Here is a 55,811-nt window from a genome sequence, read left to right as displayed (position 1 = left end):
CCGGGGCGGCGTCGGGCTGGTCGGCGAGGGCGGCCCACATGGTCGGGGGGCCCGAGACGAGGGTGGCCTGGTGGCGGGCGATGGCCTCGAGAGCCGAGGACGGGTCGAAGCGCTCGATGAGCAGCACGCACCCGCCCACGTCCAGGGCGCCGCCGAGCACCACGTTCAGCCCGAAGATGTGGAACAGGGGGATGACCCCGAAGCTGACGTCGCCCGCCTCCTGCGCGCGGCCCGGGCTGGACTGCACCTGCTCGAGGTTGGAGAGCAGGTTGCCGTGGGTGAGCATGGCCGCCTTCGGTGACCCTGCGGTGCCGCTGGTGAACATGAGCACGGCGAGATCGTCCGCTTCGCGTTCGACGATCGGGGCGGGGTCGGCGGCGAGGAGCTGGTCGAACGTGACCGACTCGCCCACGCCGGCGCCCGAGGGGCCCACGACGTACTCGAGGGCCGGGGTGGTCGAGCGGTCGACCGAGGCGAAGGCGTTGCGACCGGCCGGGCCCACGACGATGGCGCGGGCGCCGATGGCGGCCAGCTCGCGCTCGATCTCCCGATGCGGACTGAGAGGATTGAGGGGCACGGCCACGAGACCGGCGCCGAGGGTGGCCAGGTACGACACCACGAAGTACCAGTTGTTGGCGCACAGCAGCGCCACCCGGTCGCCCGGCTCGAGGCCCAGGCCGACGAGGCCACCACGGAAGCTGGCGACCTGCTCGCGCAGCTCGCCGTAGGTGGTCTTCTCGCCCCGGCTGATGAGGGCGACGGCGTCGGCGGGGTGCGGCTCGATGAGGCTCGCCAGGTTCACACCCTCAGTCCACCAGATTCCGCTGCCGATAGCACTTCCATGGCGATGGGGATGGCGATCGAGACCCATGAGCTCACGCGCGCGTTCCCCAGCGGCAAGGCGGTCGACCGCCTCACCTTCGACGTGCGCCCCGGCGAGGTGCTCGCCCTGCTCGGCCCGAACGGCGCCGGCAAGACCACCACCATCCGCATGCTCAACGGCGTGTTGCAGCCCGATGGCGGGACCGCTCGGGTGCTCGGCATCGACCCCGCGGCCGACGGTGACGCCGTGCGGCGGCGCACGGGCGTGCTCACCGAGAACGCCGGCCTGGACGAACGCCTGACCGCCCGGGAGAACCTGGCCTTCGCGGCACGCATCCGGGGCCTGCCCACCGCGGCCGCCGCCGAGCGGGCCGGCCTCCTGCTCGAGCGCTTCGGGATGAGCGACGAGGCCGACCGCTACATCGCCGGCTTCTCGACCGGCCAGCGCAAGCGGGTCGCCCTCGCCCGGGCCCTGCTCCACGATCCCGAGGTGCTCTTCCTCGACGAGCCCACCTCGGGCCTCGACCCGGCGGCCACCCGCGACGTCGTCGCCCACATCGGCTCGCTCGCCACCGAGCACGGCCGCACCGTCATCCTCTGCACCCACTTCCTCGGCGAGGCCGGAAAGCTGGCCGACCGCATGGCGGTGCTGCACCACGGCCGCCTCGAGGCCTTCGGGGCTCCGGAGGCCATCGCCGCCGACCTGTGGAGCGGGCTCTACGCCGACCTCGACCTCGGCGGGCCGGCCGGTGCCGAAGCCCTGACCCGCATCGAGCGGGTCGACGGCGTCCACGAGGTGACGACCGCCGACATCGGGGCCTCACTGCTGGTGCGCGACCGCGAGGTGCTCCCCGAGGTGGTGGCCGCCCTCGTCCACGCCGGCGTCCGGGTCTACGGGTCCACCCCCCGGCCGCCCACCCTCGAAGACGTCTACTTCGAGCTCGAGGCCCGGCGCGAGGCCGGCGAGGCCCTCCCAGGGGTGGCCGCATGACCATCGCGACGCCAGACGCGCCGGCCTCCTCGGCGAGCGCCCTGCCCGCCCCGGCGCCCGCGCTGGTGGCCGAGCGCCCCCCGGGTGACCGCCGGGCCCGCTTCGACGCCATGCGCGCCGTCGTGGCCAAGGACCTCACCGCGGTGAAGCGCTCGAAGGCCGTCGTCCTGCCGATGCTGTTCGTCCCCGTGCTGCTGCTGATCGTGCTGCCGCTGATCATCGGCCTGATCGCCTCGAACTCCCAGGCCGTCGAGGTGAACGACTTCCTCACCCGCCTGCCCGCCGGCGTGGCCGACCCCATCACCTCCCTCCCTCGCGAGGAGCAGATGGTGGTGCTGGTGAACGGCTACCTGCTGGCGCCGCTGTTCCTCATCGTCCCGCTGATGATCTCCGCCGTCCTCGCCGCCGACGCCTTCGCCGGTGAGAAGGAGCGCAAGACCCTCGAGTCGCTGCTGCACCTGCCGCTGCGCGACAACGACCTGTTCCTGGCCAAGCTGGCCAGCGCCTTCATCCCCGCGCTGGCGGTGTCGTGGATCGGGTTCCTCTGCTTCGCCACCGTGGCCAACACGGTGGCGTGGCCGGTGATGCACCGCCTGTTCCTGCCCACGCAGCTCTGGATGGTGATGATCCTCTGGGTGGCGCCGGCGGTGGCCGCCCTCGGCCTCGGCGTGATGGTGCGGGTGTCCGCCCGGGCGCGCACCGCGCAGGAGGCCAACCAGCTCGGCGGCGCGGTGATCCTGCCCCTCATCTTCCTGGCCATGGGCCAGGCCACCGGGCTGCTGCTCGTCGACCTGGCCGTCGCCCTCGGCATCGGCGCCGTGCTCTGGCTCCTGGCCATCTGGCTCATCGCGCGGGGCGCCCGGAAGTTCACCCGCGACGCCCTCGCCGCCAAGGTCTGACCGCGCCGCCGTAGGGTGCCGCTGTGGTGCACTTTCGGGTCGTCACCGAGGTCGCAGCCGATCCGCAGCGGTGCTTCGACGTCTCACGCGACATCGATGTGCACGTCGACTCGATGGGATCGTCCGGAGAGCAAGCCGTCGCCGGAGTCCGTCACGGCCTGATCGACCTCGATGAAGAGGTCACCTTCGAGGCGCGCCACCTCGGGCTCCGATGGCGCATGACCTCGCGGATCACCGAGTTCGATCGCCCCCATCAGTTCGTCGATGAGATGCAGAAGGGTCCCTTCGGATCGTGGCGCCATGAGCACCGCTACGAAGCGACCGCCCGCGGCACCCGCATGATCGATGAGGTCAGCTATCGGTCTCCCGCCGGGATCGTCGGCCGGGCGGTCGACCGGCTGTTCCTACGCCGATACATGATCCGTTTGATCACCGAGCGCGCTGAACACCTCCGCACGGTCGCCGAAGGCTGAGAGCGCCGGGTCGCCTCAGATGTCGTTCCAGTGGCGGGCGTCGGCGTAGCGGGCGAGGTGGGCGGGGTTGGTGGTGGCGATGACGACGTCGTCGCCGAGGTGCCGGGCCTGGGCGGCGAGGATCACGTCGCCGTCGAGGGCGTGGTCGTGAGCGGTCGGCCGGCCCGCGTTGCGAGCGTCGGCCCAGAGTCGCGCGGCGACGCGCAGCTGCGCCGTGGTCAGCGGCTCGTACCGCAAGTCGCTCGCGAGCTCGTCGAGGCGACGACGTGATCGATCGAGCCCTGCTCGCACCAGCTCCCGACGGACCTCGTAATCGGCGATCTCAGGGACCACGAGGTCATCGCCCCGCTCCTCGACCGAGGTCGCCCACGCGAGCACCTCCTCGTTGATCCGGCCCCCGCGAGCGTTGCACAGCAGACCGAGCGGCCCAGAGTCCAGGACGACCAGCACTCAGAACGGCCGACCTTCGGCGCGCCGGGTGGCCGCCAAGGCCTCCATGAGGATCGCCGACGACTCACGCTGCTCCTCCGGGTCGCCCATGTTCGCCACCCGCTCGAGAGCGGCGAGGGCTCGGGACCGCGAGCGCTGGGACCAGGCCTCGGGCGTCTGCGGTTGGTACCGCTCGGCCCGGGAGAACCGCTGCGCTCGCACGGAGCCCTTGCGGCCGGTGGTCGCAAACCCCAGCGACTCCATCTTGAGGCGCACCGCCACCCCCACGGCTTGACGGAACCGCTGGCCGTGGGGCCCGTCAAAGACGACGGCGATCACCGGATCGGCCTCGATGGGCACCACTGCACCCTGGAGCGCCGGGAGGTCGAGGCGGGTCGCGCTGGTCATGTCGTGGACGACCTGATGGTCGTTGAGGATCGCAAACACGCGATCGATGGCGTCAGCGTCCCGATCGACCACGTCGCGGTACTTGGCCGCGTGGGGGTCGGCGAGGAAGGTCTCCACGGTGATCGTGCGCGGGTTCGGCCGCACGGCGGTGTCCATGACCGCCCAAACTAGACCATCAGATCCTGCGGGTCTACACCCTTCGGCGGGCTGATGTCAGCGGGCGAGGAAGAAGAGCTGGAGCGTCGTGGCGCCCAGGATCAGCAGCAGGAGCAGGCCGATCACGATGGTGGTGCCCTTCCTCATCGGGGAGCGCCTTTCATCCGGGTAGCGGGGTCGGTGAGCGTCACCGGCGTGGTCACGCCGGCGCTCGGGGTGGGGTCGTCGCCCTCGAGGGCTTCGATGCTCAGCTCGTCGCCCTCGGCCAGGCCCAGGGTGGCGGCGGCGGAGTGGCCGTTGACGGCGATCGCGAGCAGGCCGTAGGAGTCGACCAGCAGGCCGACGTCGCCCGGGCCGAGCTCGGCGTAGGTGGTGCCGAGACGGGCGGAGCGGGTGGTGTCGCCGTAGCGCAGGCGCACGCGGTCGCCGAAGGCGGCGAGCTCGTCGGGGTCGACGTTCAGCTGTGCGTTGCCGAAGCGGTCCACCCACAGCACCTGGGCCATGACCACGCCGTCCTCCTCCCGGCTGAGGGGCAGGACGCCGGGCTGGAGCAGGCCGGGCTCGATGCGCTCGCCGAGCTCGGCGAGGTCGACGCCCTGGCACAGCTGGGCGGCCACGGGGGCGAAGATGTCGCGGCCGGCGAACGTGGCGCCCGCTGCGGGCAGGTGGAAGTCGGTGTTGGTGAGCTCGACGGCCCGGGTGGCGCCGCCGACCATGGCCACCGCCGGCGCCAGCAGCCCGTTGTCGGGGCCGACCAGCACGGACATGCCGTCGCCCACCTCGACCGCCACGCAGCGGCGGTCGCCGCCCACGCCGGGGTCGACCACGGCGAGCACGACGCCCGGGCACAGGTACTGGGCGCTGCGGGCCAGGAGGAGGCCGGCGGCCCGCACGTCGTGGGGGGCGATGTCGTGGGTGAGGTCGACCACCGCCGCCTCGGGCGTGATCGAGCGGATCACCGAGTGGACGACGCCCACGAACTCGTCGGCGTGCCCGTAGTCGGACAGGAAGGTGATGGTGTCGTAGCGCAGCGGCATCGCGGCCCCGACGGTACGGGGCGCGCCCCGCTCCCGGCTACCCCGCGCCGTCCGCGGCGAGCGCCTCCAGCCACCCCACCGCCTCAGCTGGCGCCGGCAGGGCCGTGCACTCGTCGCGCAACCGCTCGGCCGCGGCGCGGCCGGCCGGGTCGTCCAGCGTCTGCGAGACCGCGGCACCGATCTCGGCCGGCGTCGCCGTCACGGCGTCGAGCACGCACCCCACGCCCAGCGCCTCGACCCGGGCGGCATTCGACGGTTGGTCGGCGCCCAGTGGCAGCGCCACCACCGGGACGCCGTGGGCCAGCGCCCCGATGACGCCGCCCGATCCGCCGTGGGTGACGGCCACCGTGGCATGGGGCAGGACGGCCCACTGCGGCACGTAGCGCTCGATCCGCACGTTGGCGGGTTGCGGGCCGAGCTCGGCGGGGTCGAGCTCGCGACCGACGGTGACGAGGAGATCGACCGGCAGGTCCCGCACACCGGCCACGACCCGGGCGTAGAGGTCGCCCGCCTCCTGGTTGAACGCCGTCCCCAGGCTGGCGTAGACGAGCGGCCGCCCGGACGCCGGCGGTGCCCACCCGGCCGAGCCCCGCGCGGGCTCGGGGTCGGCGGGGCGAACGTGGCGGGCGCTCGGCGGCAAGGGGACCGAGGGGTCGCGGAACGAGGGCGGCGCCGGCACGAGCACGAGGTGCCGGTCGAGCATCCTCAGGTCAGGGTCCGCCGGGAGGCCCTGCCTCGCCCGCAGCGCCGCCAGCGCCTCGGCCAGCAGCGGGCGGCGCACGAAGGTGCCCGCCGGCATCGAGACCGTCGAGGCGTGCGGGACCCCGGCGCGCTCCGCCGCCACCATGGCGCCGAAGTCGACCTCGTCGCAGAGCACGACGTCGGGCACCCAGCGCCGAAGCAGGGCATCGAGGGCGGCGGCTCGGTCCCGAGCCACGGACCCGGCGAAGCCCTCGACCAGCACCCGGTCCTCGGCCGCCGGGTCGATGGGTCGCAGCGGGCGGCGCACGGGAGCGGGGTCCAGGGCCGGGTCACCGGTGGCGATCGCCGCGAAGCCCGCCGCCTCGACGGTCCCCACCAACGAGGGTCGGGGCGCGACGGCGACGTCGTGGCCGGCTGCGGCGACAGCGCGCGCCATCGGCAGCATCGGGGCCAGGTGGCCGTAGCCGCCGGCGAAGGTGACGAGGAGGCGCATGCGGGTGGGCGCCGCCTCAGAGGACCAGCGGGCCGTCAGCCCGCTTCGGTGTAGCGGGCGGCGATGAAGTCGTCGATGTCGCTCTCTTTGATCCGGTAGGACTTGCCCACCCGGATCGCGGCGAGGTCCCCGGCCTTGATCAGCCGGTAGACGGTCATCGTCGAGACTCTCATGAGGGACGCCACCTCGGCCACGGTGAGCAGCCGCGGGAGCGCGTTTGGCTGTGCCAAGGGTTGCACCCCTTCTCCGCTTGCCCGGCACGCTAGCGGAGCGTTGCTGATGGGGAAAGTGGGGCTGGTGTGGCTCTTCGGTGACGCTCGGCGCGGCGCGGTGCTCAGGCCCGGCCGAGCTCGCGGGAGCGCTCGGTGGCGGCCACCACCGCGTCGACGACCGCGCGCCGCACCTCGTTGGCGTCGAGCACGGCCAGGCCCGCGGCGGTGGTGCCGTTGGGCGAGGTCACGGCGATGCGCAGCGCCTCCGCGCTCTGGTCGGTCTCGGCCAGCAGGCGGGCGGCCCCGAGGAGGGTCTGGTTGACCAGCGCCTCGGTCACGTCGGCGGGGAGCCCGACGGTCGCCCCCGCCTCCATCAGCGCCTCGGCCACGAGGAACACGTAGGCGGGGCCCGAGCCGGACAGGCCCGTCACCGCGTCGAGCTGCTCCTCCGGGACCCGCACGGCGATGCCGACCGACGAGAGGACGGCGTCGGCCCAGTCGAGGTCGGCCTCGGTGGCCGACGTCCCGCCCGCGATGGCGGCGGCGCCGGCGCCCACCGTGGCGGGGGTGTTGGGCATGGCCCGCACCACGGCCGTGCCCGGCGGCAGGGCGCCCTCGAGCGTGGCGATCGTGACGCCGGCGGCGATGGACAGCACCCGGGCCGGGGCGTGGGCGTGCAGCTCGGCGCAGGCGGCCACGACGTCCTGGGGCTTGACCGCGAGGACCACCCCCTCGGCGGCGACGGCGGCGTCGACCACCACCAGGCCCGGGAGTCGGGCCGCGAGCTCGTCCCGGCGCTCGGGCAGGCGCTCGACGACGGCGAGCTCGTCGGCGGCCGCCCAACCGGCGTCGACCAGCCCCGCCACGAGGGCCTCGCCCATCTTCCCGCCCCCGACCACCAGCAGCTTCGCCGTCATGGGCGGCGACGTTACCCCTCGCCAGCGGGCGTCCCCTGGAGCGCAGGGCGCACCGACGTGTCGGCCCGCAGCTGCGCCACCAGCGTCGCGGCGGCGAGGGCGCCGCCGACCACGAAGACCGCACCGGGCAGCAGGGTGCTGAGGGCGGCGCCCGCGGCGAGGGGGCCGGCCACCTGCCCGGCGCGCGCCGCGCCCACCCAGACCGCCACGACCGCACCACGGCTGGCGGCGGGCGCCGAGCCGGCCACGAAGTCCTGGTAAGTGGGGATGGAGAGGCCTTCCCCGAGGCCGTAGAACAGCCCGCCGATGAGCACGACGATCAGGCTGGGGGCGAAGCCGATGGTCACGAAGGCCACGGTGAAGCACACCGAGCCGAACAGCACCAGCGCCCGCCCGCCGTACCCCGCCCTCAGGCGCCCCACGACAAGGGCGGCGGCCGTGGAGCTGAGGGCCGGCGCCGCGAGCACCAGGCCGCGGGCGCCGGCGGAGAGGCCGAAGCGGTCCTCGAGGAGGACGGGCAGCACGGTGAGGTACAGCCCGAAGATCAAGAAGAACACGCCGAAGGCGGCGAGCGTGGCCCGGGCCAGCAGGGGCTGGCGCAGCACCCGGCCGGCGTCGCGGAGCTGGCTGGCCACCGCCGGCTGGGGGTGCAGCTCGATGTCGGGCAACATCCGCCAGATGAGGGCGGCGGTGACGAGGGCCAGCGGATAGGGGGCGAACGACCAGCGCCAGCTCCCCAGCTCGGTGAGCAGGCCGCCGACGGCGGGGAAGATGGCCAGCGAGATGGTGAGGGTGGCGGCGTTGCGGCCGACGAGCTTCGCCCGCTCGGTGCCCGTCCAGTGATCGCCGATGATCACGACCGCGAGGTTGATGAGCCCGGCGCCACCCGCTCCCTGGATGAGGCGAAGGAGCAACAGCAGGGCGAACGACGGGGCGAGCGCCGCCAGGCCGCCACCCACCCCGAACACGACCAGACAGGGCACGAGCACCCGACGGCGGCCGAAGCGGTCGGCCAGCACCCCGATCAGGGGGGCCACGACGATCCCGGGCAGCGCACCGGAGGCCACCAGGAGCCCGGCGCGGCTGGACGGCTGGTCGAAGGCGTCGAGGATGTCCGGGATGGCGGGCCCGATGAGGGTGTTGTTGAGGATCCCGGTGACCGTCACCGAGTAGATGAGCAGCAGCGGCGGCGGCCCCGGCCGGACGTGGCCCCGAGCCCCCGGGGCCCGCAGCGCCGTCACCCGCACTTCCCCGATCCGAGCGTGCTGGCCCGGGCCCCGGGAGCGCTCCGGACCGTAGAGCGTTCGAGGTTGAAATGCAATGAAAAGTAAGGAAACGACGCTCCGGCCCTCACGGAGCGAACCGACTGGCGAAGCCGATGCGCAGCGCAGGGCGGAAGAACTGCTCGACGTAGACGTACATCGAGCCGAGGATGCGGTCGAGCTCGTCGTGGTCGATCGCCGCGTTGGGGAGCTGGCCCACCAGGAACACGGCGTCCTCCGCGCCGATGGCGAACGCGGCACCGTAGAGCTTCAGGTTGCGTCGCAGCAGGTGCTCGTAGAAGGCCTCGTGGTTCTCCTCGGGCGCCGGCATGACGTAGGTCTCGTAGTGCAGCGTCCGCTGGCCGAGGGTGAACCAGATGGTGGTGGTGGACTTCTCCTCGCCGTCGAGGCGTACGTACCAACGCCGCTCGCCGGGCTCGCCGTGGTCCACCGCGGCGACGGTGGGGTTCTCCTCGAGCTGGACGGCGAGCCACCCGTCGATCAGGGCGGTGAGGCGGTCGAGCTCCTCGGGGGACGATGGCTGCTCGGACACCGCGACCTCAGGCGCACTGCACGAGCGACCGGGCCTTGAGGTCGTTGTGCAAACGACGCAGGCGCCCCGCGGTGGTGGACCACGTGTACCCGGCGGCCCGCTGCGCCGCGGCGGCTGACAGCTCGGCGTGGAGCGTCGGTGAGTCCAGCAGTTCTTCGGTGTAGTGGGCGAACACGGCCGGGTCGCGGCCGTCGACGAGGAAGCCGGTGCCGCCGTGGGCGACGATGGTGCGCAGGCCGCCCACCGCCGCCGCCACCACGGGTGTGCCGCACGCCGCCGCCTCGAGGGCCACGAGGCCGAACGACTCCGAGCGGCTGGGCACCAGGCAGACGTCCGCGGCGCGGTAGTAGGTCGAGAGCAGGTGGTGCGGCTGGGGTGGGGTCCAGTGGATGCGGTCGGCCACGCCGAGATCAGCGGCCAGCTTCTGCACCCGCTCGACCTCGAGATGGCCCTCGGCGCCGCTGGCGCCGCCGACCACCACCAGCACGGCATCGGGATGGGCCAGCGCGGCGAGGGTGCGTACCGCCACGTCGACCCCCTTGAGGGGCTGGATGCGACCCACGAACAACAGGACGGGCTCATCGCCGAGGCCGAGGGCGGCGCGCGCCCCCCGCTGATCGCCCGGCGAGAAGAAGGCGTGGTCGACCCCGGGCGGGACGATCTCGATGCGGCTGGGGTCGGCGCCGTAGAGCTGGGTGAGCTGGGAGGCCTCGGCCGTGCAGGAGGCGAGGATGGCGTCCGAGCAGCCGATGACCTCGGTCTCGGCCTGGATGCGCCGGTCGGGCTCGGGGTCGCCCGTCTCGGCCTTCACCCGGGCGAGGGTGTGGAAGGTGGACACCAGGGGCAGGTCGAGGGCGTGCTTGATGCGGTGCCCGGCCACGCCCGACAGCCAGTAGTTGGCGTGGAGGGTGCCGATCTCACCGGCCGCGGCGACGTGCTCGGCCACACGGTCGGCGAACTCGTCGACCACGCCGGGCAGCTCCTCTTTCGACAGGCCCACCGGCCCCGCGGGGACGTGCACCACCCGGAACCCGGGCTCGACGTCGACCACGTCGGGCAGGTCGTCGCTCCAACGGCGGACGTACACGTTGCAGGCCACCCCGGCCTGGGCCAGCGACCCCACCAGCTCGCGCACGTAGACGTTCATGCCACCGCTGTCACCGGACCCCGGCTGGGCCAGCGGGGACGTGTGCAGGGAGAGGACCGCTACGTTGGCCACGGAAGCCCCAACACCACAGGCATCGCTGGGATTCCTGCCTCGCTCTCAGGCTTCGAGCTCGGGCGGGCCCGTCTTCTGGCGGAACGACTCGTAGATGTGCACGAGCGTCTTCTTCTGGTCCTCGGTGATGTAGGGATCACGGCGGATCTCGGCCACGAGGTCGGGGTCGCCGTCGGGCTCGTCGAGGATGCCGGCCCGGATGTAGAGCTCCTCGGAGGAGATCTCGAGGGCCCGGGCGATCTGGCGCAGGATGTCGGCCGAGGGCTTGCGCATGCCCCGCTCGATCTGGCTCAGGTAGGGGTTGGACACCCCCGCCATCTCGGAGAGCTTGCGGAGGGAGAGCTGGCCGACCTTGCGCTGCTCACGGATGAACTCCCCCAGGTCGCGCCAACGCTCCTCCAGATCGTTGCGCATGGAAGAAAAGTGTACGCGACAGTCGCGAGCATCCCCCAAACGATGGCAAGCACCAGTGGCGGCGGGAGGCCGGTCAGCTCAGCAGTGAGTCGACCGTGGCCTCACCGTCGCGGTAGCGGCGCTTGATCTCGTCCTGGAGGGTGTCGATGCGCCCGTGGAGCTCGTGGCGCCGGCCCGACACCTCGGCCTCGTAGGCGCCGAGGCGCTCGGCCAGGGTGTCGAGCGCCGCGTCGTCGAGGGTGGGGAGGTCGGCCAGGTCGGCCCCCGCCACGATGGCGTCGAGGGAGGCTTCGAGCTCGGCCGGCACCACCGCGGGATCGAGGTCCTGCGGGGGGCGGCCGAGGCCGGGCCCACGGGTGTGCTCGGAGAGGATCTCCGGTAGCTGCCCGATGAGGGCCGACAGGTCGCCGGCCTCACCTCCGTCGCGGCGACGGGTGCGCTCGTGGTTGACGATGTCGAGGTGGCCCTGGGCGAGGCGGCGCAGGTACGACACGCCGTTCTCCACCCGTTGGGCCTGGTCGCGCATCGAGCGCACCTCGTCCAGGTCCTTGTCCCCCAGGTCGGCCACGTAGCCCGGGTCGAGGACCTCCGCGAGGGTGGTCATGAGCCGATGACGATCTCCCACCCGCCGAGGAACAGCAGGCCCCAGACCACGAACCCGGCGATGATCGTGTTGCGGTGCTTGTCGAACACGTTCTTGTTGAAGCCGTTGTCGAGGCCGCCGAGCAGGCCGAGGGCGCTCAGCTCGATGAAGCCGACGATGAGGATGAAGATCCCCCAGGCGCCGAACAGCACGCCGCCGTTGGGGTCGGCGTAGGCGTTGGAGAAGTGGCTCGTGAAGAGCATGAAGAACAGCATCGGGATGGAGAACAGGGCGTTGGCGCGAGAGGCCCGGGCGGCGCGCTTGGCCGCGTTGGGCTGCTCGGGGTCGCCCTGGCCGCCGGCGAGCTTGTCGCGCTCGGAGGCGATGACCACCTTCTGGTTGCGCCAGATGATGCCCCACACGTTGAGGAACATGATGGTGCCGAGGATGGCGCCCCAGGCGATCGAGGTGCCCTGCGGGGCGGCGAAGTAGTCGGCGAAGTTGGGGCCGAGGTTCTTCTGGATGCCCAGGATGATGATGCCGGTCGCGAAGGTGAGGGCGGCGGCCCAGCGGAACCACCACAGGGCCCGCCACGTGAGCTTGTCGAAGGCCTCGCCGCGGGCGGCAGGGCTGAGCTCGGCGTAGGCCGGCACCTGGACGAAGTTGAAGAAGTAGAGCAGGCCGATCCAGGTGATTCCGCCCAGCACGTGGAACCACCGGAAGAGCACCTCGAAGCCCGTGTAGACGTCGCCGAACGACTTGATGATGACCATCTGCGTGTTGCCTCCCAGATCCCCTCGGATGTGGGCGAGACCTTATCGCCCGCGCGAGGTCAGGTACTGCTGGAGGCCGAAGGCCCAGACGGGACCGAGCAGGAGCAGCGAGTCGAGGCGGCGCAGGGCGGGGGCGCGGGCGTCGGCGCGGGGCAGGATGGCCGACCCCATGAGCTGTCCGAGGGGGCACAGCGCCGCCGCCACCGCACCGAACAGGACGATCTCGTAGCCCTGGAACGGGGCGAGGTGCACCACGGCCATGGCGAAGGTGAACACGGCGATCCCGGCGATGCCGGCGAGGGGGCCCTCGAGGTGGTTGCTCGACCCCGAGCCGATGAGGAAGTCACCCATCTCGTACACGCACACCAACACGATGAGGGCCACGAAGCCGCCGAGGTCGATGCGATAGGTGAGGGCCGGTGAGGCCGCGGCGACACCCAGGAAGAGGCCGCACTGGAGGGTGATGCCGACCGAGCCCAGGTAGTTGCGACGGGTGCCCTCGGTGGAGAACCCGGCCAGGAGCGCCAGGGGGATGGCTCCGAGGGCCACCAGGCCCACCGGCGCGAACCCGAAGGCCGAGGCGACGCCCATGCCGCCGGCGATGGCGCCGGCGGTGTACTCCTCGGCGTTGGCGCCCCACGTCTTCCAGGCCCGGACCGCCTGCCAGGCCCCCAGCGCCGCGACCGCCCCGTAGAGGGCGGCGAGGCCGGTCTCCTGGCCCAGGGTGGCCAGGCCGATGAGGATGGCCCAACCGATGCCGAGGCGGACCTTCGGGCCGTTGATGTCGTAGGTGATGAGAAAGCGGGTGGGCGGACGCGATCGCATCTTGTTGATGCGGCGCTGCTTGCGGGTGGGCTTCTTCACCTTGCCCGACTTCGTGACGCGGGTGCCGGGCGGCGCGCCCGGCGGCGGCGCCGGGCGGGCCGCCTTGCCCGACCGGGTGCCCTTGGTGGGCGCGGTGCCCCTGGTCGACCCGGAGGCCTTCGTCGCCTTGGTGGCCTGCGTCGCCTTCGTCGGGGACGCGGCCTTGGCGGCCTTGGTCGGCTCGGCCATCACGCCCCGCCGCTGACGGGAGGCAGCACAGCCACCTCGTCGGAGGGGCCGACCGCCTCGGCGCCCACCACGGGCTCGCCGTTCAGCCACACGCGGCTGTCGGCGAGCACGGCGGTGAAGCGGTCGCCGTAGCGGGCCCGGGCCTCGGCCAGCACGTCGTCCACGGTGGCGCCGGGGACGTCGTCGCGACCGGTGCCCGCGGCCTCACGGGCGGCGGCGAAGAGGCGGAGCACGGCCACGCGTTCTACCGCACCCGGCGCAGCGTCGGACAATCCATGCCGGGACGATCGTACGTGCTGGCGACCGATACCTTCGGTTCCATGCTGCGATTGCTCCTCGTCCGCCACGGCCAGTCGGAGTGGAACGCCGACGGCCGCTGGCAGGGGCAGGCCGACCCGCCCCTGTCGGACCTGGGTCGCCTCCAGGCGCGGGCGGCGGGCGCCTCGATCGGTGCGGTCGACGCCGTCGTGGCCTCGCCCCTCGAGCGCGCCTTCCTCACCGCCAGCGCCATCAGCGAATCCGTCGGCGTGGGCCCCGTGCTCGTCGACGCCGATCTCATGGAGCGCCACGCGGGCGACTGGCAGGGCCTCACCCGCACCCAGATCGAGGAGCAGTACCCGGGCTACCTCGACGACACCGGCGACGACCGGCGGCGGCCGCCCGGCTGGGAGCACGACGACGTGCTGCTCGAGCGCGTGCTCCGGGCCATCGACCGGATCGCCACCGACCTGGCCGGCGCCGACGACGTGGTGGCGGTCACCCACGGCGGGGTCATCTACGCGGTCGAGCGCCACCTCGGGGCCGACTTCCAGCGCATCCCCAACCTCGGGGCGCGCTGGGTCGCCATCGGCGAAGACGGCCGCCTCACCCTCGGCGAGCGCCTGCTGCTGATCGACCCCGACGAGGTGCTGGTGACCAACCCCGGCCAGATCTAGACGTACGGCGGCGGCGCCCCGTCGTCGGGGTCCTCGAGGTCGGCGGCGTCGGCCACATCCTTGGCCACGTCGGCCACATCGGCGCTGGTCGCTTCCTCGGCGTCGGCGTCGGCGGGCTCCTCGGGCTCGACCGGCGACGCCGCCTCGAACCGGGGGGCCGTGCCGGGGAGCGTGGTGGCGAGGGGGTGGTTCGCGCAGCGGCGAGCGACCGGGTCGGCCTCGAGCACGTCGTCGGCGAGGTCGGCGGTGCACACCTCGCACGTGCCGTACGTGCCGTCGTCGAGCCGGCGCAGGGCCGAGTCGACCCCGTCGAGGTCGGCTGCCATGGCGTCGAGGTCGACGTCGAGCGCGACGCTGTCGACGATGGCCTGGGCGGCCAGTACGACACCGGCCTCTTGGTCATGCGTCGGCTCGTCCACGCCGTCAGACTAGGGGCCATGACCGACGCCCTCGCCCATCCGGACCGCCGCGCCGAGTGGGACGCCCTCCGGGACGCCCACCTCCGCGCCCGGGACGTCCGCCCGCCCAGCACGGCTCGCGGGGTGCACCACGTGGCCCTGCTCTGCGCCGACGTGGAGCGCACCATCGACTTCTACCAGGGCCTCCTCGAGTTCCCCCTGACCGACCTGTTCCAGAACCGGGACTACAAGGGCAGCACCCACTTCTTCTTCGACATCGGCAACGGGAACACCGTCGCCTTCTTCGACTTCCCCGGCCTCGACCTCGGCCCCTACGCCGAGGTCCTCGGCGGCCTGCACCACCTGGCCATCTCGGTCGAGCCCGCCAACTGGGACCGCCTGAAGGCCAAGCTCGACGACGCCGGTGTCCCGTACCAGCACATCAGCGGCACGAGCATCTACTTCAACGATCCCGACGGCACCCGCCTCGAGCTCATCAGCGACCCCCTCGGCCACATGTACGGCGCCGACGTCCTGTAACCGGCCCCGCTCCGCACCTGCTTGAATCTCGCGCCATGCGAGCTGCTGTGCTGGAGACGCCGAACGAACCGCTGGTGATCGCGGAGGTGGACGTCGAGGACCCCCGCCCCGGCGAGGTCGCCGTGCGGGTGCACGCCTGCGGCGTGTGCCACTCGGACCTGAGCGCCGTGAACGGCACCTTCCCGATGCCGCTGCCCGTCGTGTTGGGCCACGAGGCCGCCGGCGTGGTCGAGGCTGTCGGCCCCGGCGTGACCCGCCTGGCCGTCGGCGACCACGTGGTGCTCACGCCGTCGCCGTCCTGCGGGCACTGCTACTGGTGCGTCCGGGGCGAGCACGCCATCTGCGCCGACCTGATCGGTCTGTTCACCGCCACGTTCCCCGACGGCTCGACGCGACTGTCCCGGGGCGACGAGACCGTCTACCGGGGCCTCAACGTGGGCGCGTTCGCCGAGGTCGTCATCACCCAGGAGGCGGGGGCCATCAAGATCGACCGGGAGATCCCGCTCGACATCGCCTGCGTGGTGGGCTGCGCCGTGCAGACCGGCGTCGGCGCGGTGCTCAACACCGCCCAGGTGGAGGAGGGCGCCACCGTCCTCGTGATGGGCCTCGGCGGCGTGGGACTGTCCGTGGTACAGGGTGCCCGCCTGGCGGCCGCCGCCCGGGTGATCGCCGTCGACCCGCTGGCCGAGCGCCGGGACACCGCGCTGCGCCTCGGGGCGACCGACGTGCTCGACCCGACCGAGAGCGACGTGGTGGCGGCCGCGCTCGACCTGACCGGGGTGGGCGTCGACTACGCGTTCGAGGCGGCCGGGAAGGGCGCCCTCGCCGCGGCGTGCGTGAACGCCACCCGGTCCGGCGGCACGACCGTCCTCGTGGGCGCTCCGGGCCTCGACGAGAACCTCGAGCTGGGGCCGGCGGTCATCTTCGGCTCGTCCGAGAAGAAGCTGCTCGGCTGCATCCTCGGCAGCTCGCACGCCCCGCGCGACCTGCCCCGCTACCTCGACCTCTGGCGAGCGGGCCGCCTGGACCTCGAGGCGCTGATCACCGGGACGCGACCGCTCGACGAGATCAACGAGGCCTTCGCCGACCTCACCGCCGGCGCCGGCGTGCGCACCGTCCTCACGATGTAGCGGCGGGCTTCCCCCGGTCCCTCACCGGGGTGAGCCCGGCGTGCCGTCGAGGCCGAGCAGCGCCGGCAGGTCGACCATGTCGTCGAACACGATCCTGCCCGGCCCCGCCAACCACTCGGCGGGGGTGAGGCCGCCGGCGTACCCGAACGCCGCCATGTCCGCCGCCCGCGCCGCCTCGACGCCGTAGCGGCTGTCCTCCACCACCGCGCACCGACCGGGATCGTGACCCATGGCCGAGGCGGCGTGCAGGAAGAGGTCCGGGGCGGGCTTGCCGTTGGCCACCTCGGTGGCGCTGAAGATGCGCCCGGCGAAGCGGTCGTGCAGGCCCGTCAGCCCCAAGGTGACGGCCATCTTGTCGTGGGTGCCGCTCGACGCCACGCACGTGGCCACCCCGGCGGCGTCGAGCTGGTCGAGCGCGGCGGCCACGCCGTCCACCGAGGTGAGCTCGGCGTGGAAGGCCTCGTGCAGGTGGGATCGGTAGCGCTCGTCCCACTCGGGCACGGGACGGCCGAGCGCGGCCTCGATCTCGGCCTTCATGTGGGCGTCCGATCGCCCGACGAAGCGCTCGAGCACGTCGTCCTCGCTCACGGGCCAACCGAGCTCGGTGATGAGACGGGCCTCGACCCGCACGCTGAGGCGCTCGCTGTCGACCAGCACCCCGTCGCAGTCGAAGATGACCAGGTCGGGCGGCACCCGGGCGACCATACCGCTGGGTGCGACACCGTTGTCGCTGTCCCACTGCCGACACGAGGGGTACCGTCGCGCCATGCGACGCACCTCCCGTGGTTCGGTCACCTGGCGCCTCCTGGCCCTCGCCCTGGCCGCCGCGCTGGCGCTCGGCGCGTGCGGCGGCGACGACGACGGTGGCGACGACGACGCCACCACCACGACCACTGAGGCCGGCGACGCCTCGACCACCACCACCGGCGGCGGGGGTGGCGGCTCGACCACCACCGCTGCTGCCGGCGACGCGACCACCGCCACCACGGCGGGCGCCTCTTCCGAGGGCGACGCGGCGCTGGACGACCTCGCCGCCCAACTCGGCGACGCCGACCTCGGGTGCGACACCGTCTCGGGCCAGCGGGACGCCGACGGCGCGCAGGGCGCCGCACAGTGCGACCTCGCCACGGAGAACCCGGCCTACCTCTACACCTTCGACGACAATGACCAGCGCGACGCCTTCATCGACGGCGGCGGCGTCATCGACTGCACCTTCATCTTCGGCAGCGGGCTGTCCTTCGACTACGTGGTGGCCGACAAGGTCGTGATCCGCCCCGACGACAACGCCGACGCCGACGCACTGGCCGACGCGGTCGACGGCGAGGTGCGCTCGATCAGCTGCGAACTGCCCGACCAGGGCTGACGAGCGACCCGGGGCGAGCGACAGCCGACAGGCTCAAGGCACGACGACCGGCACACACGTGCCGAGCGGCTGGTCCTCACCCTCGCCCACGTTCTGCGCCACCGCGCAGGCCGTGTAGTTCCCGGTCCCGACGGCCACCTGGGCCACGAACCCGTGGTCCGGCCCGCCGGCGAAGCCGAGGGCGCCCTCGATGTCGGGTCGGGGCTGGTCGGCGACCACGGTCTGGGTGACGGAGCCGACGGTCACCTCCACCTCGATGGGCTCGGCGCCCACCGACGGGTCGGCGGCCCAGCCCCGCACCTCGACGGTGCCGGCGCTCACGACGGTGGCGCTCTCGACCGCGCCGACGGGGAAGCCACCGGCCTGCACCTCGACCTCCTCGCAGCCGAGCGACCGGCCCTCGGCCGACGCGCAGACGGTGTGGGTCCCCGCCGGCACCTCGATGGTGTCCTCGAAGGCGTGCGTCGTCTCGGTCCGACCGATCGCCTCGGCGATGTCGATGCGCTCGCGGTCGGCCAGGGTCCGGCCCACCTCCTCACCGTCGACGGTGAAGGTGATCTCCAGCGGGTCGCTCGCCTGGGGGACCGAGTCCGCCCAGCCGTAGAGCGTCGCCTGGCCCGGGCCGGGCACCGTGACCGCGGCCAGAAAGCCGACGCCGTCGTCGGCGAGGACGGCGAAGTTGTCGATCCAGCGCCAGTCGAGCACGCGCTCTCCCGGGCTGACGGCCACCATCTCGGCCGGCGTGGCCACCAGGCGCAGGCGTCCGGAACCCTCGCCGAAGCGCAGCAGGTAGGACGCGGCGGCGCTGCCGGATCCCTCGCTGATGCCGATCACGCCGTTGTGCTCGCGGGTCTCGGCGCCGACGACCACGTCGACCGGGCGGTCCGGGCTCGGGTCGGCCACGGCCGCCACGAAGCGCTGGACGGCGAGGGCGTCCTCGCCCGCTCGGGCCCACGACCGCAGCGACACGAACTGTCCCGCGGCGAGCACCACGACGAGCGCGACGCCGGCGACGACGGCCGCCGCCCGGAGGTGCTGCCACACGAGCTGCAGCACCCCGACCAGCACCATGGCCGCGCCTATGGACGAGACCGCCAGCAGGCGGTCCTGCATGCCGATGCCCTCCTGGCCGAGGCCGAGGTTGAGGATGGCCAGCGAACCGAGGGCGATGACGAGGAGCCCCCAAAGGACCAGCACGGGCCCGTCCTCCCTGTCCCGGCGCCCGACCAGCCAGGCGACGATGGCGACCACCACTCCGACGAGGACGAGGTCGCCCAGGTAGTGCACCAGTCGCGTCGGGCCGCCGGCGGTGCCGAGCAGGCCGTCGCTGAACAGCGCCCGCCACACCAGGGCCAGGCCGGGCACGTCCCAACGAGGGTCGGTGAGCGGGTCGAGCGCCACCCACCCGGTGGCCAGCACGACGAGCCCGCCCATCACGGCCCGGGGCTGCCACCCCAGCGGTCGGGACGACGGCAACAGGACCACCGCAGCGAGCGCCGCCGGCGCGGTGAGCTCGTAGGACAGCACGGACAGGGCGAGACAGGCACCGGCCACCACCCAGCGGCCGTTGGTGAGGGCGAGGATGCCGCCGAGCAACAGGAGCAGGGCGACCACCGTCGGCGCCGTGGCCGACCACACGGTGAGGGTGTTGTGATTGGCGGCCAGCACCCACACGCCGGCCACGAGCAGCGCCGTCTGCGAGCGGAAGAACCGGCCGAGCACGAGGTACAACAGGACGGCCGCGCCGGCGTTGAGCGCGGTGATGACAGCGAAGAGCACGAGCGGGTGGGGCCCGACGGCCCCGTAGAGCACGGTGTCCACCAGCCAGGCCACGGGCCGACCCCACTGGAGCGTGGGTGCGGCCTCGCCGACGCCGTTCACCTCGATGGCGGCGAGGATGCTCCAGTCGTCGAGGATGAGCTGTGGCCCGAGCGCCACGTAGACGAGGCCACGGAGCGCCACCAGCCCCAGCAGGGCGGCGACGGCGCGGAGCGACACCGCGGCACGCGAGAAGGGGTCGACGCTCCGGTGGAAGAGCCGATCCGCCGGCCACCACCGACCGTCGGGCCCCGCGATCTCCCCCGCCTCGGCCCGCTCGGCCTGCTCCAGCACGAGCGCCGACGCTAGTGCCCCCGGTGGGATTCGAACCCACGATCTTCGGATTAAAAGTCCGCTGCCTTGACCAGCTTGGCTACAGGGGCGCAACTGCGAGCGTAGGCGGCGGCCGCCGGAGCCACGAAGGCCCTGCCCCGCCGGCGAGCGCCCGGTACGGCATGATCTCGGTCCGGCACCCAGGCGGAGGAGAACCGGCGACATGGGCCACAACCACACGGCGTTCGCACCCGAGGACGTCGAGGACGCCCGACGGGGTGCCCCCGCCACCAGCCTCCAGCCCTGGGGAGAGGGGCGAAGGCTGGAGTTCCTCGGATCGAGCTTCGTGAGCGCCTTCCTCACCGCGCTGCCCGCCTACGACGACTACATCTTCAACGTCTGTCGAGGTGAGATGCGACCCGGTCGATTCGGGATGGTGGCCCACCTGCTCGAGGAGCTGCCCGCGACCGATGGCCAGATCGACGGTGGCGGCACCTTCTACGGCACCCGAGTCACCACCAAGCGCGGCTTGGGGTCGTTCTTCGGCTTCGAGAAGGAGCGCCCGCAGGAGCCCTTCGCCGCCAACGCCGCGTGGGCGCCGACGACCGCCGCGATCCTCCGGGTGCCCGAGCTCGCACTGCAACCCCGCGTGACGCTGGAGGTCGAGTCGGGGTTCCTGAACTTCGGAGGCGGCCGCGACCTGGGGCCTGCGGGCGTGCCCGGTTGGCGCCTGCACGCCAGCGACTGGGTGTCCGACGAGCTCGCCGCGGCGGTGACGGGTGCGGCCCGGCCCCTCGCCGGGCTCGGGGCCACCTGGGGCCGCGTGCTGCTCGACCATGGACGGCTCGCGGTCATCCGCAACGGCTTCGTCGCCGATGCCGGCAGCCTCGACCACCTCGTGGCCACCGCGGTGGCCGTCGCCGACGCCCTCGTGGCCACAGCGCCCCTCCCCGCGGGCACGCCACCGTGGTGCCAGCCGATGGAGCACGAGACCGCAGCGTTCCGCGAGGGGGCCGGGCAGTTCGGCATGGCCCTCGCCGACCCCGTCGATCTGCACCGCACCCACCGCCACCTGCCCTTCCCCGGGCGGGCCCACGGCCTCCTCACCGGCCCGCTTCCCGGCAGCAGCGCGACCGGCCACCTCGCCTTCGCCGTGCAGGGCGGGCGCACCTCGGGCACCTACCGCACCGTGGTCATCGCGCCGGCGGCGCCCGGTGCCGCCACCCCGCTCGGCGGCACCGTCCACAAACCGACGGACCAGTACGTGGAGGTGGCCGACGGCCTGGCCGTGAGCTGGCCCCGGGTCCGCTCGGTGGGCCGGCTCGAGGCGGTCGAGAAGTCCGCCGCCGGCGTCACCACCCTCCGCGACCTGGGTCTCGCCGCGCTCTGATCTGATGTGGTCCCGGAAGCTCCGGGTCCGGAGGCTCAGGTACCGCTGAGCGCCGCCACGAGGGGGGCGAAGGCGCGGGCGTGGTCGCCGGGGACCACCACGTAGGAGTAGCCCCAGCGGTCCCGGCGGCGGTTGAGCTCGTCGGTGAGCGAAGCCACGTTGCCGATCAGCGTCATCGGCGAGGACAGCAGCTCCTCCCCGCTGGCCGCGCCGAAGAGCGGCGCGATCTGCTCGGCGAAGCCGACCGGGTCGTCGGTGAGCTCCGCCGCCGCCACCCAGGCGTTGAGCTCGAGGTCATCGAAGCGCTCGCCGGCGCCCTCGCGCACCCACTCGAGCTTCTGGTCGATGCGGTCGGCCTGGGCGTCGCGGGCGGCGTCGGCGTCGATCTCGCCGGAGTGGATCGACGGGTTCACGCCGACGATGTCGGCGAACGCTCCGGCGAACCGCAGCACGCGGGGCGCACCGCCGCCGATGATCACGGGCGGCCCGCCGGTGGTGTGCGGCGCCGGGCTGCCGACCAGGCCGGTGATCTCGTAGTGCTCGCCCGAGAAGTCGACCGGCTCGCCCGACCACAGCGCCTTGAGCACGGTCGCGTGCTCGATCATGCGGTCGACCCGCACGCCGGGGCGGTCCATGGGGATGCCGGTCTGCGTGTAGTCGACCGCCTTCCAGCCGGCGCCGAGCCCCACCTCGATGCGACCCTCCGAGAGCAGGTCGATGGTGGTCAGCTCCCGGGAGACGATCGCGGGGTGGCGGAAGTCGCAGTCGAGCACCAGCGGCGCCACCTTCAGCGTGGTGGTGGCGGTGACCGCCGCGGCCATCGCCGTGAGCGGCCCCATCCCCGAGTCGACGTGGTCGGGCACGAAGAGGGTCGAGTACCCGAGGGCCTCGAGCTCACGGACGCTCTCGGTCCAAGAGCAGCCGTCGAAGGCCTGGTTGAGCTGGACGCCGAATCGGAACCGTCGGGGGTGGGCCATGTGGCCACGCTACGACAGGACGCGGACGGAGCCGGAGACCGGATCGAGCTCGATGGTGGCGCCGTCGGGGATCAGGGCCAGCGCCTCGGCCGTGCCCACGAGCGCCGGCAGCCCCAGCTCGCGGGCGATCACCGCAGCGTGCGACAACGGGCCACCTTCCTCCGTGATCACGCCGCCGGCGAGGGCCAGCACCGTGTTCCAGGCCGGCGCCGTCCCCGCGGTGACGATCACGTCACCGGGCTGGAAGCGGGTGAGGGCGTCGACGGGGTCGGCAGCCACACAGGCACGGCCGATGACGGGGCGGTCGCCGATCCCGACCCCCTCCAGTGGGGGACGCTCCCCGGGCGGGGTGGTGCCCAGATCACGGATGGCGATCAGCCCGCGCCCCATCAGCCGCATGGCCGGCGGCAGCGCCTCCAGGGGCAGCGCCAACTCGGGGCCGAGCACCGCGGGCGCGCCCTCGGCGGAGAGACGGCGGCGCTCGTCAGCCCGCGCCGCCAGCGTCTCGCCCGACACACCCGCCTCGGTTCCCGGCGCCGCGGCCACCATCGCGGCGAGCTCATCGACGGTGGCCTCCACGGCGAGGTCTCGCCGTTCCAGGACCCGACGGTCGACGAGGCGATCACCCACCGCCAGCATCGACCGACGGAGCAGACCCACCGGCCACGCCGCGGTGAGCAGGCCGTTGTCGTCACGAACGCCGTAGGTGGCCCGGGCGTCGGCGAGGCGGACCTCCCACTCGGCGAGGTCGGCGGCCGGCACCCGGGCCCGCACCGCCGCCTCGGCCTCCGCGACCGCCTCCTCGTCGATGGCTTCACGAGCGGGAGCCGGCGACCGCTCGGGCAGCTCGCACGAGGCCCGCTCGTCGAGGTCGTAGCCCGACACCAGTGCCCAGTCGGGCAGCCCCGAGGCTCCGGTCGACGCGGGGGACGCGCCCACGAGCAGCGCAGCCGCCGTGTTGGCGTCGATGCCCCAGTCGCCGGACCGGGCGAGGTAGATCGACGTCGGCGCGAGATCCGTGCCGTGGAGGCGGAAGTGGGTGAGGTACCCGCGGCCGGCGTTCTCCCGGCAGGCGCGCACGTGGGCGACGAGCTCGACGTCGGTGAGCGCGGCAGGGTCGACCGACGCGAGCGCGGTGTTGCGGGCCACCCAGTCCGGGCGCTCTTCGGCGTACCAGCGCCCCGCCTCGGCCAACCAGATGCGCTCCGCGAGGGCGGCGCGAGAGGCCCGGGCCCGCCGACGAAACGGGGGCGCCAGCCGGACCGCCAGCCAGAGCAGGGGTGCCGGCGGGAGGCGATCCGTGTACGGGCCGAGGAGCGGCTGGGCCGCGATGAACACCCGGCCGTGCACGAAGCGGGGCTCGATGGTGCGGGCGGGTAGGCCGTAGCGGGCGAAGTACTCCGCCTCCCCGGCGACCATGCCCTCGGTCAGCAGCCCCTGGAACTCAGGGGTCAGGGCGCGTGGGAAGTGATCGTGAAGGCCTCGCCACTCGCCCTTGTCGGGCGCCTCCCACGTGAGGTCCATACCGCCGCCTCGTCCAGTGTCGCCCGGTGCAACCCCCGATGACCGGGGCCGCCCCCGATCGTCCCATGGGCCACCCAGGTACGCCACCTCATCATCTGTCATACCAGGTGACAGAACTTTGCCGACGTGTCACACTGGTCCGGTGCAAGTGATCACGCTCGGAACCGGAAGCCCCATCCCCGACCCGAACCGGGCGGGGCCCGCCACCCTGGTGCGGGCCGCCGGCCGCGACCTGCTCTTCGACTGCGGGCGCGCCGTGCTGATGCGCGCCGCGGCCGTCGGCAGCGGTCCGGCGCAGTTCCACACGGTGTTCCTCACCCACCGCCACAGCGACCACATCACCGACCTCAACGACGTCATCACCATGCAGTGGGTGATGAGCTTCGGCCCCACGCCGCTGCGCATCGTCGGCCCCGAGGGCACGCAGGTCCTCATCGACAAGACCCTCGACATGCTCACCGAAGACATGGGCTACCGCATCGCCCACCACGAGTCCCTCCAGTACCAGCCCACCGTCGAGGTCACCGAGGTCTCCGACGAGGTGGTGGTCGACGAGGACGGCATCCGCATCGTGGCCGCCCCCACCGAGCACTCTCCCGTGAAGCCCACCGTCGGCTACCGCATCGAGGCCGACGGCAAGGCCGTCGTCATCGCCGGCGACACCATCCCCTGCGAGGGCCTCGACCGACTCTGCGCCGGCGCCGACCTGTACGTCCAGACGGTCGTGCGAGAGTCGGTGGTGCGCCAGATCCCCGCCCCCCGCCTCCAGGACGTGCTCGACTACCACTCCTCCATCGAGCAGGCCGCCGACACGGCACAGCGCAACGGCGTGAAGTCCCTCGTGATGACCCACCCCGTCCCCGGCGTCGCCCCCGGCACCGAGCAGGAGTGGATCGACGAGGCCCAGGCGGTCTTCGCCGGCGAGGTGACCCTCGCCAGCGACCTCGACACCTACACCCTGTAGAGCATCTGACCCCTCCTCACCAGGCGTAGGGTCTCCCCCGATGGGGGGAGATCGACCGGCGCCGGTGCGCCTCGACGACTTGGCCGCGCCGCGCTTCCCGGACCACATCGTCGAGATCCTGGCGTCGGTCGGACCGATCGCCGCCGAGCTCGAGCTGAAGCCGACGGCGCTGATGGACGCCGCCGCCGCCGCGACCGGCCTGGACGACTTCGGGGACACCCGCTTCCTCGAGCCGCTGGCCCTGCTCTGCGACGAGCTGACGAACGACGCCGGCCTCAGCCCCATGGGCCTGGTCTCGCAGCACACGCTCTTCACCCAGCTGCTGGCCAACCGCCTGTTGGTCGAGCACGAGATCGGTCGCCACCCCGAGATCCTCGACGTGCCCGTCGAGGCACCCATCATCATCGCCGGCCTGCCCCGGACGGGGACCACCCACCTCCACAACCTCTTGGCCGCCGACCCGCGCCTGCGCTCGCTGCCCTACTGGGAGTCCCTCGAACCGGTGCTGGCCGACGCCGAGCGGGCGACCCCCGACGGCCCTCCCCCGGACCCCGATCCCCGTCGGGCCCGCACCGACGCCGCGCTCGGGTTCGTGAACGAGGCCATGCCCCACTTCGTGCGCATGCACGAGATGACGACCGACCACGTGCACGAGGAGATCCAGCTGCTGGCCCTGGACTTCTCGACGATGCTCTTCGAGACCTCCGTCCCGCTCCCCCGCTACCGGGACTGGTTCGACGCGTCCGACCAGACCGAGACCTACCGCTACCTGCGCCGGGTGCTCCAGGTCTGCACCTACCTCCGCCACCGCGACGAGGGGGCATCCACCCGGTGGGTGCTCAAGTCACCCCAGCACCTGGCCCAGTTCGGCCCGCTACGCACCGTCTTCCCCGACGCCACCTACGTCGTCACCCACCGCGAGCCCGTGGCCGTCACCGTGTCGATGGCCACGATGGTCACCTACAGCGTGCGCCTCGCGGTCGAGTCACCCGACCCCGCCGCCGTCGGCGACTACTGGTCGGGCCGGGTGGAGCACCTCTTGCGGGCCTGTGTACGCGACCGAGACCTGCTCCCCGCCGACCAGACCCTCGACGTGCGTTTCGACGACTTCATGGCCGACGACCTGGCCATGGCCCGGCAGGTCGAGGACCTCGCCGGCCTCCCGGCCGACGCCGCCGCGACCGCGACCGCGGCCATCGCCGACTACGTCACCACCCACCCCCGGGGCCGCCACGGCACCGTCCAGTACGAGCCCGAGACCCTCGGGATCGACCCCGCCGAGCGGGCGGAGGCCTTGGCCTTTTACCGCGACCGCTTCGGCGTCTGAGCGCCCCACACAGGCACCACCAGCCCCTCGACCTGCAACGGTGTCTGACACCGTTGCAGGTGGTTAGACCAGGTCAGGTGAGGTCGAGGCCGAGCATGCGGATGGCGTTGCCCCGGACGATCTTGTGGACGACGTCGGCGGGGAGGTGTCCCATCATCTTCTCCGCCACCTCCTTGGTGTGGGGCCACGTCGAGTCGGTGTGGGGGTAGTCGGTCTCGAAGGTGATGTTGTCCACGCCGACGGCCTCGAGGGAGTCGAGGCCGTGCTTGTCCCGGAAGAAGCAGCCGTAGATCTGGCGGTAGTAGTAGGTGGACGGCGGCTCGGGGATGACGTCGCGCACGCCGCCCCACGCCCGGTGCTCCTCCCACACGTCGTCGGCCCGCTCGAGGATGTAGGGGATCCAGCCGATCTGGCCCTCCGAGTAGGCGAGGATCAGCTCGGGGTGGCGCACCAGCACGCCGGAGAAGAGGAAGTCGCTCATCGAACTCATGGCGTTGCCGAAGCTGAGCGTCGCCGCCACCGCCGGCGGGGCGTCGGGTGACGTGGCGGGCATCTGCGACGACGAGCCGATGTGCATGCAGACGACCGTGCCGGTGTCCTCGCAGGCCTGGAAGAAGGGCTCCCAGTAGCCGCTGTGCAGGGTGGGCAGGCCGAGCTTTGCGGGGATCTCGCTGAAGGTGACCGCCCGCACACCGCGCTCGGCGTTGCGGCGCACCTCGGCGGCGGCGAGCTCGACATCCCAGAGCGGGACGATGGTCAGCGGGATGAGGGCGCCGCCCGAGTCGCCGCACCACTCCTCGACCATGAAGTCGTTGTAGGCGTACACGCAGGCCTCGGCCAGCTCCTTGTCCTGGGCCTCGGCGAAGGTCTGGCCGCAGAAGCGGGGGAACGTCGGGAACGACAGCGACGCCTCGACGTGGTTGGCCACCATGTCCTCGACCCGGGCCTTGGGCTCGTAGCAGCCGGGGCGCATCTCGTCGTAGGTGATGGGCGAGAGCGTCATGTCGTCGCGCTCGAAGCCCACGGAAGCGACGTGGCGCTTGTGGGGGAACATCTTCCCCTCGTAGAACCAGATGTCACACGCCGGGGCGTCGTCGGCCAGCTCGTACTCGTAGGTGGTGCCGCTGACGTACTTCAGCCCGGCGAGGCCATGGCGCTCGACGTAGGGCGCCCGGTCCTTGAACTTGGCGGGCAGCCACTCCTGCCAGAGGTGCGGCGGCTCGACCACGTGGTCGTCCACACTGACGATCAGGGGGATCTCGGTCGGCTCGGTCACGTCGCTCACGGGGTCCTCGCTCTCTGACCACCCGGTTTCTGACGACCCGTCAGATTCGCTCCCACCCTACCCCTCGCCATCAACCACCGGTGTGGTCGGGCCGATAGGTCACCGTGACCGATGTTGCCGACGAGACGCGTCCCGCCTCCGACCCCGAAGCCGCCCCCGCTGGCCTCGATCCGAGCACACCGATCGGGGGTCAGGCCGTGGTCGAGGGGGTGATGATGCGAGGGCCCCACTGCTGGGCCGTCGCCGCCCGCCGCCCCGACGGAACCATCACGACAACGGACGAGCTCGTCCCCACTTGGGCGCAGAAGCCCAAGGGCGTCCCGGTGGTCCGGGGTGCGTTCGCCCTCGTCGAGACCATGGCCCTCGGCCTGAAGGCCCTGAAGTGGTCGGCGTCGGTCGAGCGGGGTGAGGAGGACGGCGAGCAGGCCAGCAACCGCTCGCTGGCCATCACCACCGTCGTGACCCTGGCCGTGTTCGTGGCCATCTTCGCGGTCGTGCCCGCCGCCATCGCCCACGCCATCGCCGACCGGCTGCACGACAACACCGCGGTGTTCATCCTCTCGGAGGGGGTGCTGCGCCTCGGCCTCTTCCTCGGCTACGTGGTGGCCATCGGCCGCTCCCCCGCCATCCGCCGCACCTACGAGTACCACGGCGCCGAGCACATGGTGATCGCCGCCTTCGAGCACGCCGAGCCCCTCACCGTCGAGGCCGCCCGCCGCTACAGCACCCGCCACGCCCGTTGCGGCACCGACTTCCTGCTGCTCGTCGTCGTCGTGGCCATCGTCGTGTTCTCGGTGTTCGGGCAGGCGTCCTGGCCGGTGCTCATCCTCAGCCGCATCATCGGCCTGCCCGTGGTGGCCGGACTGGCCTACGAGATCCTGCGCCTGGCCAAGCGTCGCCCGAACAGCCGGTTCGTGAAGGCCATCACCGCGCCGGGACTCGCCCTCCAGGCCCTCACCACCAAGCCCCCCGCCGACGACCAGATCGAGGTGGCCATCGCCAGCCTCGAGGCCGTCCTCGACGCCGAGCTCACCCTCGACCGCCCGGCCGCCTGAGACCGACCGCCTGACCCCGGACGCGACAGCGCCGCCCCCGGGAAATCCGAGGGCGGCGCCGTTCAGGACCTACGGCTGACGGTGATCAGCCGTTGTTGTCGGCGAAGTCCGAGATCAGCCCGAAGTTGGTGGAGTTGATCCGGGGGCCGCTGTTGAGCGGGGGGTTGCCGCCGGCACCGTACGAGTGGATGCCCATGCCGCACGGGCCGCCACACGACGGCCGGTTGGCCACCATGATGGGCGAGCCCGACTGGCCGCCGGCGGTGTCGAGGCCGTAGTGGATCATGTCCAGGTTGGTGCGGCTGGCCATGGTGCCCGACATCTTCCAGTGGGTGCCGAAGGGCTTGTCACCCGGGTAGCCCTCGACCCGGCCGGTCTTGCCGTCGAGCTGGTTCACGCCGGGGACCGAGAAGTAGCCGAGCCAACCCACCGTGTTGCCGATGTTGCAGTTGAGCTGCATGGCGGCCCAGTCGTGCTTCGCCTGGCCGTTGATGCGCCAGCCGGCGCGGGAGAAGACGCTCACGACGCTGCAGCCACCGAACGGGTCGTTGCCACCGTTGCGGCCGGGGAAGAACTGGGCCGACAGGATGACGGCGTTGCCGGCGGGGCTGGGGTTGAAGGCGCAGTGCCCGGAGCTGAGGATCGTGTTCTGGTCGATCAGCCAGCCGGTGCAGATGTAGTTGTCGCCGAAGGAGTCGGTGAGCTCGATCTGGCCGATGGCCCGGGCGGGGTACGCCGTGGTGTTGGTGACCTGCACGCGGCCGTCGGGGCCGATGACCGACTCGCCGCCCATGGGCTGACCCTCGAAGGTGCCGTCGGAGACCACGGTCGCCTCGGGGGCGATGCCGTTCTCGGTGGCGCCCGTGCCGGCGAAGCCTGCCGAGGTGAGCGGGCCCGACGACTCGGCGCCGGAGCCGGCAGCCGTGCCGATGGCGACGGGCACGGCTTCGTCGCCGACCTGGGCACCCGCACCGGGCACTCCGGTGAAGGTGGTGAGCGATGCGACGAGGCCGGCGACGGCCGCGCCGACGATCGCCCGCTTGGTGAACCGAGACATGTGGACCCCTCCCCGGGGAGTAGCTGAGTTGTCCACCATGTTCGCGCAGGTCGGAAGGGTGCGCACCTCACCCCCGGGTCAGCGGCCGAGGTCAGCCGCCGTTCTGGAGGGCCACCGCGGAGATGATGCCGATGCGGCCGTAGGTCATCATCGGGCCGCTGTTCGTGGGCGGATTGCCGCTGACGCCGTAGGCGTGGACGCCGGCACTGCACGGCCCACCACACTCGGGGCGGTTCCACTTGAACAGCGGGGAGCCCGACTGCCCTCCGGCGGTGTCCATCGGATAGCGCAGGAAGTTGACGCTGTTGCGCTCGACCGCGCCCACCATCTTCCAGCGTGAGCCCTGGCTCTTGTCGCCCGGATAGCCCTCGACCCGGAGACGCCGCCCGGCGAAGGCGTTGGTGCCGTCGAGGGTGAACAGCCCGAACGACCCGGCGCTCTCGCTGAAGTCGCAGCCGGGCGCGAGTTGGTGGACGCCGTAGTCGTGGGCGGGCGTGCCGTCGAAGCGCCACTGGTCCGGCGCCCACACCGAGGCCACCGCACAGCCGCCGAAGGGGTTCACGACCGTGCCACTGCTGCGCTCGCGCCCGGGGAAGAACGTCGCGGACTCGATCGGGTCGTCGTCGCCTCCGTCGAACGTGCAATGCCCGGCGGTCAGCACGGAGTTGCCGTCGAGGAGGTACCCCGTGCAGATGTACAGGACGTTGTCCTGACGGAACTCGATCTGGCCGATGGCGGACAGCGGGTAGACCGAGGTCTTGGCGAGCACCAGTCGCTCGCGCCCGTCGGCGCCGATCACGGTCTCCGCATCACCGATGATCGACTGGGGCACACCCTCGGCGGTCGCAGGGACGGCGTCGGTCTCCGGACTGGTGGTGGCCGAGAACCGCTCGACACCGGAGGGAGCGTGCGCGGGCCAGACCGTGAGACCGCTCGACGGCGGCGTCTCGAGCACGGGCAGCCCGGACCCCCCTTCGGTGCTCTGGGCGCCGGCCCCGGGCGTGGCGAGGAGACCGGACGTGGCGGCCACCAGGGCGACGAGCACCGGGAGGAGGCGGACGGGGCGGGTCGACAGGCGGTGCACGCAGGGAGACCTCGGCGGACGACGGACGGACGCGACCATCGGTCTAGCGCTCTCGGCGCGCAACCGTGCGGTCACCCACTACAGCGCCTCGCGAGCCGGTTTGGTTCCGGCCGAGCTGCTCGGGGTGCTCAGGCCGTGACGGAGGTGGGCACCGGGGCCTGATCCTCGCGACCGGCCCAGATGTCGTTGCAGCGCTCGCACACCTCTTCGGGCACGATGCCCACCTTCATCCCGAAGCTGAAGATGGTGCACCCGAGGCAGAACCCCAGAAAGGCCTCGAGGCTGGCGGCCACCAACAGCATGGCCATCACCACCTGGGCGGCGCCCTCGAGGCCGAAGCCGAACCACAGGACCGAGGCGGTGACGGTGAAGACTGCGCCGATGCCCTGGGCGAAGCGCTTGGGCGGGCCGGCGCAGAACTTGTGGTCGACGTGCAGCCGGGGAGTGATCACCTGGGTGGACAGCCGGCCGAGGGGGCTCAGGGTGGGCCCGGTGAGCACGCGGGCCAGGAAACCGTAGGTGAGGGGCACCAGGACCCAGCCCCAGCCGGTGACGAGGAAGAAGACCGTCATGAGCACGACCCCGGCGGCGACGATCCGCGCCGAGGTCTCGTTGACCGGGTTGGGGAAGGAGAACAGCTCGCTGCGGGTCATGGTTGTCGCCCTGTCCGATGGTAAATCCGACCTATCTGGTCAGGTTTCTACCAGGGCGATGGCGCGGCCACAACCCGCAGCCGAGCTGCCGTGGTGCCGAGGCGGTGGTCAGGCCGCCGTGAAGGTGCCCTCGAGGTGCCACACGCCGGTGAAGCCGTCGAACGAGCCGCCCACGATCTGGCTGGCCCAGTCGAGGGTGTAGGCGCCGGTCTCGGCGTCGTAGGTGCCGCTCACCGCGGTGGTCTCGCCGGGGCTCGAGCCGTCGGGCTTGGGGGCGCCCTGGTTGAACTCCTGGCCGCCGTACGCCGCGGTCACCGCGGTGGTCTGGCCGGTGAGGGTGCCGTCTTCGTCGGTGATGGTCACCTCGGTGACGGGGTCGCCGCTCTCGGGGTCGGTGTCCGAGGTGGTGATGCTGAAGGACACGCCGAAGAAGGTGACCGGTTGGATGATGGCGTCGGCCAGGGCGTTGCCGTCTGCGTCGAAGAGGGGGTCGGGGCCGGGCTGGAACGCTCCGGTGGTCAGCCCGCCGTCGGTACCGGGCTCGAGCAGGGTGTAGGTCTGGTCGGTCGCGGTCGAGTCACCGTTGGGGACGAAGGGGCCGTCGGCCACGGTGCCGCCGGACTGCACCATGCGGAAGTACGAGCCGGTGACCTCCGCGCCATCGGTGCCGGGGTCGATGCCGAAGGTGCCGACGAGGTCACCCGACGCTGCGGCGGTCGTCTCGGTGGTGTCACCGGCGGTGGTGTCCGACGACGAGTCGTCGCCGTCGCTGCTGCACGACGCCGCCACGAGGGCGAACACCAACAACAGGGCCATCAGGAGTGGGCGGACGATGGAGCGGGATCTGGTCATGGGGTCCTCCTAGGGGGACGCGGGAAGGGAGTCGGGGGCGGGCGAGTCGGGCCGTCGGGGCCGCGCCACGAGCGCGAGCACGATGACCAGGACGCCGGGGATCACGAAGAACCAGGGGAACAGCGGGAAGGGCGGGAGCGCGGCGACCGCGGCGTAGTTGTCGAGGTTGTCGGCCATGGCGCCGACCATGTCGGACATCTCGGCGAGCAGCTGCGGCCAGTCGTCGGAGAGCTGCGCCGTGGCCGGGTAGTCAGCAGCGGTGCCCCCGTCCTGCTCGACGGCGGCCGGCACGACGGCGGTGCGCAACTGGCCCTCACCGCTGCCGATGGTGATGAAGTAGCCCTGGATCTGCGTGACCCGATCGCGGGTCATGAGCGATTCGAAGTCGTCGATCATGCGCCCGCCGCCGGGAGCCCGGGTGAACATCTGGAACACCGCAGGCGCCAGCAGGAGGCCGACGCCGAGAACGACCAAGGCGACGGTGAGCGGTCGGCGCCCCCGCCGAGTGCGGACGAGGGACCAGCCGGCGACCACCACGAGAAGGACGCCAGGGGCGACGAAGAACCAGGGGAACAGCGCGAACGCGGGCAGGGAGGACACTCCGTCGAACTCGTCGCGGTTGGCGTCGATGGTGTCGAGCATGTCGCTCATGTCGGCGTCGATGCCGTCCCACTGCTCGACGAAGGCCGCCGCCTGTGGGTACTCGGCGGCGAACTCCTCCGGGGTGCCGAGCGCCGGTTGCAGCTCACCGGTGGTCTCGTCACGAGCAGCGCCGATCTCGTCGAGGTAGCCCCGGAAGTCGGTGATGGTCTGGCTGTTCATGAACGGGCGGAACTCCTCGATCATGGTCCCGCCCTCGGGTGCCCGGCTGAACATCTGGAACGCCGCCGGCGCCAGCGCCAGGCCGACCCCGACGAGGAGGATCACGACGAGCGGCCAGCGACGAGTGGACGCTGCCGTCGTGGTCCCGCCGGTCATGGGTTCACCGTACGAACCCCCCTCCCCGTGCGACAGGGCCGAAGGTCACCGGGAGCCGGACGCGGTCCGGCCCGAGCACGAGGCTCGGGCCGGACCGGTGATGCAGGTGTTGCGGGTTGGTCAGCCGACCAGCGGATCGGGCCCGTAGACGTTGTACATCCACGTGGCGGCGAAGGAGCGCTTGGTGGCGTCGCCCGGCCGGAACGTGCCGTCGGCGAACGCATTCGCGTAGACCGGCACGTGGGCGGGATCGACCATCCAGTCGACCGCGAGGTCGAACCGGTCGGGGACATCCGGGAAGGTGTTCGCCGGGGAACCCGTGGGTGCCCCTTCGATCTTCCACATCGTCTTGACCAGCTTGCCCCTGGTCATGGGGTTGTACGGCCGGAACTGGTCCTCTGCGTTGAGCCAGATGTAGCCGTTGCCCACGGCCCACCGGACGGCGGGTTGCATCCACGTCGGCACGTCGACCGCCTCGAGGGGCGGGAGCGACGAGACGTCGGGGCGGCCGGCGATCTTGTACAGCCAGACGATCGCCTCACCGCGCAGGATGGGCTCCTTCGGGCGGAAGGTCCCGTCCGGGTAGGGGTTGACGATGTTGTTGTCGCCGAGCCAGATGATCCCGGGTGCGGCCCAGTAGTCCGACATGACGTCGGTGAACATGGTCGGCTCGGGCGGAGGCGGGCAGTCGCCGTAACGACCGCTCTCGTAGACCCGGTCGATGAACGACACGTTGGCGTAGAGCAGATGCGTGTACTCGATCACCCGGCGGGCGTCGTCTGCCGCCTGCACGTAGGCAGCGACGTTGCTGCCCGTGTACTGCTGGCCACCGAAGATGGCGCGCATGACCGTGTCGGTCTCGTAGCCGCTGAACTCGTCCACCTCGTACCGCAGGCAGCCAGGGAAGGTCGCCGCACGGTCATAGGTGAAGTTCCGGTAGTCGACGTAGGTGCCACCCGACCGGGTGATGGTCGGCAGCGTGGTCCTCGCCGGGATGTCGAGGATCTCGTTGTTGTACTCGATCACGTCGACGGTGAGGAGGCCGCCCTTGTCGGCGGCGGCGCCGATCGCGGCGGCCGTGGTGTCGTAGTCGTCGTACTCGGCGTTCGGCGTGGGCAGGGTGACACCGGGGATGTCGAGCCCGAGGGCCAACTGCCGATGGATCGCCAGGTTCTGCCCGGGCGAATCGACCAGGTCGTCGTCGACGGTGACGAGGCGTCCAGCCTCGTCGAGGTGCAGCGGTTGTCCGGCCAGCAGCGTGGCGCTCACATCCTCGAACTGGGTGTCGAGGACGGTCTCGGGAGAACGACCCATGTTGAGGCGGCCGAACTCGACCTCCTGGGCGACGACGCCCTCAGGCAGTGCGCACTCGGCGTCGAGTTGGATGAGGTTGCCCTCGAGATCGTAGGGCTGCACGCAGCTGTTGGCGTCGAGGATGGGGACGCCGTCGACGTCGCGCAGGATGACCCAGAGGTCGCCGTAGTCGCCGCCGTCGTGGGGCTCGGGGGCCGCCTCGGCGACGGTCGTCGCCGTGGATGCCTCAGGAGCCGGGCCGGGCTCGGGTGCGGGCTCCGGCTCCGGATTCGGCGCCACGGTCGAGTCGACGGACGGGATGGTGGGATCGGTGGCCGTATCCGATCCGGGGTCGACGACCACCGTGGTGGCGGTCGGGTCGACGGGGTCGTCGGCGGTCTGCGCCGCAGCCGGGAGGGCGACGGCGATCAGGAGCGCAGCGACGAGGGCGGTGAGACCGACATGCCGGTGCCACGGTCGCCCGATTCGGCCAGGATTCGATGAAGCCATGAGGTGCCTCGTTCCTGGTTGGGACCCGGGCGCTCAGATCGAGCTACTCGGGATACCTCCAGTATTCGAGGAATCTGACGCGTTCCTTAGGGCCGAAGGTCCACGCACGGCGGAGACATCGGTCACACACCTCAGCCGCCGGTGGTGCTCCAGTGCCAGGGCTCGCTGGGCAGGTTGTAGAGGCCGTAGGTCCCGGCGTTCGCGGCCAGCCAGAGGTAGCCCGGATCGGAGCGGGAGGAGATGAGGCGGCCGCCGTTGGTGAAGTCGATGGCGAGGCCCCGCTCGTGCATCGAGGTGCCGACCCGCGCCGTCGGCGGCGAGCAGGCCGACGGCGGGGAGTTGATGGGATCCGGGCAGTTGGCCTGGCGCACCGCCATCTGCGCCGCCGGGTCGCGGTAGCCGCCGCCCCCGAGGCTCAGCCCCGCGGCGCGGGAGGCGCTGAGCAGGCCGGCCACCTGGTTGGCGATGGAGGAGGCGACGGTGATGCCCCCGACGGTCGACAGCGAGATGCTGCCGGGGGTCGGGATGGGGCTGAGGGGGCCGCCGCCGCCCGGGTTCTGGGCAGCGAGCGCCGCCTGCTGCGCGGCGATCTGCGCCGACAGCTCGGCGTCGAGCTGCTCGAGGTTGGCGGCTTCGGCGAGGCGCGCCTCGATGCGCCGGTCGACGTCGGCGGCGAACGCGGCCTGGCGGGCCTGGGCCGCTTCGAGGTCGGCGAGACGTTCCTCGGCCCGACCCCGCTGCTCCTCGGCCCGTTGCTCGGCCTCCTCGGCGCGGGCCTGCTGGTCGCGCAGGTCTTCGCGAGCGGCCGTGAGCTGGTCGGCGATGTCCGCGTTGCGTCCGCTGGTGAGGTCGAGCAGGGCCTGGCGCTCGGCCACCTTCAGGGGGTCACCCTCGTTGAGCACCTCGATGTCGCCCGAGTTCGAGCCCTCGCGGATGTAGGACTCGACGGCGGCGTTCTGCTGGCGGGCCTCGAGTTCGTCGATCTGCGCCTGCGCGGCGGCCACCGCGGCCTCGGCGGCGGCGATGTCGCGCTCGGCCTGCCGCACCGCCCGCTGGGCGTCCTCGACCGCGCCCTGCTGTGCGGCGACGTCGCGGCGCAGCGCGGCGAGAGCCTGCTCGAGTTCGGCGTCGGTGGCCCGCAGGGCGTCGAGCTCGGAGGCGGTCTCCGCCTGCTCCTCCCGCACCTGGTCACGGCGGGTGCGGGCGTCCTCGCCGGACTGCCCCGAGGCCGCCGGCGCCAGGCCCACGAGCAGGGCCGTCGCCACCGCCGCGGCGGTCAGTCGAGCCGTGGTTGTGGAGGTGGACACGTGCAGGAAAAGCCCTTCAGACACGTCGTGGCGGACCCCGCCCGCCCGGTCACCGAAACGTAACACAGCCCCCGAGGCGGCCGTCCGCCCGGATCGGGCCGCCTCAGCGCCTCGCCCAGGACTCCGGGTCGCTGAGGAGCTGGTCGACCGCCGGCGGCAGCTCGGCCTTCGCGATCGCGTCGATGGTGACGACCTCGAGGACCGAACGGAGGCTGGCGCGGGCGGCGATCCAGACCGACTTGAGGGCGCCGGCGGCGCCGCCGTACTCGAGCTCTTCTGGGGGGATGCCCCGCACGTCGGCGAGGGGGCCCTCGACGGCGCGGATGATGTCGGCCACCGAGATCTGGTCCGCCGGCTTGGCCAGCCAGTAGCCACCCTCGGCGCCCCGCTGGCTGCGGACCATCCCGGCACGTCGCAGCTCGGAGAGGATGCTCTCGAGGAACTTCAGGGGGATGCCCTGCGTCGTGGCGATCTGGTCGCCCTTGAGGGGACCGTCACCCGCTGCCACCGCGAGCTCCACGGCGGCACGCACGGCGTAGTCGACCTTCGCAGAGACACGCATGACCCGTATCCTTCCATGCGCCGTGTCGCCGCCCTTGTGAATGGTCACGAGGTCACGAGCCGGCCGCGGCCCCCGCCCCTGGGAGCGCGAACGTCTGCGCACTCGGCTCCACCCGGACCCACACCGAGGCGCCGACCTCGAGACCGAGGCGATGGACCTGGGTGCGGGTGAGGGTGCCGAGCACGGTGTCACCGTTCACGGCGATCTCGACGCGCACCTCGAAGCCCACGCGCGCCAGCCGCTTGATCTCGCCCTCGACGGCCCCTTCGACGAGCTCGCGACGGATCTCGAGGTCGTGCGGGCGCACGAGGTCCGTGCCGAACTGGGTCACCGGGCCCAGGAAGCGCATGACGAACTCGTTCGCAGGCTCGTCGTAGAGCTCGTCCGGCGTGCCCACCTGCTCGACCCGACCCTCGTTGATGACCACGATCTCGTCGGCGACCTCGAGGGCCTCCTCTTGGTCGTGAGTCACGAAGATGGTCGTCACGTGCACCTCGTCGTGCAGCCGGCGCAGCCAGTCCCGCAGCTCCTTTCGGACCTTGGCGTCGAGGGCGCCGAACGGCTCGTCGAGGAGCAGGACCTTTGGCTCGACCGCGAGCGCTCGGGCCAGGGCCATGCGCTGGCGCTGACCGCCGGACAGCTGGGCCGGCAGGCGGTCGCCGAACTGCGACAGGTGCACCAGGTCGAGCAGCTCGTCCACCCGTGCCTTGATCTCGGCCTTGGGGCGCTTGCGGATCTCGAGACCGAAGGCCACGTTGCGCCGCACGGACAGGTGCTTGAACGCGGCGTAGTGCTGGAACACGAAGCCCACGTTGCGACCCTGCGGCGGGATGTCGGTGGCGTCCGTGCCCTCGATCTCGATGACCCCCGTGTCGGCGTACTCGAGGCCGGCGATGATCCGCAGCAGCGTCGACTTGCCACCGCCGCTCGGCCCCAGCAGGGCGGTGAGCTGGCCCGTCGGAATGGAGACGTTCACGTCCTCCAGCGCCACGAAGTCTCCGAAGCGCTTCCCGATCCCCTGCACCTCGATGCTCACTTCTTGATCCCTTCCTTGGGACGGATGATGGACACGATGACGATGCAGGCGACCGACACCATGGCCATGAGGAAGGCGGTGGCATAGGCCCCGCCCTTGTCGAAGTTCAGGTACTTCTCCTCGACCACGAGCGTCGCGGTGCGGGTGGCGCCCAGCACGTTGCCGGACACGACCTTGATGGCGCCGAACTCGCCCAACGACCGGGCCAGGCAGAGCACCACGCCGTAGGTGATGGCCCACTTGATGGCGGGCAGCGTGATGCGCCGGAACGTCTGAAAGGCGTTGGCACCCAGACTCCGGGCGGCCTGCTCCTGCTCGGTGCCGATCTCCTCGAGCACCGGCACCACCTCGCGGACGACGAGGGGCAGCGCCACGAACACCGTGGCCAGGATGATGGCCGGCGTGGCGAAGATCACCTGGAAGCCCCAGGACTCGAGCGTCGGGCCGAACCAGCCGTTTCGTCCGCCGTACACGAGGATCAGCGCAAGGCCGACGACGATGGGCGAGACCGAGAGGGGCAGGTCGATGAAGGCGCTCAGCAGCCGTCGCCCGGGGAACTCGTAACGCACCAGCAGGATCGACATACCGACGCCGAAGATGGTGTTGAGCACGACGGATGACACGGCCACGATGACCGTCAGCCGGAGCGCGTGGGTGACGTCGGGGTCCGAGAGGATCGACGACAGCTCGGTGAAGCCCTCGTCGAAGGTGTTCTTGACCACCAGCGACACGGGCCACGCCACGAGCAGGAACAGGTAGACCGAGACGATCGTCCGGTACACGTATTTGAGGGAGCCGCCCTTGCGGCGTCGTCGCTCAGCCACGACGGGCCAGGACGCGCTGGGTCACGTCGAAGATCACGATGACGGCGAGCGAGATGACGAGCAGCACGGTGGCCACCGAGGCCGCCGCCGCCGTGTTGTCGTTCTCGATGCTGCTGAGGATGCGCACCGACGCCACCTCGGTCCGCCCCGGGAGGTTGCCCGACAGGAGCACCAGCGAGCCGTACTCGCTGACCCCGCGGGCGAAGGAGAGCGCGGCGCCGGCGGCGATGGCCGGGACCAGGCTGGGCAGCACGATTCGCCGGAAGGTGGTGAAGGGGCTGGCGCCCAACGAACGGGCCGCCTCCTCGACGTCGCGATCCAGCTCGGCCAGCACCGGCTGCACCGTGCGGACGATGAACGGCAGGGTGACGAAGAGGAAGGCCAGGAACACCGCCGTGCGGGTGTTGGCCACGTTGACCCCGAGCGGGCTGTCCGGCCCGTAGAGCGAGAGCAGCACCAGGCCCGCCACGATCGTGGGCAGGGCGAAGGGGATGTCGATCAGCACCTCGAGGGCGCCCTTGCCCCAGAAGTTGTCGCGCACGAGCACCCAGGCGATCAGGGTGCCCATGAAGACGTTGACGAGGGTGACGAGGAGCGCCTCGCCGACCGTGAGCTTGATGGCAGCCAGTGTCTGCTCGTTGGTGATGGTGTTCCAGAACGCGCTCCACCCACCCTCGGCCGCGGTGACCACCACGGCGCCGAGCGGGATGAGGACGAGCAGGCTGAACCAGATCATCGCCACGCCGAGCCCGAGGCCCGAGACGGCGGTGAGCTGGCCCTCGCGGGCCGGCCGGCGCTTGCGCACCGACCGGCCACGAGTCACCGCTGGTGTTGCTGTGGTCACTCCTCGCTGAGGCCGGTCTCAGCGACGACGAGGGTCACCGAGCCGTTCTCTTCGTCGAAGAACCGGGCCGAGGCCTCGTCCCAGCCACCGAAGTCCTCGTCGACGGTGAGCAGGTTGGTGATCTCCGGGAACGGATTCGACGGATCGTTGGCACCTTCGACCTCACCGACTTCGACACCGTCGATGACGGGGCGGAAGCCCTTCGAGACGAAGCCGGCCTGGCCCTCGGGGCTCAGCACGAAGTCGAGCCAGTCCTGGGCGATCGGCGGGGCGTCGACGGTGACGGCGCCGGCGTTCTCGATCAGCAAGGTGGTCTCGGGGATCACGTAGTCGAACTCCTCGCCGTTCTGGTGGGCGAGGATGGCCTCGTTCTCGTAGGCCATCAGCACGTCACCGGTGCCACTCAGGAATGCGGTGGTGGCGTCACGGCCGCTGCTGGGCAGCGAGACGACGTTGCCGAAGAAGTCCTCGACGTACTGGTCGGCCTCCTCCTCGGTGCCACCGTCCTCGATGACCTGACCCCAGGCGGCGAGTGCGTTCCAGCGGGCGGCGCCCGACGAGGCGGGGTTCGGCGTCACGATCTCGATGCCGTCGCGGGTCAGGTCGTCCCAGTCCTCGATGCCCTCGGGGTTGCCCGGGCGCACGGCGAACACGACGACGGACGACGACACGATGCCGTTGGTCGGGCCCTCGTCCCAGTCCGCGGCCACCAGGCCCTCGTCCTCCAGACGGGTCACGTCCGGCGGGATCGAGAAGTGGACGTAGTCGGCCTCGAGGCCCTCGGCCACGGCCCGGCTCTGATCGCCCGAGGCGCCGTAGGAGGTCTCGAACTCGACACCTTCGCCCTCGGGGGTCTCGGCGAACGCCTCGCCGATGGCGACGTTGGCGGCCTCGGGCACCGCGAAGCCGACGATGTTGATGGTGGTGTCCTCGCCGCTTCCGCCGTCACCGCCGCCGCTCGCGTCGTCGCTGTCGCTGCCGCATCCGGCGGCGACCAGCGCGAAGGCGCTGAGCACGGCCGCCAGGAAGAACAGTCGTCGTTTCGACATCAGATCATCTCCATCTTTCTCTAGTGGAATAATGGACAATATTGACAAGCTGGGGGATGGTCAAGTCCGGATCGCCGGCGCGGTGGAAAACGAGCGCCGCCGCCCCGTGCGGGGCGGCGGCGGGTACTGCTCGGAGCGGAGCCGTCAGGCGGCGGCGGGTGCCTCGGGTGCCGGGGCGACCGGGGCCGTGGCCAGTGCCTCGGCGTAGCTCAGCCAACGGCCTTCCTCGAAGTCGTAGAGCTTGCAGACCCGCGTGTTGGCCATGTAGTCCCGGAAGCTCAGGTGCTCGTCGTGGATGACGCCGGGAAAGGCCTCCTCGATCGCGTCGGTGGCCAACTCGAGGTTGTACATGGGGATGCGCACGTCCACGTGGTGGGGGACGTGGACCATGATCCAGTGCACGAAGAAGTTGAGCACCGGGTTCACCCGCAGGACCGTGGTGCCCTCCATCTGGCCGTGCCACTTCGTCCACTCGCGGCGCTTCCACCAGCGGATGCCGGGCTGGATGTGGTGCACGTGCACGAACGAGCCGATCACGTAGCCGAAGGCCAGGAAGGGAAGGAACACCACCCGGGCGACGAGCCAGGCGGTGCCGAGCACGCCGAGGCCGGCGGCGACGCCATAGGCGATCAGGGCGAAGCTGGCCACGGCCACGAAGCCGAGGACGATGAAGCGGTCACGGCGGATCTTGGCCTGCCAGCGCTTCGGCGGCTCGCCGAAGGCCATGCGCTTCCACCAGATCTCGCGCACGTAGTAGACGCCGGCGCCGGCCCAGGACCACTCGAAGCGGTGGCGGGCCCGCTGGAAGCGGTTCATGGCCACGTACTGCTCGGCGGTGTAGGGATGCCACACGAAGTCGAAGTCCTGGCGCACCGTGTAGTGGTGGTGCACCCGGTTGTGGCCGAGCTTCCAGCCCTCGTAGACGTGCCAGCCGGGGAGCATGGCGATGTGGCCGACGATCGAGGCCATGCGCTCGCTCTTGAACAGGGCGCCGTGGGCGGCGTCGTGGGCGACGATGAAGAGGCCGGAGATGACGAGGGCGGACAGGACCAGGAAGGGCGCCACGATGAGCGGGTTGGCGAAGGTGAACAGGCCCCACATGGCGAAGGCGTAGAGCGCCAGGTCGCGGGCGAAGTAGGCCAGGCCCTTCCAGGTGGGGTTCTCGTACGCCTCCGGCGGGATGACGTCGAGCACCGGGCGCAGCGACCCGCGCTCGTTCTTGGCGTCCTTCTTGTCGGCCTTGTCAGCGTCCTGCGGGTCCGCCCCGACGGCAGCGGCATCCGTCATCGAAGGGTTGATCGTGGTGGCCATGGGTTCAGCCTACCTACCGGTAGGTAGGGAGTCGAGCGACACGGCGCACGGGATCGGTGAGATCGGTCACACTGCGCCCATGGCGCCGCTCCCCCGCTCCCTCAAACCCATGAAGGCGGTGCTGGGAGACGGGCTCCCCCGGGACGACCCCGAGGACCCCCAGTGGAACTACGAGCTGAAGTGGGACGGCATGCGGGTGCTGGCCTACGTGGACCCCGCCGCCGACCCCCCGGTCCGCCTCGAGAGCAGCAACCAGCGCGACGTCACCGCCAGCTTCCCCGAGCTCGCCGCCCTCGTCGACGCCACCGGTGGCCGCCCCGCGGTGTTCGACGGCGAGGTGGTGGCCTTCGCCGACGGCCGCCCCAGCTTCGGGCGCCTCCAGCAGCGCATGCACCTGACGGCGGCCGCCGAGGTGGCGCTGCGCCAGGCCGAGGTGCCGGTGCTCTACGAGGTGTTCGACCTGCTGCACTTCGACGGTCACGACACCACCCCGCTCCCGTACGAGGACCGGCGCCGCCTGCTCGTCTCCCTACTGGAGGACGCCCCCGACGCCGCCGGGGACCGTCGCTGCTGGGCCCTGAGCGAGGCCCACGACGACGGCGCCGCCCTGTACGACGCCGCCCGGGCCAACCAACTCGAGGGGGTGATGGCCAAGCGTCGGGCCAGCCCCTACGAGCCAGGCAAGCGCACCCCCAACTGGCGCAAGGTGAAGGTGCGCTGGGAGCAGGAGCTGGTGGTGGGCGGGTGGCTGGCCGGCGAGGGCAACCGCGCCGGCCGGCTCGGTGCGCTGCTCGTCGGCTACCACGACCCGGATGGCCCCGGCCGCCCTCTGCGCTATGCCGGCCGCGTCGGCACGGGTTTCACGGAGGCCGAGCTGCGCCGGCTCGGCGCCCTGCTCGACGCCCGGGCCACCGACGACTGCCCCTTCGACCCGCCGCCGCCGCTCCCCCGGCCCGCCGCCCGGGTGGCGCACTGGGTTGCGCCCGACCTGGTCGTGCAGGTGAGCTTCGGCGAGTGGACCTCGGACGGCATCCTGCGTCACCCCGCCTACCTCGGCCAGCGCGACGACAAGGCCGCGGCCGACGTCGTCCGCGAGCTGCCAAGCTGACACCATCGTGACGCCGCCCGCCGCGCCCTCCGCTGCCGACGAGATCCGCCTCGCCATGCCGGCCCAGCCGGAGTATGGGCGCCTGGCCCGGGTGACGGTGGCAGGCCTCGCCCTGCGCCTGGGGTTCTCCCACACCGAGGTCGAGGACCTCCGCCTTGCGGTGGACGAGGGCCTCATCCTGCTGCTCGACGGCAGCGGCCACGACGGCGAGATCGAAGCCGTCTACCGCCTGCTCGACGACGCCATCGAGGTCGAGCTCACGGCCGACCTCGGCCGTCGCGTCCCCCGCCCCAGCGAGGCGGCCATCGACCGCTTCCAGACCATGGTGGCCGACCTCGTCGACGTGGCCGTGGCCGACCCCGCCAAGCGCACCGTCCGCTTCCGCAAGGCCCGGCGCTGAAGGGCTAGCCGGTGTGGCCCCAGCCGCCGACGCCGCGCTCGGTCTCGTCGAGGTAGTCGACGAGGTCGAACTGCGCGTGCTCCACCTTCTGGATCACGAGCTGGGCGATTCGGTCGCCGCGCTCGACGAGGAAGGCCGAGCTGGGGTCGGTGTTGACGAGCAGGACGATGAGCTCACCGCGGTAGCCGGCATCGATGAGCCCGGGCGTGTTGAGGCAGGTCACGCCGTACTTCAGGGCGAGTCCGCTGCGGGGCTGGATGAAACCGGCGTAGCCCTCGGGGATGGCCACCGCGACGCCGGTGGGCACCTGTGCCCGCCCTCCCCCGGCGGGGAGGCGCACCTGCTCGCGGGCGTAGAGGTCCACGCCGGCGTCGCCGGGCCGGGCGTAGGCGGGCAACGGCAGCTCGCGGTCGAGCTGGCGCAGGGGCACGATCAGGCGCTCGTCGGGCACGAGGCCGATGCTACGACGCGGTCCGTAGAGCCGGACCCCCTACGCTCCTGGCGTGCTCGCCTGGATGGACCTCGAGATGACCGGGCTCGACCCGGGTCGCCACGTGATCGTGGAGATCGCCACCCTCATCACCGACGACGAGCTGAACATCGTCGCCGAGGGCCCCGACCTGGTGGTGCACCAACCGCCGGAGGCCCTCGCCGAGATGGACGAGGTGGTGGTCAAGATGCACACCAGCAGCGGCCTGCTCCCGGCCATCCAGGCGTCCACCGTGTCGCTCGAGGACGCCGGGGCGCAGACCCTGGCGTTCCTCAAGGAGCACATCCCCGACGCCCGCAGCATCCCGCTGTGCGGCAACTCGATCGGCACCGACCGGCGCTTCCTCGCCGCCTACCTGCCCGAGATCGAGGAGTTCCTCCACTACCGCTCGGTCGACGTCTCCACCATCAAGGAGCTGGCCAAGCGCTGGTACCCCGACCTCGAGGGCTCCGCCCCGGGCAAGGCCAGCGCCCACCGGGCCCTCGACGACATCAAGGAGAGCGTCGCCGAGCTCGCCTACTACCGCGAGCACGTCTTCAAGGCCCTCCCGCCCACCTGACCGCCGCGTGATTCAAGTGGCCAGCTGCCGGCCCTTCCAGGTGACGCGCCGGCGGACGTAGACGTCGAAGATCGACCGGGTGAACAAGGCCAGGAAGAACGCCAGCGGGATCGGGTAGGCCACGGAGGTCAGGGGGTGGAACGCGCCGATGCGGCGCAGCATCCATCCCAGTTGGAGCGCCACGGCCAGGTAGACGAGGGCGGTGGCCGCGCCGGGGGAGGTGGCGAGGTCCCACGCCGCCTCGATGCACAAGGAGATCCAGGCTGCGATCAGCACCAGGGTAAGCTTGCGGGTGCCGGCGGCGCCGCCGGCGAAGTTCTTGGTCCAGCCCTCGATCAGGTGGCGCAGGCCGTCGGGGTACATGCGGAAGCGGACCGTCCCTCTGCCGCCGAGGCAGGTGACCTGGAGGCCGGTGTCGGTGTACCGGCGGGCGAGGGCGACGTCGTCGAGGATCTGGTCGGCCACGGACGCGTGCCCCCCGACCCGTTCGTAGTCGGCCCGGTGGGTGATGAGCACCGGTCCGAACGCACCGGTCGGCTGCCGGCGCTCACCGAGGGGGGTGAAGGCGTCGATGCCCATCATGGCCACCACGTTGAAGAAGGCGCTGAGCTGCTCGTAGGCCCGCCGCACCGCGTGGAAGGGCTGGACGGAGAGCAGCCCACCGTGGCGGCGCTGCTCGGCGAGGAGCCGGTCGAGGCCGCCCGGCTGGAGCTCGGTGTCGGCGTCGAGGAAGACGAGCACGTCGTGGGCGGCGGCATGGGCGCCCGTCCAGCAGGCCGAGTTCTTGCCCGTCCAACCCGTCGGGAGCGGCGGTGCCACCACGACCCGGGCGCCGTCCTCGAGCGCGACCGCCGCGGTGCCGTCGGTCGAGGCGTCGTCGACCACGATGACCTCGTCATCGGGACCCCGTTCGGCGGCGAGCGAGTCCAACAGCTTCGGCAGGGTCCGGGCCTCGTCGCGGGCGGGGATCACGATCGAGCACGGTGGCCGGTCGACGGCCGGGAGGTCCGCGGTCGCGCCGGCACGGGCCCGGCCCACCGGCGCCACCCGCCACAGGAGCCAGCACCCGCACAGCCACCGCAGCGTGGCCGAGAGGAGGTCGAAGCGTGTCATCGGCGCGGCCGAGCCTACGAGCGACGGCGCCGGCGCGCCCGGTTCAGCGGGCGCCTTCCCCGGCGGACTTGACCGAGCGGTCAAGTACCCTGGCGGCGTGGCCGCCCCGACCGATCGTCCTCAGGCCAAGCCCCGCAAGCAGGAGCAGGAGGACGCGAGCACCGAGGTCACCGAGGTGGCGCCGGGCATCCTGCGCCTCCAACTGCCCATCAACTTCAGCGGGCTGGGCCACGTCAACTGCTACGCCCTCGAGGACAAGGACGGCTTCACCCTCGTCGACCCGGGCATGCCGGGGCCGGCCAACTGGAAGGCGCTGCTCGACCGCCTGCGCCGGGCGGGCACGGGGATCGACCACGTCCACGGCGTCGTGGTCACCCACTCGCACCCCGACCACTTCGGCGGCGCCGGCAAGGTGCGGGTCGAGAGCGGGGCCAAGGTGATCAGCTCCACGACCTTCCGCACCTGGTTCGACCCGGTCACCGACGGCGACGACGTGGTCGAGGATCCCGACGCCGCCGGCGCGGCCGCGGAAGTCCTACGCGCGGAGGCCGACGAGCGCCCGCCACCGGTGCCCAAGTTCACCGGCCGCGAGACGCCGTGGGGCGGCAAGCACCCGATGCCCCCGCTGGCCTTCCGCATCCGCATGAAGGTGCTGGGCCCCCTGCGCCGGCGCTGGATGGTGCCGCCCAGGCCGTCGGTGCGCCTCGCCGACGCCGACACCATCACGCTCGCCGGGCGCGAGTGGGTCTCGGTCCACACGCCGGGTCACACCAGCGACCACCTGTGCCTTTACGACCCGACCGAGGGCGTCCTGTTGGCAGGCGACCACGTGCTGCCGACCATCACCCCCCACATCGCCGGCCACAGCGGCGATGCGGGCGACCCCCTGGCCGACTTCTTCACCTCGCTCGACAAGGTGGCCGCGCTCGACGGGGTCACCACCGTCCTTCCTGCCCACGGCCACCCGTTCCACGACCTGGCGGCACGCACCGAGGCCATCAAGGCCCACCACGTGGAGCGCCTCGACATCCTGCGCAAGGCCAGCGAGGGCCTCGGCGAAGCCACCGTGGAGGACCTCTCCCACGAGCTGTTCCGCCAGCGCTCGTGGGGGCCCATGGCCGAGAGCGAGACCTACGCGCACCTCGAGCACCTGCGCCTCAGCGGCGAGGTCGAGAGCCGTCGGGTCGACGGCCTGCTGCGCTACCGCTCCGTCGACTGAGGCGCACGCCGACCACGACGCACCCGGTGCGGTGCGGTGTCAGACACCGCACCGGTAGTGCAACGGTGTCAGACACCGTTGCAGGTGCCGTTGCGGTGGTCAGCCGGGCCACACCCGGGCGCTGGCGTGGACCCGACCCTCGCCGGCGGGGTCGGCGTCGACCACCCACGCCCAGAGACCGCCGTCGGCGTCGGCCTTCGCCTGCACCGCGACGGCGTGCTCGCGCTCGACCGCGAGGCGGTGCTCGACCTCGACGGTGAAGGGCGCGGTGAGGTCGGACCGGCGGGCCAGGTGCTCCTCGACGACGGCCCAGTAGACCGCGTTGTTGACGTGGTCGAGGGCGTCGAAGTCGGTGAAGCGGAACGGCCAGGGCTCGAGGTCGAGGCCCGGCGTGGGGTCGGGGTGGGACAGGCGGGCCCTGATCTTCCGGCCGGCCACCGCCTCGCCGTACACCCGCACGAACCCCTCGTTCAGCGGCGCCGGCCTCCCCGATGACGCGTCGACCGACACCCAGAGTGCGGCGGCGTCGATGACCGCGCCCTCCGCGCCGCGGATGGCCGTGCGGCGCTCGGCCCAGCTGCGGCCGTAGCCGCTGGCGAAGGTGGTCAGGGTGAGGGGCTCGCGGAACCGGGCGAAGCGCTCGACGCGTACCACCGTGCGGCGGACCACCCACGCCAACGCCCCTTCGAGGCCGGCGTCGACGGCGTCGTCGGTGGCGATGTCCTGGAGGTAGCGGGCGACGGCGTCGAGGCGCAGGCGCCCCTTGGGGCTGACGTCGCCGAGGCGGACGAGGCGCTCGGCGGTGTAGGTGCGACCGGCCGTCGGCAGCGGCGCCATCCAGCGCGGATCATCGGTCTCCTCAGCCGTCGGCACGGCCCGATGTTGCCAGGCCGCGAGCGGTGCGGTCAGGTCCCGGAAATAAATCGGTTGACCCCGGTCGCGCCCGCGTGGTGCAGTGGTTGCGGCCCCGGCACCCGCCGTGACCCGCAACGCCCCACGAGACACCCACCCGAAAAGGCACCGTGACGATGAAGACCCGCACTCACAACCTGGTTGGCCAAGTGGCCGCCGGCGTGTGCGCGTCTCGCGCGGTGTCGGTGTCTGCTCGCACCAACGCCGCCTGGTCCGCCGCCTACGCGCGAACCATCAAGCCGGTGATGGGGATGTTCGCGGACCACGCCAACCTCCCCGCCCGGCGGCCCCTGGAGCCTTCGCCCTAGCACCACAGCGAAGTCCGAACTCCACAGGCCGTCGGGAATCCTCCCGGCGGCCTTTTCGCATTCCTGGCCCCTGTCCCATCCACCTACCTGCAGCAACCCATCCGACGAACACCGAGAAAGGCAAGGGGAACGCCATGTCGGCCCCGCTCATCGAAGAAAGCCTCGAAACCAGCCTCCAGGGCAAGAACTGGCGGGCCCAGGCGCGCTGCGCCGACCTCGCCGGCACCCTCACCGGGCTGTTCTTCTCCGAGGAGCTGCAGGACATCGCCCAGGCCAAGGCCATCTGCGCCGAGTGCCCGGTGATGGCCCCCTGCCTCGCCGGGGCGCTCGAGCGCCACGAGCCGTGGGGCGTCTGGGGCGGCCAGCTCATCTCCAACGGGAAGATCCTCGCCCACAAGCGCCGGCGGGGCCGTCCCCCGAAGTGCCCTCGTCCCGAGGACCGCTTCGTGGAGATCCCCATCCCCCAGGAGCTCCTGGAAGCCGGCGTCGCGTAACACAGGCTCCGCCTTCGGCGTAGCGGCTTCGCCATCCGACGCCCGTCGGTGGCGCTGCTCCGCTCCGCTGAGCAACCTGGCCAGCCCCGGGCCGTGAGGCCCGGGGCACCGGGGCCGCTCACCACACAAGGGCGGTCCGGGGCAACGGATCGGCACGGGTCTCCCCCCTCCTGTGCCGATCGCGACCCCCGGACTGCCCGTGGTCGAGGCCCCCGCCCCTGCGGGCGCGACTGTCGAGGCCGCCCGGATCGCTCGTAACCTTCCGGTGTGAGCGACGAACGCGACGGACGCGACGAGCGCGAGACCGGCGGAGGCCGACCCGCCGCCACCGGGCGCCGCGTCCCCCTCACCACCGTCGTGATCGCCACCCTGCTGTCGGTGGCCATCGCCGCCCTCGTCGCCGGCCTGGTGCTCGGCGTGGGCGAGAAGGACGACGACGGCGCCACCGTGGTCACCCTCGACCCGGACGCCGAGAACCCGCCCGCCCTCGGCCAGGCCGAGGACACCGTCGGGCGAGCTGCGCCCACCACGCCGTACGAGACCTTCGACGGCACGGAGGCCTCGGTGGCCGACTACGCCGGCACCCCGATGGTGGTCAACTTCTTCGCGTCGTGGTGCGTCCCGTGCGTGCGCGAGATGCCCGACTTCGAGGAGGTGCACCAGGCGCTGGGTGACGAGGTCGCCTTCGTCGGCATCAACATGCAGGACAGCGTCACCAAGGGCGAGGAGCTGGTCGAGGACACCGGCGTCACGTACGACATCGGCCGCGATCCCGACGGCTCGCTGCTGGCGTCGTTCGGCGGCGTGGCCATGCCGACCACCGTCCTGGTCGACGCCGACGGCACCATCGTGCGCGTGCTCAGCGGGGGCACCACCGCCGAGGAGCTGCGCGCCGCCATCGACGAGGACCTGCTGGCGTGAGGTCCACCGTGAGGCCCGGATGATCGAGGCGCCCTTCGCCCTCGCCCTCACCGCCGGCATGGTGGCCACGGTGAACCCGTGCGGGTTCGCCATGCTGCCCGCCTACCTCTCCTACTTCCTCGGCACCGAGGACGCGGCCGCCGAGACCGACGCCCAGGCGGGCATCCTGCGCGCCCTCGCCGTGGGTGGTGTGGTCACCCTCGGCTTCCTCCTCGTGTTCGGCACGGTCGGCCTCGCCATCAGTCACCTCTCGCTGTCCATCAACCGCTTCCTGCCGTGGGTCACCCTCGTCATCGGCTTCGGGCTCCTCGGACTCGGCATCGCCATGCTCCGTGGGTTCGAGCTCGTCGTGCGCCTGCCCAAGCTCGAACGGGGCGGCACCACGAGGGGCCTGGGGTCGATGTTCGTGTTCGGCATCTCCTACGCGGTGGCCTCGCTGTCGTGCACGCTGCCGCCCTTCCTGGCCGTCACCGCCACCACGTTCAACCAGCTCAGCTACGTCTCGGGGGTGAGCGTGTTCCTGGTGTACGGCCTCGGCATGGGGCTCGTCCTCACCGTGCTCACCGTCGCCATCGCCCTCACCCGAGTCTCGATCGTGGGCCACCTGCGCCGCGCCCTGCCCTACATCCACCGCATCTCGGGCGGGCTGCTGGTGGTCGCAGGCGCCTACCTGGCCTGGTACGGCTGGTACGAGGTACGGGTGAACCGGGGCGACCTCTCCACGCCCGGCCCGGTGGCCTGGGTCACCGACCTCAGCGCCGACCTCACCAACTGGCTCCAGAACACCGGCGCCACCCGGGTGGCCATGATCCTCGCCCTGGTGGTCTGCATCACCCTGCTCGTGGCGCTGCTGTGGCCCCGGGACCGGGCCCGCACCACCACCTCCGACCACTCCTCCTAGCGCCTCGTGTTCGCCGACCTGCTGGCCGAGCCCGGCGTGGTGGAGACCGTCCGGCTCGGCTCGCCCTTCGGCTTCATGGCCTTCCACGGCGGCTCGCTGGAGGTCGCCACCGACACCATCGCGTCGGCGGCGGCCGAGCGGTCCGGCGCCTCGCTCTACACGGTGGCGCAGCCGGAGGACCTGAACTGGCACGTCCCTTCGAAGCTGGTCGACCCCGCGGCGTCGCCGGCGCTGGCCGGCTTCCTCGACCACGTCGACGTCGTGGTGGCGCTGCACGGATTCGGGCGGGACGGGCTGTTCACCTCCCTCCTGCTCGGCGGGCAGGACCGGGGCCTGGCGGCGTGGCTGGCGGGTGCCCTGCGGCCGGCGCTCCCCCACTACGACCTGGTCGACGACCTCGACGCCATCCCGGTGGCCCTCCGCGGGCTGCACCCCGACAACCCGGTGAACCGGGTGCGGGGCGGCGGCGTCCAGCTCGAGCTGCCGCCGAGGGTGCGGGGCCTCGGGCCGTGGTGGGACCACCCCGACCGCGCCGACAAGCGCACCAGCCACCGCAACGCGCTGGTGGACGGACTCGCGGCGGCGGCGCGGGCCTGGCGCGGGGACGGGCGCGCCACCGACGGTCGGTAGCCTCGGCGGCCATGCAGCTGCGGATCTTCACCGAGCCAGGGGACGGGCGCGCCACCGACGGTCGGTAGCCTCGGCGGCCATGCAGCTGCGGATCTTCACCGAGCCCCAGGAAGGCGCCACCTACGACCAGCTCTTGGCGGTGGCCCACGTCACCGAGGAGACGGGCTTCGACGCGTTCTTCCGGTCCGACCACTACCTGAAGATCATGGCTCCCGACGCCGGCCCCGGATCCACCGACGCGTGGACCACGCTCGCCGGCCTGGCCCGCGACACGCACCGCATCCGCCTCGGCACCCTCGTGACGCCGGTGACCTTCCGGCAACCCGGCCCGCTCGCCATCAGCGTGGCCACGGTGGACGCCATGAGCGGGGGCCGGGTCGAGCTGGGCCTCGGCACCGGCTGGTACGACGGCGAGCACGAGGCGTACGGCATCCCCTATCCGGGCCTCGGCGAGCGCTTCGACCTTCTCGAGGAGCAGCTGGAGATCGTCAAGGGCCTGTGGACCACCCCAGAGGGCTCTACCTTCTCCTATGAGGGCGCCCACTACCGCTTCGTCGACTCACCGGCGCTGCCCAAGCCTGTCCAACGCCCCACCCCGCCCATCGTCATGGGGGGCTTCGGCGCCACCCGCACGCCCCGCCTCGCCGCCCTGCACGCCGACGAGTTCAACACCCCCTTCGCCCGCCTCGACGACTTCGTGGCGCAACGGGACCGGGTGCGGGCCGCCTGCGAGGCCATCGGCCGGGACCCGGACTCGATGATCTTCTCCGCCGCCCTGTGCGTGGCCTGCGGCATCGACGACCACGAGGTGCAGCGCCGGGCGGAGGCCATCGGCCGCGACGCCGCCGACCTCTGCACCAACCAGGCCGGCGGCACCGTCGAGCAGCTCGTCGACACCCTCGGCCACTGGTCCGAGGCCGGCGCCGAGCGCGTGTACCTCCAGGTGCTCGACCTCGACGACCTCGACCACGTCCGGTTGCTGGGCGGCGAGGTCCTCCCCCACGTCCGCTGACCCCCTGAGACGCCATTCTCGAGGCAATGGCCCCCGGATTCCGGGGGCCATTGCCTCGAGTTCACGGGTTCGGGCCTAGGGCGCGTCGATGAGGACCGCCACCTGGTCGGGGAAGTGGCGGCTGATGGAGAAGTGGCCGTCGCCGGGCAGGACGTGCAGGGTCGAGTCGGGCAGGCCGGCGTGCAGCGCGTGGGCGTGGGCGATCGGGACGATGGTGTCGGCGTCGCCGTGCCAGACGTCGACCGGCTGGGTGACCGCCGCGAGCTCGAAGCCCCACGGCAGGGCCCACGCCCAGCCGTCGCAGGCCTCGCCCAACGCCCCCTGACGCGCGCCCTCGGCCACCGTGGCCGTTGCTGCGGCGACGAAGGCCGGGTCGGTGAAGCGCTCCTCGTCGGCGGGGGCCAGGTGGGCCAGCTCGTCGCCGACGTTGCTCGTGTAGCCCGCGGTGAACTCGGCCCAAGGCAAGGTGGCCACCATCTCGATGATCTCGTGGTCACGATCCCGCTCGAGGGGCTGGTCGGGGGCGTTGCCCGCCTGCACGATCACCCGGGACACCTGCGCCCCCAAAGCATCCGAGGCGGCGAGGGCCAGCGCGTGACGCCCGCCGCCGGAGTACCCCGACGTGGCGAAGTGGTCGAGGCCGAGCGCGGCCACCAGCTGGGCGGCGTCGTCGGCCCAGGCGATCAGCGGCCGACCCGCGGGCAGGCCTGTAGACAAGCCGTAGCCCGGGCGGTCGGGGACGACCACCCGCAGCCCGATCTCGGTGAACAGGTCGTCGTAGAGCGCCGGCTCCCGGCGCGACGAGCCGGTGCCGTGGTTGTGGAACAGCACGGTGGCGCTGTCGGTGGCGCCGTACTCGTCCCAGGCCAACGTGCGTCCATCGGCCAGCGTCATCTGCTCGGACCTCATGCCCGCCCCCTTCGGCGTGGCGGGCGCGACGCCCGCGTCGGCCCGATCCTGCCAGACGAGGGCGCGCTCGGCCCGCCTCGCGCCAGATCAGGGTTGGAGGCGGGTGACCTTCCAGGCGCCGGCGGACGCGCGGGTGTAGCGGAAGCGGTCGTGTCGGCGGCTGGGGCGCTGCTGCCAGAACTCGACGGTGGACGGGCGCAGGTTGAAGCCGCCCCAGAAGGGCGGGCACTCGACCTCGCGGCCCTCCCACTCGGCGGCCACCTCCTCGTAGCGGGTGTCCAGGGTGGCCCGGTCGGCCACGGGACGGCTCTGCTCGGACGCCCACGCCGAGAGCTGGCTCTGACGCTCGCGGGTGGCGAAGTAGGCCGCCGACACCTCTCGACTGGTCGGGGCGACCGCCCCCTCGACGATCACCTGGCGGCCGAGCTCGGCCCAGGGAAAGAGCAGGGTGGCGTTGGGGTTGTGGGCGAGTTCACGTCCCTTGCGGCTGTCGTAGTTGGTGAAGAAGGTGAAGCCTTCGGTGTCGACGCCGCGCAACAACACGTGGCGGGCCGACGGGCGGCCCTCGCCGTCGGCGGTGACGAGGACCATGGCCGCGGGCTCGAACACGCCGGCCGCGGTGATCTCGGCCTGCCAGCGGCCGAACTGCTCGACAGGATCGTCGGCTAGATCGCCTCGGTGGAGATGTCCGGCGAGCCAGCGGTCACGAGCAGCGGTGCGGGGGTCGTCGGGCACGGGCTGAGTGTTGTCCCGCTGGTCAGCGGGCACCAGTCGGAATCGCGGTTGGCGGCTCCGCCACGGGGACCGGCGTGGGCGCAGCAGTCCCCGTGGTGGAGCGAACGTGGGGCGGGATCAGAGGCCGAGGGCCAGCTGATCGACCGCCGAGCGATCGGGCCCGCCCACCGACCGACGGGTCGGGAGGGCCACGGAGCGGGGCCGCACGGGCCGAGCGAGGTCGTCGACGTCCTCGTTGCCGTCGCTCGAGGCCATGACCCGGCCACCGTGGCGGCGGATGGCCTCTTGCACGATGCCGCTGACCCGTCGGCGCTCGGCCGCGGGCGCGTAGCTGCGACCCTCGGGGTAGAGGCGGCGGTAGCGCTCGACGAGGTCGGGCCGGTCGCGGGCGATGGTGGCGAGGAAGTGGTCGCGCACGCCGGCCCGCAGGTGGAGCACCACCGAGCCCACCGAGACGGCGCCGGCGTCGAGCGCCGCCTTGACCACCGCCTCGAGCTGCTCGGGCTCGTCGGAGATGCCCGGCAGCACCGGGCCCATGAGGACGCCGCACGGGATACCGGCCTCGTTGAGGGCCTCGACCGCCCGGATGCGCCGGCGGGGGTGCGGGGTGCCGGGCTCGGTGGCCTTCCAGACGTCGTCGTCGAGGGTGCCGATGGACAGGTTGACCCGCACGTCGGCGCGCCTGGCCATCTCGGCCAGGAGGTCGAGGTCGCGCAGGACGAGGGTCGACTTGGTGAGCAGCGACACCGGGTTGGCCACCTCGGAGAGCTGCTCGAGCATCCCCCGGGTGAGGCGGTACTTGCCCTCGCAGCGCTGGTATGGGTCCGTGTTGGTGCCCATGGCGATGGTGTGCCCGGCCCAGCGGTGGGGGCGCAGCTCGGCCCGCAGCAGCTCGACGGCGTTGACCTTCACCACGATGCGGCGATCGAAGTCCTCGCCGATGCCCATGCCCAGGTAGGCGTGGGTGGGGCGGGCGAAGCAGTAGGTGCAGGCGTGGCTGCACCCGCGGTAGGCGTTGATGGTGAAGGGCGTGGGCAGGAAGCCGGGGCCGTCCTTCAGCTCGTTGATGATGGTCTTGGCCCGGACGTGGAGGAACTCCATGCCCCGGAACTCGCCCTTGCCCACGTGGCGCTCGGCGGGCTCGAACAACGCCGACTGGTCTGCCGGCGCGTCATCGAGCTCCCAACGCAGCTGCCCGGCCATGGGCGCATGCTATCGAACGTGTGTTCGCTCCGCTAGGAGCGTCCGGGCGACCGGCTCAGAAGGCGGCGAGGATGCGGTTCAGGGTGGCGCTGGGGCGCATGGCGGGGACGGCCTTGGCCTCGTCGGGGGCGTAGTAGCCGCCGAGGTCGACCGGGTGGCCCTGCACGGCGATGAGCTCGGCCTGGATGGTCTCGTCGTTGGCCGACAGCTCGGCCGCGAGTGGCGCGAAGCGCGCCGCCAGCTCGGGGTCGTCGGTCTGCTCGGCCAGCGCCGCCGCCCAGTAGACGGCCAGCGCGGCGTGGCTGCCCCGGTTGTCGATCATGCCGACCTTGCGGGCGGGCGACTTCTCGTTCTCGAGGATCTGGCCGGTGGCCTGGTCGAGGGTGGCGGCCAGCACCTTGGCACCGGGGTTGCCGAAGGTGTCCGACAGGTGCTCGAGGGAAGCGGCCAGGGCGAGGAACTCGCCGAGCGAGTCCCAGCGGAGATAGTCCTCCTTGACGAACTGCTGCACGTGCTTGGGTGCCGAGCCGCCGGCGCCGGTCTCGAAGAGGCCGCCGCCGTTCATGAGCGGGACGATCGAGAGCATCTTGGCGCTGGTGCCCAGCTCGAGGATGGGGAAGAGGTCGGTCAAGTAGTCGCGGAGGACGTTGCCGGTGACCGAGATCGTGTCGAGGCCCTTCTTCAGGCGCTCGCAGGAGAAGGTGCAGGCCGCAGCCGGTTCCAGGAAGTGGAACTCGAGCCCGCCCGCCTTGATCTCGGCGTCGTGCTCCTTGAGGTACGCCCGCACCTTCTTGAGGAGCTCGCGGTCGTGGGGCCGCTTCTCGTCGAGCCAGAAGCAAGCCGGGGTCTTCGAGAGGCGGGCTCGTGTCACGGCCAGCTTCACCCAGTCCTTGATCGCGGCATCCTTGGCCTGGCAGGCCCGCCAGATGTCGCCCGCCTCGACCCTGTGCTGCATGAGCACGTTGCCGGCGCTGTCGACGACCCGCACCGTGCCCGGGGTCTTGATCTCGAAGGTCTTGTCGTGCGAACCGTACTCCTCGGCCTTCTGGGCCATGAGGCCGACGTTGGGGACGCTGCCCATCGTCCTAGGGTCGAACGCACCGTTCTTCCGGCAGAAGTCGATCACCGACTGGTAGACGCCGGCGTAGCTGCGGTCGGGGAT

General features: G+C 72.0%; 61 protein-coding genes and 1 tRNA gene (1 of these 62 running past the window's edge). 20 read left to right on the top strand and 42 right to left on the bottom strand.

All coding sequences use genetic code 11. The features are described from left to right. On the bottom strand, positions 1-802 hold the 5' portion of the coding sequence (locus JNK12_25205) for an AMP-binding protein (protein MBL8779246.1). The gene continues 695 nt to the left of window position 1, outside the view; only the first 802 of its 1,497 coding nucleotides appear in the window; the start codon lies at positions 800-802; the stop codon falls past the left edge of the window. 51 nt (positions 803-853) lie between these two features. Between JNK12_25205 and JNK12_25200 the strand changes: the two genes are divergently transcribed. From JNK12_25200 to JNK12_25190, 3 genes are read left to right on the top strand one after another with little or no spacing between them, the layout of a single operon-like run. Then, positions 854-1,813: an ABC transporter ATP-binding protein gene (locus JNK12_25200; protein ID MBL8779245.1), complete on the top strand. Its 960-nt coding sequence runs from the start codon at positions 854-856 to the stop codon at positions 1,811-1,813. After that, a complete protein-coding gene (locus JNK12_25195; protein ID MBL8779244.1) occupies positions 1,810-2,712 on the top strand; it encodes an ABC transporter permease in 903 nt (300 codons plus the stop codon). The genes JNK12_25200 and JNK12_25195 overlap by 4 nt, the downstream gene beginning before the upstream one ends. Before the next feature lie 26 nt (positions 2,713-2,738). Next, entirely contained in the window at positions 2,739-3,185 is a 447-nt protein-coding gene (locus JNK12_25190; protein ID MBL8779243.1) for an SRPBCC family protein, read from the top strand. A 15-nt stretch (positions 3,186-3,200) separates the two neighbouring features. Here the strand turns inward: JNK12_25190 and JNK12_25185 are convergent, their stop codons facing one another. From JNK12_25185 to JNK12_25120, 14 genes are all read right to left on the bottom strand, one after another. Next, entirely contained in the window at positions 3,201-3,635 is a 435-nt protein-coding gene (locus JNK12_25185; protein ID MBL8779242.1) for a PIN domain-containing protein, read from the bottom strand. Beyond that, positions 3,636-4,178 carry a hypothetical protein gene (locus JNK12_25180; protein ID MBL8779241.1) on the bottom strand — a complete coding sequence of 181 codons (543 nt, stop codon included), beginning with the start codon at positions 4,176-4,178 and terminating at the stop codon, positions 3,636-3,638. 143 nt (positions 4,179-4,321) lie between these two features. Beyond that, on the bottom strand, positions 4,322-5,215 hold the full coding sequence (locus JNK12_25175; protein MBL8779240.1) for an SAM-dependent chlorinase/fluorinase: 894 nt from the start codon (positions 5,213-5,215) through the stop codon (positions 4,322-4,324). Positions 5,216-5,252: 37 nt separating this feature from the next. Further along, positions 5,253-6,410, bottom strand: coding sequence for a glycosyltransferase family 1 protein (locus JNK12_25170; protein MBL8779239.1), 1,158 nt, complete (start codon positions 6,408-6,410; stop codon positions 5,253-5,255). 35 nt (positions 6,411-6,445) lie between these two features. Further along, entirely contained in the window at positions 6,446-6,583 is a 138-nt protein-coding gene (locus JNK12_25165; GenBank protein ID MBL8779238.1) for a helix-turn-helix domain-containing protein, read from the bottom strand. Positions 6,584-6,744: 161 nt separating this feature from the next. Next, a complete protein-coding gene (locus tag JNK12_25160) occupies positions 6,745-7,539 on the bottom strand; it encodes a pyrroline-5-carboxylate reductase (GenBank protein MBL8779237.1) in 795 nt (264 codons plus the stop codon). 11 nt (positions 7,540-7,550) lie between these two features. Further along, positions 7,551-8,780 (bottom strand): MFS transporter, encoded by a 1,230-nt coding sequence (locus tag JNK12_25155; GenBank protein MBL8779236.1) that lies wholly within the window; start codon positions 8,778-8,780, stop codon positions 7,551-7,553. 109 nt (positions 8,781-8,889) lie between these two features. Continuing rightward, positions 8,890-9,354, bottom strand: a complete 465-nt coding sequence (locus tag JNK12_25150) for a YbjN domain-containing protein (GenBank protein MBL8779235.1) — start codon at positions 9,352-9,354, stop codon at positions 8,890-8,892. Positions 9,355-9,361: 7 nt separating this feature from the next. After that, entirely contained in the window at positions 9,362-10,573 is a 1,212-nt protein-coding gene (locus JNK12_25145) for a glycosyltransferase (protein MBL8779234.1), read from the bottom strand. 45 nt (positions 10,574-10,618) lie between these two features. Then, positions 10,619-10,987: a helix-turn-helix transcriptional regulator gene (locus tag JNK12_25140; GenBank protein MBL8779233.1), complete on the bottom strand. Its 369-nt coding sequence runs from the start codon at positions 10,985-10,987 to the stop codon at positions 10,619-10,621. A 73-nt stretch (positions 10,988-11,060) separates the two neighbouring features. Continuing rightward, positions 11,061-11,591 carry a hypothetical protein gene (locus JNK12_25135; protein MBL8779232.1) on the bottom strand — a complete coding sequence of 177 codons (531 nt, stop codon included), beginning with the start codon at positions 11,589-11,591 and terminating at the stop codon, positions 11,061-11,063. After that, on the bottom strand, positions 11,588-12,343 hold the full coding sequence (locus tag JNK12_25130) for a urate hydroxylase PuuD (protein MBL8779231.1): 756 nt from the start codon (positions 12,341-12,343) through the stop codon (positions 11,588-11,590). Before JNK12_25130 ends, JNK12_25135 begins: the two co-directional genes overlap by 4 nt. Before the next feature lie 42 nt (positions 12,344-12,385). Further along, entirely contained in the window at positions 12,386-13,396 is a 1,011-nt protein-coding gene (locus tag JNK12_25125) for a hypothetical protein (GenBank protein MBL8779230.1), read from the bottom strand. Further along, entirely contained in the window at positions 13,396-13,635 is a 240-nt protein-coding gene (locus JNK12_25120) for a MoaD/ThiS family protein (GenBank protein ID MBL8779229.1), read from the bottom strand. The genes JNK12_25125 and JNK12_25120 overlap by 1 nt, the downstream gene beginning before the upstream one ends. Before the next feature lie 81 nt (positions 13,636-13,716). On the opposite strand from JNK12_25120, the gene JNK12_25115 reads away from it, so the two are divergent. Further along, the gene (locus JNK12_25115; GenBank protein MBL8779228.1) at positions 13,717-14,331 is read left to right on the top strand and encodes a histidine phosphatase family protein; all 615 of its coding nucleotides are present in this window, start codon (positions 13,717-13,719) and stop codon (positions 14,329-14,331) included. On the opposite strand, the gene JNK12_25110 is transcribed toward JNK12_25115, so the two are convergent. After that, positions 14,328-14,750: a hypothetical protein gene (locus JNK12_25110; protein ID MBL8779227.1), complete on the bottom strand. Its 423-nt coding sequence runs from the start codon at positions 14,748-14,750 to the stop codon at positions 14,328-14,330. The genes JNK12_25115 and JNK12_25110 overlap by 4 nt on opposite strands. A gap of 18 nt (positions 14,751-14,768) precedes the next feature. Here JNK12_25110 and JNK12_25105 point away from each other — a divergent pair, with 18 nt between their 5' ends. Beyond that, entirely contained in the window at positions 14,769-15,269 is a 501-nt protein-coding gene (locus tag JNK12_25105) for a VOC family protein (protein ID MBL8779226.1), read from the top strand. Positions 15,270-15,304: 35 nt separating this feature from the next. After that, positions 15,305-16,399 (top strand): Zn-dependent alcohol dehydrogenase, encoded by a 1,095-nt coding sequence (locus JNK12_25100; protein MBL8779225.1) that lies wholly within the window; start codon positions 15,305-15,307, stop codon positions 16,397-16,399. A gap of 21 nt (positions 16,400-16,420) precedes the next feature. Here the strand turns inward: JNK12_25100 and JNK12_25095 are convergent, their stop codons facing one another. Beyond that, on the bottom strand, positions 16,421-17,092 hold the full coding sequence (locus tag JNK12_25095; protein MBL8779224.1) for an HAD-IA family hydrolase: 672 nt from the start codon (positions 17,090-17,092) through the stop codon (positions 16,421-16,423). Positions 17,093-17,165: 73 nt separating this feature from the next. Between JNK12_25095 and JNK12_25090 the strand changes: the two genes are divergently transcribed. Then, the gene (locus JNK12_25090) at positions 17,166-17,762 is read left to right on the top strand and encodes a hypothetical protein (GenBank protein MBL8779223.1); all 597 of its coding nucleotides are present in this window, start codon (positions 17,166-17,168) and stop codon (positions 17,760-17,762) included. A gap of 33 nt (positions 17,763-17,795) precedes the next feature. On the opposite strand, the gene JNK12_25085 is transcribed toward JNK12_25090, so the two are convergent. Both JNK12_25085 and JNK12_25080 read right to left on the bottom strand, forming a co-directional pair. Further along, positions 17,796-19,874 (bottom strand): hypothetical protein, encoded by a 2,079-nt coding sequence (locus JNK12_25085; protein ID MBL8779222.1) that lies wholly within the window; start codon positions 19,872-19,874, stop codon positions 17,796-17,798. Positions 19,875-19,889: 15 nt separating this feature from the next. Next, a tRNA-Lys gene (locus tag JNK12_25080) sits at positions 19,890-19,963 on the bottom strand. Positions 19,964-20,076: 113 nt separating this feature from the next. Here JNK12_25080 and JNK12_25075 point away from each other — a divergent pair. Continuing rightward, on the top strand, positions 20,077-21,243 hold the full coding sequence (locus JNK12_25075) for a hypothetical protein (protein MBL8779221.1): 1,167 nt from the start codon (positions 20,077-20,079) through the stop codon (positions 21,241-21,243). A gap of 35 nt (positions 21,244-21,278) precedes the next feature. On the opposite strand, the gene JNK12_25070 is transcribed toward JNK12_25075, so the two are convergent. Both JNK12_25070 and JNK12_25065 read right to left on the bottom strand, forming a co-directional pair. Further along, a complete protein-coding gene (locus JNK12_25070; GenBank protein MBL8779220.1) occupies positions 21,279-22,220 on the bottom strand; it encodes a TIGR03621 family F420-dependent LLM class oxidoreductase in 942 nt (313 codons plus the stop codon). Between the two features lie 9 nt (positions 22,221-22,229). Then, positions 22,230-23,744, bottom strand: coding sequence for a hypothetical protein (locus JNK12_25065; GenBank protein ID MBL8779219.1), 1,515 nt, complete (start codon positions 23,742-23,744; stop codon positions 22,230-22,232). 142 nt (positions 23,745-23,886) lie between these two features. Between JNK12_25065 and JNK12_25060 the strand changes: the two genes are divergently transcribed. Both JNK12_25060 and JNK12_25055 read left to right on the top strand, forming a co-directional pair. Continuing rightward, positions 23,887-24,708 (top strand): MBL fold metallo-hydrolase, encoded by an 822-nt coding sequence (locus tag JNK12_25060; protein ID MBL8779218.1) that lies wholly within the window; start codon positions 23,887-23,889, stop codon positions 24,706-24,708. A 40-nt stretch (positions 24,709-24,748) separates the two neighbouring features. After that, on the top strand, positions 24,749-26,035 hold the full coding sequence (locus JNK12_25055) for a sulfotransferase (GenBank protein ID MBL8779217.1): 1,287 nt from the start codon (positions 24,749-24,751) through the stop codon (positions 26,033-26,035). A 73-nt stretch (positions 26,036-26,108) separates the two neighbouring features. Here JNK12_25055 and JNK12_25050 read toward each other — a convergent pair whose 3' ends face one another. Further along, the gene (locus JNK12_25050; protein MBL8779216.1) at positions 26,109-27,311 is read right to left on the bottom strand and encodes an amidohydrolase; all 1,203 of its coding nucleotides are present in this window, start codon (positions 27,309-27,311) and stop codon (positions 26,109-26,111) included. Positions 27,312-27,424: 113 nt separating this feature from the next. Between JNK12_25050 and JNK12_25045 the strand changes: the two genes are divergently transcribed. Next, complete coding sequence (locus JNK12_25045; GenBank protein MBL8779215.1) at positions 27,425-28,375, top strand: DUF1385 domain-containing protein; 951 nt, start codon at positions 27,425-27,427, stop codon at positions 28,373-28,375. Between the two features lie 85 nt (positions 28,376-28,460). On the opposite strand, the gene JNK12_25040 is transcribed toward JNK12_25045, so the two are convergent. The 13 genes from JNK12_25040 to JNK12_24980 form a co-directional block, all read right to left on the bottom strand. Further along, positions 28,461-29,432, bottom strand: a complete 972-nt coding sequence (locus JNK12_25040; protein ID MBL8779214.1) for a trypsin-like serine protease — start codon at positions 29,430-29,432, stop codon at positions 28,461-28,463. A 91-nt stretch (positions 29,433-29,523) separates the two neighbouring features. Next, complete coding sequence (locus tag JNK12_25035; GenBank protein MBL8779213.1) at positions 29,524-30,516, bottom strand: trypsin-like peptidase domain-containing protein; 993 nt, start codon at positions 30,514-30,516, stop codon at positions 29,524-29,526. 128 nt (positions 30,517-30,644) lie between these two features. After that, positions 30,645-31,169 carry a DUF4395 domain-containing protein gene (locus JNK12_25030; protein ID MBL8779212.1) on the bottom strand — a complete coding sequence of 175 codons (525 nt, stop codon included), beginning with the start codon at positions 31,167-31,169 and terminating at the stop codon, positions 30,645-30,647. A 108-nt stretch (positions 31,170-31,277) separates the two neighbouring features. Continuing rightward, positions 31,278-32,021: a hypothetical protein gene (locus JNK12_25025; GenBank protein MBL8779211.1), complete on the bottom strand. Its 744-nt coding sequence runs from the start codon at positions 32,019-32,021 to the stop codon at positions 31,278-31,280. 9 nt (positions 32,022-32,030) lie between these two features. Beyond that, entirely contained in the window at positions 32,031-32,999 is a 969-nt protein-coding gene (locus tag JNK12_25020) for a hypothetical protein (GenBank protein MBL8779210.1), read from the bottom strand. 120 nt (positions 33,000-33,119) lie between these two features. Beyond that, positions 33,120-34,802 (bottom strand): S-layer homology domain-containing protein, encoded by a 1,683-nt coding sequence (locus JNK12_25015; protein MBL8779209.1) that lies wholly within the window; start codon positions 34,800-34,802, stop codon positions 33,120-33,122. Positions 34,803-34,933: 131 nt separating this feature from the next. Then, the gene (locus JNK12_25010; protein ID MBL8779208.1) at positions 34,934-36,109 is read right to left on the bottom strand and encodes a D-alanyl-D-alanine carboxypeptidase family protein; all 1,176 of its coding nucleotides are present in this window, start codon (positions 36,107-36,109) and stop codon (positions 34,934-34,936) included. A gap of 103 nt (positions 36,110-36,212) precedes the next feature. Next, positions 36,213-36,671 (bottom strand): Rrf2 family transcriptional regulator, encoded by a 459-nt coding sequence (locus JNK12_25005; GenBank protein MBL8779207.1) that lies wholly within the window; start codon positions 36,669-36,671, stop codon positions 36,213-36,215. A 52-nt stretch (positions 36,672-36,723) separates the two neighbouring features. Beyond that, positions 36,724-37,707, bottom strand: coding sequence for a sulfate ABC transporter ATP-binding protein (locus JNK12_25000; GenBank protein ID MBL8779206.1), 984 nt, complete (start codon positions 37,705-37,707; stop codon positions 36,724-36,726). Beyond that, complete coding sequence (locus JNK12_24995) at positions 37,704-38,531, bottom strand: sulfate ABC transporter permease (protein ID MBL8779205.1); 828 nt, start codon at positions 38,529-38,531, stop codon at positions 37,704-37,706. The genes JNK12_25000 and JNK12_24995 overlap by 4 nt, the downstream gene beginning before the upstream one ends. Continuing rightward, entirely contained in the window at positions 38,524-39,354 is an 831-nt protein-coding gene (gene cysT, locus JNK12_24990; GenBank protein MBL8779204.1) for a sulfate ABC transporter permease subunit CysT, read from the bottom strand. The genes JNK12_24995 and cysT overlap by 8 nt, the downstream gene beginning before the upstream one ends. A 17-nt stretch (positions 39,355-39,371) precedes the next feature. Beyond that, on the bottom strand, positions 39,372-40,424 hold the full coding sequence (locus tag JNK12_24985; protein ID MBL8779203.1) for a sulfate ABC transporter substrate-binding protein: 1,053 nt from the start codon (positions 40,422-40,424) through the stop codon (positions 39,372-39,374). Positions 40,425-40,568: 144 nt separating this feature from the next. Continuing rightward, positions 40,569-41,735: a fatty acid desaturase gene (locus tag JNK12_24980; protein MBL8779202.1), complete on the bottom strand. Its 1,167-nt coding sequence runs from the start codon at positions 41,733-41,735 to the stop codon at positions 40,569-40,571. A gap of 79 nt (positions 41,736-41,814) precedes the next feature. On the opposite strand from JNK12_24980, the gene ligD reads away from it, so the two are divergent. Next, a complete protein-coding gene (gene ligD / locus JNK12_24975; GenBank protein ID MBL8779201.1) occupies positions 41,815-42,843 on the top strand; it encodes a non-homologous end-joining DNA ligase in 1,029 nt (342 codons plus the stop codon). A gap of 7 nt (positions 42,844-42,850) precedes the next feature. Then, positions 42,851-43,243 carry a hypothetical protein gene (locus tag JNK12_24970; protein ID MBL8779200.1) on the top strand — a complete coding sequence of 131 codons (393 nt, stop codon included), beginning with the start codon at positions 42,851-42,853 and terminating at the stop codon, positions 43,241-43,243. A gap of 4 nt (positions 43,244-43,247) precedes the next feature. Here JNK12_24970 and dut read toward each other — a convergent pair whose 3' ends face one another. Then, positions 43,248-43,703: a dUTP diphosphatase gene (gene dut, locus JNK12_24965; GenBank protein ID MBL8779199.1), complete on the bottom strand. Its 456-nt coding sequence runs from the start codon at positions 43,701-43,703 to the stop codon at positions 43,248-43,250. Positions 43,704-43,746: 43 nt separating this feature from the next. Here dut and orn point away from each other — a divergent pair, with 43 nt between their 5' ends. Then, a complete protein-coding gene (orn, locus tag JNK12_24960) occupies positions 43,747-44,292 on the top strand; it encodes an oligoribonuclease (GenBank protein MBL8779198.1) in 546 nt (181 codons plus the stop codon). 12 nt (positions 44,293-44,304) lie between these two features. Here orn and JNK12_24955 read toward each other — a convergent pair whose 3' ends face one another. Further along, complete coding sequence (locus tag JNK12_24955; GenBank protein ID MBL8779197.1) at positions 44,305-45,405, bottom strand: glycosyltransferase; 1,101 nt, start codon at positions 45,403-45,405, stop codon at positions 44,305-44,307. 97 nt (positions 45,406-45,502) lie between these two features. On the opposite strand from JNK12_24955, the gene JNK12_24950 reads away from it, so the two are divergent. Then, entirely contained in the window at positions 45,503-46,624 is a 1,122-nt protein-coding gene (locus JNK12_24950) for an MBL fold metallo-hydrolase (GenBank protein MBL8779196.1), read from the top strand. Between the two features lie 99 nt (positions 46,625-46,723). Here the strand turns inward: JNK12_24950 and JNK12_24945 are convergent, their stop codons facing one another. Further along, positions 46,724-47,497 carry a hypothetical protein gene (locus JNK12_24945; protein ID MBL8779195.1) on the bottom strand — a complete coding sequence of 258 codons (774 nt, stop codon included), beginning with the start codon at positions 47,495-47,497 and terminating at the stop codon, positions 46,724-46,726. A gap of 481 nt (positions 47,498-47,978) precedes the next feature. Here JNK12_24945 and JNK12_24940 point away from each other — a divergent pair, with 481 nt between their 5' ends. From JNK12_24940 to JNK12_24920, 5 genes are all read left to right on the top strand, one after another. Continuing rightward, complete coding sequence (locus JNK12_24940; GenBank protein MBL8779194.1) at positions 47,979-48,338, top strand: WhiB family transcriptional regulator; 360 nt, start codon at positions 47,979-47,981, stop codon at positions 48,336-48,338. A 267-nt stretch (positions 48,339-48,605) separates the two neighbouring features. Beyond that, the gene (locus JNK12_24935; GenBank protein ID MBL8779193.1) at positions 48,606-49,259 is read left to right on the top strand and encodes a TlpA family protein disulfide reductase; all 654 of its coding nucleotides are present in this window, start codon (positions 48,606-48,608) and stop codon (positions 49,257-49,259) included. Positions 49,260-49,278: 19 nt separating this feature from the next. Further along, positions 49,279-50,160, top strand: coding sequence for a cytochrome c biogenesis protein CcdA (locus JNK12_24930; protein ID MBL8779192.1), 882 nt, complete (start codon positions 49,279-49,281; stop codon positions 50,158-50,160). Between the two features lie 6 nt (positions 50,161-50,166). Next, complete coding sequence (locus JNK12_24925) at positions 50,167-50,790, top strand: poly-gamma-glutamate hydrolase family protein (protein MBL8779191.1); 624 nt, start codon at positions 50,167-50,169, stop codon at positions 50,788-50,790. A 79-nt stretch (positions 50,791-50,869) separates the two neighbouring features. Continuing rightward, positions 50,870-51,802, top strand: coding sequence for an LLM class F420-dependent oxidoreductase (locus JNK12_24920; protein ID MBL8779190.1), 933 nt, complete (start codon positions 50,870-50,872; stop codon positions 51,800-51,802). 75 nt (positions 51,803-51,877) lie between these two features. On the opposite strand, the gene JNK12_24915 is transcribed toward JNK12_24920, so the two are convergent. The 4 genes from JNK12_24915 to JNK12_24900 all read right to left on the bottom strand — a co-directional run. Continuing rightward, a complete protein-coding gene (locus tag JNK12_24915; GenBank protein ID MBL8779189.1) occupies positions 51,878-52,711 on the bottom strand; it encodes an alpha/beta hydrolase in 834 nt (277 codons plus the stop codon). 87 nt (positions 52,712-52,798) lie between these two features. Continuing rightward, entirely contained in the window at positions 52,799-53,446 is a 648-nt protein-coding gene (gene pdxH / locus JNK12_24910; GenBank protein ID MBL8779188.1) for a pyridoxamine 5'-phosphate oxidase, read from the bottom strand. Positions 53,447-53,563: 117 nt separating this feature from the next. Then, positions 53,564-54,649, bottom strand: coding sequence for a radical SAM protein (locus JNK12_24905; protein MBL8779187.1), 1,086 nt, complete (start codon positions 54,647-54,649; stop codon positions 53,564-53,566). Between the two features lie 55 nt (positions 54,650-54,704). Beyond that, on the bottom strand, positions 54,705-55,811 hold a 1,107-nt coding region (locus JNK12_24900; GenBank protein MBL8779186.1), incomplete at its 5' end, for an NADP-dependent isocitrate dehydrogenase.

The sequence above is a fragment of the Acidimicrobiales bacterium genome (assembly GCA_016794585.1).
Lineage (GTDB): Bacteria > Actinomycetota > Acidimicrobiia > Acidimicrobiales > DATDAH01 > JAEUJM01.
This window is presented reverse-complemented; position numbering and strand designations above follow the sequence as displayed.

What these genes read in the sequence shown, in the direction of transcription:
- JNK12_25100 (MBL8779225.1), top strand. Translation starts at nt 15,305, where the DNA reads ATGCGAGCTGCTGTGCTGGAGACGCCGAACGAACCGCTGGTGATCGCG.
- JNK12_25115 (MBL8779228.1), top strand. Translation starts at nt 13,717, where the DNA reads ATGCTGCGATTGCTCCTCGTCCGCCACGGCCAGTCGGAGTGGAACGCC.
- JNK12_25090 (MBL8779223.1), top strand. Translation starts at nt 17,166, where the DNA reads ATGCGACGCACCTCCCGTGGTTCGGTCACCTGGCGCCTCCTGGCCCTC.
- JNK12_25005 (MBL8779207.1), bottom strand. Translation starts at nt 36,671, where the DNA reads ATGCGTGTCTCTGCGAAGGTCGACTACGCCGTGCGTGCCGCCGTGGAG.
- JNK12_25140 (MBL8779233.1), bottom strand. Translation starts at nt 10,987, where the DNA reads ATGCGCAACGATCTGGAGGAGCGTTGGCGCGACCTGGGGGAGTTCATC.
- JNK12_24980 (MBL8779202.1), bottom strand. Translation starts at nt 41,735, where the DNA reads ATGGCCACCACGATCAACCCTTCGATGACGGATGCCGCTGCCGTCGGG.
- JNK12_25165 (MBL8779238.1), bottom strand. Translation starts at nt 6,583, where the DNA reads ATGAGAGTCTCGACGATGACCGTCTACCGGCTGATCAAGGCCGGGGAC.
- JNK12_25040 (MBL8779214.1), bottom strand. Translation starts at nt 29,432, where the DNA reads ATGTCTCGGTTCACCAAGCGGGCGATCGTCGGCGCGGCCGTCGCCGGC.
- JNK12_25015 (MBL8779209.1), bottom strand. Translation starts at nt 34,802, where the DNA reads ATGGCTTCATCGAATCCTGGCCGAATCGGGCGACCGTGGCACCGGCAT.
- JNK12_25170 (MBL8779239.1), bottom strand. Translation starts at nt 6,410, where the DNA reads ATGCGCCTCCTCGTCACCTTCGCCGGCGGCTACGGCCACCTGGCCCCG.
- JNK12_25160 (MBL8779237.1), bottom strand. Translation starts at nt 7,539, where the DNA reads ATGACGGCGAAGCTGCTGGTGGTCGGGGGCGGGAAGATGGGCGAGGCC.
- JNK12_24905 (MBL8779187.1), bottom strand. Translation starts at nt 54,649, where the DNA reads ATGGCCGGGCAGCTGCGTTGGGAGCTCGATGACGCGCCGGCAGACCAG.
- JNK12_24930 (MBL8779192.1), top strand. Translation starts at nt 49,279, where the DNA reads ATGATCGAGGCGCCCTTCGCCCTCGCCCTCACCGCCGGCATGGTGGCC.
- JNK12_25180 (MBL8779241.1), bottom strand. Translation starts at nt 4,178, where the DNA reads ATGGACACCGCCGTGCGGCCGAACCCGCGCACGATCACCGTGGAGACC.
- JNK12_24940 (MBL8779194.1), top strand. Translation starts at nt 47,979, where the DNA reads ATGTCGGCCCCGCTCATCGAAGAAAGCCTCGAAACCAGCCTCCAGGGC.
- JNK12_25030 (MBL8779212.1), bottom strand. Translation starts at nt 31,169, where the DNA reads ATGACCCGCAGCGAGCTGTTCTCCTTCCCCAACCCGGTCAACGAGACC.
- JNK12_25175 (MBL8779240.1), bottom strand. Translation starts at nt 5,215, where the DNA reads ATGCCGCTGCGCTACGACACCATCACCTTCCTGTCCGACTACGGGCAC.
- JNK12_25125 (MBL8779230.1), bottom strand. Translation starts at nt 13,396, where the DNA reads ATGGCCGAGCCGACCAAGGCCGCCAAGGCCGCGTCCCCGACGAAGGCG.
- JNK12_25070 (MBL8779220.1), bottom strand. Translation starts at nt 22,220, where the DNA reads ATGGCCCACCCCCGACGGTTCCGATTCGGCGTCCAGCTCAACCAGGCC.
- JNK12_25105 (MBL8779226.1), top strand. Translation starts at nt 14,769, where the DNA reads ATGACCGACGCCCTCGCCCATCCGGACCGCCGCGCCGAGTGGGACGCC.
- ligD (MBL8779201.1), top strand. Translation starts at nt 41,815, where the DNA reads ATGGCGCCGCTCCCCCGCTCCCTCAAACCCATGAAGGCGGTGCTGGGA.
- JNK12_24955 (MBL8779197.1), bottom strand. Translation starts at nt 45,405, where the DNA reads ATGACACGCTTCGACCTCCTCTCGGCCACGCTGCGGTGGCTGTGCGGG.
- JNK12_25075 (MBL8779221.1), top strand. Translation starts at nt 20,077, where the DNA reads ATGGGCCACAACCACACGGCGTTCGCACCCGAGGACGTCGAGGACGCC.
- JNK12_25135 (MBL8779232.1), bottom strand. Translation starts at nt 11,591, where the DNA reads ATGACCACCCTCGCGGAGGTCCTCGACCCGGGCTACGTGGCCGACCTG.
- JNK12_25025 (MBL8779211.1), bottom strand. Translation starts at nt 32,021, where the DNA reads ATGACCAGATCCCGCTCCATCGTCCGCCCACTCCTGATGGCCCTGTTG.
- JNK12_25130 (MBL8779231.1), bottom strand. Translation starts at nt 12,343, where the DNA reads ATGGTCATCATCAAGTCGTTCGGCGACGTCTACACGGGCTTCGAGGTG.
- JNK12_24920 (MBL8779190.1), top strand. Translation starts at nt 50,870, where the DNA reads ATGCAGCTGCGGATCTTCACCGAGCCCCAGGAAGGCGCCACCTACGAC.
- JNK12_25020 (MBL8779210.1), bottom strand. Translation starts at nt 32,999, where the DNA reads ATGACCGGCGGGACCACGACGGCAGCGTCCACTCGTCGCTGGCCGCTC.
- JNK12_25195 (MBL8779244.1), top strand. Translation starts at nt 1,810, where the DNA reads ATGACCATCGCGACGCCAGACGCGCCGGCCTCCTCGGCGAGCGCCCTG.
- JNK12_25200 (MBL8779245.1), top strand. Translation starts at nt 854, where the DNA reads ATGGCGATCGAGACCCATGAGCTCACGCGCGCGTTCCCCAGCGGCAAG.
- JNK12_25065 (MBL8779219.1), bottom strand. Translation starts at nt 23,744, where the DNA reads ATGGACCTCACGTGGGAGGCGCCCGACAAGGGCGAGTGGCGAGGCCTT.
- JNK12_24915 (MBL8779189.1), bottom strand. Translation starts at nt 52,711, where the DNA reads ATGAGGTCCGAGCAGATGACGCTGGCCGATGGACGCACGTTGGCCTGG.
- JNK12_25055 (MBL8779217.1), top strand. Translation starts at nt 24,749, where the DNA reads ATGGGGGGAGATCGACCGGCGCCGGTGCGCCTCGACGACTTGGCCGCG.
- JNK12_24985 (MBL8779203.1), bottom strand. Translation starts at nt 40,424, where the DNA reads ATGTCGAAACGACGACTGTTCTTCCTGGCGGCCGTGCTCAGCGCCTTC.